This window comes from Dactylosporangium sp. NPDC051087 (assembly GCF_055586325.1).
This window is the reverse complement of record NZ_JBVJIJ010000054.1, coordinates 1-45,155: the sequence shown is the minus strand read 5'-3', so window position 1 is coordinate 45,155 and position 45,155 is coordinate 1. Positions and strand designations below refer to the sequence as shown.

The window sequence follows — 45,155 nt, the reverse complement described above, 5'->3', positions numbered from 1 at the left end:
GGAACGTTCGCTGTTTCCGGGGGTGTGCCTCTGGACCCACCGGAAGAAACCCCCCCCCCCTCACTCCTCCCGGGGGGGGTGTCCCCCCCCCCCCCCCCCCCCCACCGCGCTGGTGTCCTTCGGGTCAACGCTCAAACCCTGACACCGTGGGTCCCCGCCATCCTCGCCGAGTCCGTACCCGCCATCGCCGAGGTGGCCGTGCCAAACCTGGCGATCACCTCGCTGTTGTATACCGACGGCGTCATTGAGGCTCGCGCCGTCATCGGTGACTTCTTCGGCGCCGACCAGCTGGCCGAGTTCGTCGCCCGCGCCCTCGCCGACCGGCTCCCCGCACCGCAAACTATGGGCCGCCTCGTCTACGCCATCCTCGAGCACCAGCACGAACGGCCCCAGGACGACGCGACAGCCGCCCTGATCACCTACCGCTCGACGATCACCTACGCCGATCTCCCAAGCTAGACCACCTGGCGGTTTAGTCACTACAGCGGCGCGGCAGCATCGACTTCCATCGAAGTGATCGAGGCGGCTACTGGCGCCTGGTAAGAACCGCACGACGGGCCAGCAGACCACGACCGGCGACCTGATCGCGACGGGCCGACAAGGTGCGGCCCGGGAAGGCATCGTCGGTAACTGTCCGGCGTGGATCATGTGTGCTGCCGGCCGGGGATGGGCACCCCCTTCAGTATGCGAACCAGTCGGTCGATGACGACCGCCACTGTTATCGCGGTCGCGATGCTGATGACCGGGTGCACAGCCGACACATCCCGGCGGGATGCCGCCGCGGACGCGGCGGTGCAACTGCTGACCTCCGTCGCTGACGGCGACGGCGCCGCAGCCTGCACCGTCCTCGCCCCGGACACCGTCGCGGAGCTTGAGCATTCCGCGGACGCGTTGTGTCCGGGCGCGATTCTCGATGAGGATCTGCCGGGGCCAGGTGCGGTGCGCCGGGTGGATGTGTACGGCCAGTGGGCGCGGGTCGTCCTGGACGACGACACCGTGTTCGTGGCGGCGTTCCCGGGCGGGTGGCGGGTCGTCGCGGTCGGCTGCCGCCCGCATGGTGAGCGGCCGTACGACTGCATGCTGCAGGGAGGCTGAGATGCGGACGCTGTTCGTGCTGTGCCTGGCCGTCGTCGGCGCCGGGCTGGGCTATGTCATCGCGCTCGGGCTGCTCCACCGATGAACGCACCTAAGGACGCACCGATGAGCCGGGGTGCCGCGATGCGCAGATTCGTCCGGGAGCATTCCCTCGGGCTGGTGTTCGGTGTGCTGTTCCTGCTCGCGCTCGTCGGGCAGATGTTCGCCGGGCATGCCGACTACAACCAGCAGCAGGTCGTCGACGGCCTGGAGCCGATATCGCTGGGCCGGTACCTGACGTCGGCCAGTTTCGCGGTGGACGTGGCGGAGAACTGGCAGTCGGAGTACCTACAGTTCTTCCTCTACATCGTGCTCACCGTGTGGCTGCTGCAGAAGGGCTCACCGGAGTCGAAGTCCCTGGACCAGGCCGGCACCGAGTCCGATCAGGACCAGCTCGTCGGACCGCACGCCCGTGACGACTCACCAGCCTGGGCGAAGGCGGCCGGGTGGCGGCGGCAGCTGCTGTCCAACTCGCTCGGTCTGGTCATGGGCGGGATCTTCCTGCTGTCGTGGCTCGCGCAGTCGCTCGCCGGCGTCGCGGCGTTCAACGAGCGGCAACTCAGCCAGCTGCAGACCCCCGTGTCCTGGCCGGGCTACCTGCTCGAACCGGACTTCTGGAACCGCACCCTGCAGAACTGGCAGTCCGAACTCCTCGCCGTGTTCTCCATGGCGGTCCTGTCCATCTACCTGCGGCAGCGGGGATCCCCCGAGTCCAAGCCGGTCGGCTCGGCACACACCTCGACCGGCGTCGAGGGCTGAACCAGCCAACACCCACCTCCACCTGCTCCGCCGACCGGACGGCACAAGCCGGCGAGGCGATCCGACGCCGTTTCACCCGGCCCAGACCTCCGGCCCCGCCGCAGGTCCGTGTAAACATACCGACGGTTACATGCGCTGGGCTTCGCTCTGCGTATTGAGCCGGGCGCGGATGTCGGTCAGCCAACCGGTGAAGTCGGTCGGTGGGCAGCGCATGCCGTCCGCGACCGCCTCTATGACGCGCACAACGGTGTAGCCCATCGCCGTGATGTGCTCGGCATCGTCCAGGATCAGAGCCACGGCGAGCTGCTCCCAGGTCGACCAGGCCAAGTTGGGACGTCCACTGTGTGAAACCCGGGCCCATCGCGCCCGGTCCAGAATGGCACGTGCCGCAGCGTCGGGTTCGGCGACAGGGTCGCTTCCGGCCGTCGCAGCACGTCCCCTTTGTCGTTGTGAGGTGTGCACAGCCGCCCGGCGGGGCGAACCACCATCATCGATCCCGGCGCCGGTGGGCGTCCACCACGGCCGGACTCGCCGCCTGGGGAACCCTGCTGGTCCCAGACGAGGTCCAGATGCCGAGTAGGTAAAGACGGTCGGGTCGTAGCAAGTGTTCGCCTGCACCAAAAGGCCGGTCAGTCGTCGGTCAGCAGGCCGGTGCGGAGTTTGGCGAGCGCTGCGGCAAGGAGCCGCGACACGTGCATCTGGGAGATGCCGAGATCGGCGGCGATCTGGGACTGGGTGCAGCCGCCGAAGAACCGCATCGAGATGATCTTCTGTTCGCGGGCGGGAAGCCGGGTCAGGAGCGGTCGTAGTGCTTCCCGGGTTTCGGCGAGTTCCATGTCGTGGTCGGCGCCGCCGAGCATGTCGCCGAGTTCGGTGACGCCGTGCTCGTCGCCGCGGACCGGCACGTCCAGCGACAGTGCCCGATACGCCGAGCCGGCCTCGAGCGCTTCGATGATCTCTTCCTCGGTCGCGTCGATACGGGCGGCGAGGTCGCTGACGGTGGGTGCCCGGCCGAGGGTGTGGGTGAGGTCTTCGGTGACGCGGTTGATCTGCAGCCGCACCTCTTGGACGCGGCGGGGGACGCGCACGTCCCAGCACTTGTCCCGGAAGTGCCGCTTCAGCATGCCGGAGATCATGGGAATGGCGTAGGACGTGAACGCCGCGCCCCGGGATGGGTCGAACCCGTCGACCGACTGGACCAGACCTACGCAGGCGACTTGGACGAGGTCTTCGAGAGGTTCACCGCGGTTGCGGAACCGCTGCGCCAGATACCGGGCGAGGGGAACGTACAGCTCGATGAGCCTGGCCCGTACCCGCGCCCGGTCCGGGCTGCCGTCGGGCAGGTCCGCCAGCAGCGACAGCAGGGACAGGGCTACCGCATCGGTCTGCTCCCGCGACGCTGGCTGCACCCGCAGGAGCTCGACAGCTTTCGCCTTTACCGAGACCTGCTGCTCGGCCTGCGGGACGACGGCAGTGGCAGGGTGTGTGGCGGTGACGGACATCAAGTTCACCCTTCCGGATCTTCATGCCTGGTCGTAGCGGTACGACACCGTTCGCGGACAGTCAGTCTCGCGGTGCCTGCATCTATACCCAGAACATCGAAGAAGCATCATCGTTGTAACGCCAGCTCACCTCGGCAACCCGACGTACTCCGGGGCCCGTGCCGGTGCAGGCATCTCCCACGCAACTCTACCGAGCGCCTCTTCCCGCTGGGTCAGGTCGTTCGGAGGAGGCCGGCGAATTCACCGAGAGGCGTTACGCCGAGCATGGCGGCTGCCGCCGAAAGCGGTGAAGTCGCCGATCCCGTGCACCGGCACCTGCGCGGGATCGGCGACAGTGCCCGGGCGGCGGGCGGCGTCGACGCGGGCACCGGCGCCGCCGACATGCTCGGCCTGCTGGACGCCCTCGACATCGACCGCGCCGAGGTCGTGGCGATCGACGCCGGCGTCCCGGCCACGTTCGTGCTCGCCGCGCTGCATCCGGCGCGGGTACGCCGCCTCACGCTCATCGAGGCGACGCTGCCCGAGCTGGCCGGTGGATTCGCGGCGCCGCCGTGGTGGTTCGACTTCCACTCGGCGCCCGGGCTCGCGGAGAGGGTCCTCGAAGGACATGAAGGCGAATATCTGGACTGGTTCCTCGCCGCCGGCACGTACGAGCACCGTGGCGTGCCGAGGACATCCGGGACACGTTCGTCCACGCGTACACCGGCCGCGACGCCTTACGGTGCGGCTTCGGCTCCTACCGTGCAGCGCAGCACAGCGCGGAGGCGGTGCTTGCGGCGGGTCGGTTGACCGTGCCGACCGTCGCCGTGGGCGGCAATACCGTCGGCGACCTGCTGCACCGGCAACTGCTGCCGGTCACCGACGACCTCACCGGAGATCTCGTCGCCCGCAGCGGCCACCTCGTCCCCCTGGACCGCCCCGACGCCGTAGCGGAGCTGATCCTCAGAGAGCCGCCAGGAGCTTCCTGGTGATGTCGTCGAGGCGGGCGGCGTCGCCCGGGTCGGCCGCGAACGGGATGCGCCTGCCCTCCAGCACCGCCGTGAGCCCGGCGGGCGGCGCGTCGAGGAACGGCAGGATCTGCGCGACCGCCTCGGCGACCGGCTTGCCCGAGTTCCGTAGCCCGTCGACGTGGCTCGCGGTGGCCGCGTCGTACTCGCCCGCGAAGCTGGTGGCGACGACCCCTGGATGGTTCAGTACGTAGGGGATGCCGTACTCCTCGGCGAACCGAACGCCGAGGAGGTCGCAGAGGGCGGCGCTGTGCCCGAGGGCGCCGGTGCCTGGATAGTCGCGGCGCAGCTGCAGGTCGTCCCAGCGGACCGGGCCGGTGAGCCCTGCGCCGCCGAAGTTCAGCACGACCGGCCGCTCGGCGCGCCGCAGCGGCCCGGCCAGGCCGTGGCTCAGCAGGTACCGGCTGAGGTAGTAGAGCGCGAAGTTGCTCTCGAGGCCGTCCGCGGTCTCGACGCGGGTCGAGCGGTGGAAGCGTACCCCGAGGATCAGTACGTCGATCGCCGCATACCGCTCGGTGATCCGGTCGATGACGTCGCGGTTGCCGGCGACGAGGCTCAGGTCGGCGCCCAGGAACCACGCCCGGTCACCGGCGCCGGCCTCGTCCGCGGCCCGCAGGAACGCCGCGCCCTTTTCCTGGTTGGTCCCGATGACCACGACGTGGTGGCCGCGGCCGAGGTACGTCCCGGCGAGCGCCCGCCCGATCCCGTCGGTGCCGCCTGTGATCACCGTGGTGGCAGTGTGAACGGGCTGCAGGAGCTTCTCGAAGCAGAACGAGTACGTCCGCGTCTCGTACGGCGGGAAGATCGGGATGCGGGTGTAGCCGGTCTTCTCGTACAGGCGGACCGCTTCCGGCTGGCGGTCGCCGGTCTGCAGCAGGAGCCGCCGCCCGCCGAGCCGGGCCGCGGCCGCCTCCACGGCCGCGAGCAACGCGGTCGACACGCCCGTGCCGCGGTGCGCGGGGACGATGTACATGCGCTTGAGCTCGAGGTCGGCGCCGAGCCGCCGCAGCGCTGCGTGCCCGACCGGCAGCCCGTCGGCGGTGTAGGCGACGCCTGTGTAGACGACGTCGCCCGCGTCGACGCCGTTTCGATCGTTGAACCGGTCCGGGTAGCGCAGCCGCACCTCCTCGGCCATCGCCTCCCGCAACGCCACCGCGGCGACATCGTCCCAGTCGACGCTCTCGATGTGCACCGCCCGATCTTGCCATGAAAGCGATGCAAATTACTAGTTAGCCCATAGGCTTTGACGCCAATTGGACCGGCGCTTACGCTGCGCCTGTGACCGTCGCAGACACGGAGGCCGCGCCGGCGCGGATGGGACGGGCCGACCTCGGTTTGCTGGCCTGCTGCGCCGGCGCCGGGTTCGCGACCTTGCTGGACTCGGTGGTCGTCACCTATGCGGTGCCGTCACTCGGCACCGCCCTCGACGCGCCGACCAGCGGCGTCCAGTGGTTCCTGTCCATCTACTCGCTGACCTTCGGGCTCGGCCTGGTGCCCGGCGGGCGGCTCGGCGACGCTCACGGCCGGCGGACCCTGTTCATCGTCGGGCTCGTCGTGTTCGCGGCCGGCGCGCTCGCCGCCGCGGCAGCGCCCGGCATCGGGTGGGCGGTCACCGGACGCGCCGTGCAGGGGCTGGGCGCCGGGCTCATCAGCGCCCAGGTGCTCGGCATCATCCAGGACCGGTTCACCGGACTGCGACGGGTCCGCGCCCTCGCCGCCTACAGCGCCGCGGGCGCGGCCGCCGCCGTCGTCGGGCCGCTCGGCGCCGCGATCGCGCTCGACGTGCTCCCCCACCACCTCGCGTGGCGGGCGGTGCTGGCGCTGAACCTGCCGTTCGTCGCCGCCGTCGTCGCGCTGACCGTCCGGTTCCTGCCGCGCCGGCCACCCGCGGCGCGGCGGATCAGTCTCGACCTTCCCGCGATCGTGCTCGTCGGCGCGTTCGTCGTGCTGGTCACCGTGCCCGTCATCGACCCGGGCATCGACGGTGGCCGGCTCTGGGCCGTCGTCGGCGCGTGCGCCGGCCTGGCGGTGGCGACCATCGCCTGGGAGCGCCGCTACGCCGCCCGTGGGCGCACGCCGCTGTTCGTCTCGCAACTGCTGGCGTCCCGCGGCTTCGTGGCCGGCAACCTGATCGCGCTGCTCTGGTTCGGCGGCCTGCTGGCCCATTCGACGGTGCTCACGGTGTACCTGTTGCAGGGGCTGGGCTGGAGCCCCCTCGTCGTCGCCGCGGTGCTGGTCCCCGGCGCGCTCGCACGGGTCGCGGCGTCCTCGGTCACCTCCCGCGTCTTTGCCCGGCTCGGGGCCCGTACCCTGCCGATCGCGCTCGTCGTCCAGGCCTCCGGCACAGCCGTCCTCGCCTCGATCAGCACCACGGTCACGGGCGCCGGGCTCGTCGTCGCGATCGTCGCGATCGAACTGCTCATCAGCGGCGCGTCGGCGGTGTTCGAGCCGGCGCTGCGGGCGATCACACTCAGCTTCGCGCCGCCGACGCACCATGGCGTCGCGGCGTCGTTCCTCCAGCTGACGCAACGCCTGTCGGCGACGTTCTGCATCGCCCTCGTCACCGGGGTCGCCCTCGCCGGCGACCTGCGCACCGTCACCGCCACCGGCCTGCGCCAGGGCCTGCTCATCTGCTTCGGTCTCGGCCTCGTGGCCTGCCTGCTCTCCTTCAGTCCGGCCCTCCGAAACACCCCGAAGGCCCACGACGCCCCGGCCGAGTCCGCCGGTCCCGGCGCCATGCACGAATGACGCGCCGGGCGCTCTGCGTCGGCTCAGCGTGCGGCGGACACCGGTTCGAGGGACGGGGTCCAGCCGAGTGCCGGGGCCACCGTCCGTGCCAGGTCGGTGAGCAGGCGGACGTTGTCGGCGAGGCCGAACGCGGGTGGCAGGAACAGCACCAGCTCGTCCGCCGCCGACAGGCCCGGATCGGCGAGGATCGCGGCGGTCACGGTGTCGGGGTCGCCGTGGTACACCGGGCTCATCGCCATCCCGGGCGGCAGGTCCGCGGACAGTGCCGGCGGCAGGGCGCCCGCGGGGCGGGACGCGCCGGGGCCCTGGGTGCGTCGCTGCCGGTCATAGGCGGCGTACGTGGCGCGCAGCGCCTCGGTCGGCCCGGGCAGGACCGAGGCGGCGACCGCGACCGGCGGCGCGGGCGTGCCGTGCGCGACGGTCCAGGCCTCACGGTAGGCGCCGATCAGCCGCGCCTGGTGGTCGGGGAACGTCTCGCCGGCCGGGACGTCGTGCAGGATCGTGCCGGTGATGAGCCGCAGCCCCTGCCGTGCGGCGGTGACGGCAGAGGCGATGCTGCCGGAGCCGTACCAGATCCGGTCCCGCAGCCCAGGGTCCGGCGGGGTGACCCGCAGCTCGGTGCCGACCGGCGGGCCGGCGAGGCCGTGGCGTTCCGTCACCGTGTGCAGGGTCTCCCCAGAGACCGCGGACAGGAACCGGGCGAGCCGCCGCTGGCCCTCGGTGCGCGCGTCGGTGCCGGCCGCGCCGAACACGGAGTCCCACACGTCGGTGCCGCTGGAGAACGCCAGCTGCAGCCGCCCTCCGATCAACAGGTCCGCGGTGCAGGCCGCCTCGGCGAGCAGGACGGGCTCCTGATAGCGGGCGGGGATGACGGCGCTGCCGAGGGTGATGCGGCTGGTGTGCTGGCCGGCGGCGGCGAAGAACGGGATCGGTGAGGACAGGTAGTTGTCGAAGTGCCGCTGGTAGGCCCAGCCCGACTGGTACCCGAGCGCCTCCGCCGCCTGGAAGAGCTCGATGCCCTCACGGAGGCCGCGGGCCGCCTCGCCGGTGGGGAACGACACGCGGGTGTTGAAGCCGAGCCTGGTCATGGGTTACCTCCTGTGCTGTGCCATGCCGCGACGAGGTCGGCGTACGGGCCGGGCCGCCCGGCGAGGTCGGTGTGGTGGCCGGACTCGACGAGGCGCCCGGCGGCGAAGACGAGGACCCGGTCGGCGGTCTCGGCGGTGATCATGCGGTGGGCGATCGAGACGGTGGTCCGGTCGCGGGTCAGGACGGCGAGAGCGCGCTGCACCGCCACATCGGTGGCCGGGTCGACGCCGGACGTCGACTCGTCGAGCACCACCAGGTCCGGGTCGACGAGGGCCGTGCGGGCCAGGGCGACGAGCTGCCGTTCGCCGACGGAGAGCCGTTCACCGCGCAGGCCGACCTGGGTGTCGAGGCCGTCGGGCAGGGTGCCGAACCAATCTGCGAGGCCGAGGTCGCGCAGGATGCGCACCGCGTCGGCGTCGGTCGCGGCGGGCACGCCGAGCCGGATGTTCTGCCCGAGGGTGCCGTCGAACAGGAACGGGTCCTGCGGGACGATGACCACCCGGCCGGCCAGCGAAGCGGCGGCGAGCCGGGGCAACGGCACCCCGCCGAGCCGGATCGTCCCGCCGGCTGCCTCCAGGCGCCGCGTGAGCAGCTTCGCGAATGTGGACTTGCCCGATCCGGTGCGGCCGACGACGGCGACGTGCTCGCCGGGTGCGATGCGGGCCGTTACGTCGCGCAGGACGAGGCGGTCGTCGCCGTACCGGGCCGATACCTCCTCGACGCACACCCCGACCGGGCCGGGAGGCAGCGCGACGCCGTCGGCGACCTCGGCGCTCGGCGTGCTGACCAGCTCCAGGGCCCGTCGCCAGCCGGTGAGTGCGTTCTGCGCCTCGCCGAGGCTCTGCACGAGGAACTGCAGCGGCCGGACGAAGAACCCGACGAGGAACACCATCGCCACGACCTGCCCGGCGGTGAGGCGCGGCTGCGCCGGGTCGCCGGCGAGGGCCCACCAGACACCACCGAGCAGGACCGCCACGGTCATCGTGGAGATCGCCAGCTCCCCCAGTGACGTGTTGCTGTGCAACGGCACGAGGGTCCGCATGAAGCTGTCCCGGGCGCGGTCGACGGCCTCGTCGAGCTTGCCCCGGGCGCGGGCGGCGGTGCCGGTGGAGCGGATCACCGGCGCGCCGAGCACGGCCTCGCTCACCGCGGTCTGCAGGCGCGACACGTCGGTGCGGGCACGGTCGTACCGGCGGGCGATCACCCGCTGCATGCCCAGCATCGCCCCGAACGCGAGCGCCGCGAGGACCAGCACAGGCAGCGCGAGCAGCGGGCTGTAGGCGAGCATCGCGGCGGTCGCGACGAGCAGCTGGGCGGCGCTGGTGAGGAACTGGATGCCACCGCCCTGCAGGAACGTGGTCACCTGGTCGACGTCGCTGGTGAGCCGGGCCGTCAGGTCGGCGGCGGGCACCCGGTCGGCGGTGCTGGCGGCCATCTCGTGGACCCGGCGCAACCCGGCCCGCCGCACGTCGGCCAGGGCTCCTTCGACGCGGTCGTGCAGCCGTCGGTTGAGCAGGACGGAGGACGTGCCGGCGACCAGCACGGCGCCCGCGCCGACGGCGACCGCGGGCCCGACGGTGTGCGGCGCGAGCCCGGCGTCGATCGCGTGCTGCACGGTCAGCGGCGCGATGACCCGACCGGCACCCGCGAGCAGCGCCAGCAGGCCGGTGAGGGCGAGGCCCTTGCGTAGCCGCGGTGAGACGCGCACGGCGGCGGCGATCAGGGCCCGCGGGCCGGCCTGTGCGAGGCTGGCGAGTTCAGCCGACATGGGAGCGGTCCTCGTAGGCGGTGACGAGGCGGCGGTACTCCGGCACGTCCAGCAGCGCGGTGTGCGCACCGGCTGCGGCGACTCTGCCGGCGTGCAGGAGGACCACCCGGTCTGCGAGGGTGACCGCGGCGGGGCGGCTGGTGGCGAGCACCACCGTCGGGCGGTCCGGGCCGTCCCAGGCGGCGGCGAGCCCGGCGAGGACCTGGCGTTCGACGCGCGGGTCGAGCGCCGACATGGCGTCGTCGAGCACCAGCAGCCGCGGCTCGCGCAGGACGGCGCGGGCGAGGCAGATCCGCTGCCGCTGGCCGCCGGACAGGGTCGCGCCGCGCTCACCGACGACGGTGTCGAGCCCGTCGGGCAGATCCCGCACGATGTCGTCCGCCGCGGCGATGCGCAGGGCCCGCCAAAGCTCCTGTTCCATGTACGGGCGGCGCCGCCACGGGTGGCCGGAGAGGCTCAGGTTGTCGCGGACGGACTCCGCGAACAGGAACGACGTCTGCGGCACGACCGCGACGTGCTCCGCGACCGCGTCCCGGCCGAGGTCGCGCACGTCGACGCCGTCGAAGCACACCGTGCCGCCGGTCGGGTGGTCCTGGCCGCCGGCGACGTCGAGCAGGGTGCTCTTGCCGGAGCCGACGGCGCCGACGACGACGGTGACGGTGCCCGGCTCGAGGTCCAGGTCGACGCTATCGAGGAGCCGGTGGCCGTCGACGGTGACGCCGACGCCGCGCAGCCGCACCCGCAGCGCGCCTCGCTGATCGGCGAGCCTGCCGCCGGACGACGAGGTGCCCGGGTGCTGCAGCACCGCCTGCACGCGGGCGCGACCGGCGCCGGACATCGGCAGCATCGACAGGAAGCGGCTGATGACGTTGAGCGGGATGGAGATCGTGATGAGCAGGTACACCACGCCGACCAGGTCGCCGACGGTGAGGCCGCCGGGCGTGGCCTGCGGCGCCCCGACGGCGAGGACGGCCAGGACCGCGACGGTGGGCAGCAGCTCCAGCACAGGGTCGAAGACCGAGCTGACCGCGGCGATACGCAGGTCCGCGGCGCGCAGGCCGTCGACGGCGGGCGCGAATCGGGCGTCCTCGGCCGCAGCGAGGCCCAGGCTGCGGACCACGGGTCCGCCCTCGATCGACTCGTGGGCGACGCCGCTGACGGCGCCGCGGGCCGCCTGCGCCGCGCGGGCGCGCGGGGCGAGCAGTCGCTGGTAGCCGATGTTGACGCCGAGGACGAGGACGACGAGCGCCAGCCCGACGAAGCCGAGGGCGCGGTCGCGGACGAACAGCTCCGTCAGGGCCAGCAGCAGCATGAAGACCATGCCGGCGGCGAAGTACGCGAACTGCATCGGCGACCACAGTGCGTCGACGTCCGACACAGCGTGGGCGAGGAGCCGGCCCGGCGAATGGCGGCGATGCCAGCCGGGGTCGAGCTCGAGGTAGCGGTGCACGACGGCGCGGCGGGTCTCGGCCTGCGAGCGGTATTGGACCCGGCCGGTGGCGACGCCGCGGACGAAGATGGTGACCCATCGCAGCGCCGAGATGCCGAGGATGAGCAGCGCGCTGACCCACCACGCGGACGCCGGCACGGTACTGCCGGACAGGGCGGGCACCACGAGGTGGTCGGTGGACCAGCCGACGGCGGATGCGCCGAACACCATCGTGGCGCCGTTGAGCAGCCCGGTGACGGTGGCGAGGGCCGCCGGTCCCGGGTTGGCTCGCGCCCCGGCGAACTGGGCCACGAGCGCCGACGGCCGCCGGGTGTCCGGAAGTGGCGGGCGTCGCGCCATGGAAGGTTCAGCCATGCACATCCGCCGTCGGCCGGTCCGCTGACGGCGTAGCCGGTGTGTCCACCGCCGGCCGATCGGCCGCTGCGCGGCCGGGGACGGCATCGATGAGCTCGCGGGTGTGCGGCGACTGCGGGTTGGTGAAGACCTCCGCGACTGGCCCCTGCTCGACGACCTTGCCGCCGCTCATCACCGACACCGTGTGCGAGATCTCGGCGACGACGCCCAGGTCGTGCGACACGAACAGGTACGACAGCCCGAGCCGCTCCTGCAGGTCGACCAGCAGCCGGAGGATCTGGTCCTGGACGAGGACGTCGAGCGCGGACACCGGCTCGTCGAGCATCAGCAGCTGCGGGCTCAGCGCGAGGGCCCGCGCGATCGCGACCCGCTGCCGCTGCCCGCCGGACAGCTCGCTCGGCAGCCGGTCCAGGTACGCGACGGGCAGCGCGACCTGGTCGAGCAGCTCCCTGGCGCGGGTCTCGCGGCTGCGCCGGTCGCCGACCTTGAACGACACCAGCGGCTCGGTGATCGACTGCCGGACGGTGAAGGACGGTCGGTGCAGGTGCCGCAGGGCGTCGGCGAGCGTTACGGTGCACAGCGCCGTCTCTAGGTCGTCCGGCCGGTGCCGGGTCGCCAGGTCGGTGACGTGCCCGGCGAGGAGGTGCTGCGCGTCATGCGGGGTGTTGAGGGCGATCAGGGTCCGGGCGAGGTAGCGCACGGCGGTGTCCTCGTCGCGGTCCAAGATCGCGACGCCCTGGTCGGCGGCGGCACGGAACTCGGTCAACAGTTGATACGCCTGGTGGTAGCGCTCCCCGGTGTAGCAGCCGATCGCCTCGTCGAGCAGCCCGCGCAGTTGCTGCTGCGCCGCCGGATCCGCGGCAGGGGCCCGGTGCCACACGGACATACGGGCTCCCTCCTGCCTGGTCGGTGTCATGGGATCGGATCGGTCGGGATCAGGCGGCGCTGGTCGCGGCACCGGCCGGCGCCTGCTGGCGGCTGGTCAGAGCAGATCGAACACGATGAACGGCTCGTGTTCGCCGACCGCGTTCTGGGGCGTGCCGGCAGCGCTGCTCCGGCCGTCAGGAACTGCTGAGCGGGCTGGTCCGGTGGGGTTCCTGGTGTGGCGTGTGCAGACGCCGGCGTGGTCATCCAGGGCGAGGGGCTGCTGCGCCAGCAAGCTGAGGACGACAGCTACGCGGCCGTGCTGGTTGAACGTGGCGATGCCGGCATGGATGCGTGACCGGGCGAGGGCGATCAGCGGCGCGGCGTCGGCGACGCGGTGGCACGCGCGCAGCATCGCCGCGACGACGATCAGCTGGCGCAGGCCGATCGGATCGACCCGGCCGACCCCCTGCTCCCAGTCCCGCCAGGCGAGCTGCGCGGCGGTGACGCCGTCGTCGCAGCGGCCGAGCGCGTGCAGGGTGCAGCCCAGATCGAACCGGACCTGCACCGCCTCGAGGGGGTCGTCGAGGCGGGTGTAGCTGTCGATCAATGCCTGCCGCACGGCGGCGGCCGCGCTGTGGTCACGGTCGAAGTCGAGTTCCGCGGCGAGCTCTTGGCCGGCGGCGAGGGTGTCGGCATGGTCGTCGCCGTGCAGGTGCCGGGCCGTGTCGTAGGCGTACTGCGCCCAGGCCCGCAGCGGTAGCTGCGGGTCACGGCTGCTGTACAGCCGCAGATACGCCAGGCACACGGCGAGGAGGTCAGGGTCGTGCGGCGCGGTCAGCGGGTCGCGGTCGCGCAGCTGCCGCGCCAGCGTCGCCGCGGCCCGCTCCCGGGCACGCCGGTGCCACCAGCCACGCAGAGGTACCGTCACCCCGCCGAGGACACGTCGCCGGTAATCACGGCGGCCGGTCTTCATGGCGCCTCCAGGCGATTCAACAGATTGGGCTGGTGTGCGGAGGGTGGCGACACGTCGGGGCAGCGGCGCCCGCCGAAGGCGGCCCGCCGGATCGTCGGCGATCTGCCGTCGGCTGCCGCCGGTGCCCGTCGCTGGCGGTCGGCGGGTCAACTGCGTTCCAGGTGGGCCCAGTGTTGGACGAGGTGGTAGTGGTGCGCGGTCGTCGGTGTCGGCTTCCACACCGGGTCGGGTGGGACGGGCTCGCCGCGGACGTGCCGGACCGCGGCCGTGAGCACGTCAGCACCGGCGTATGCGCCGAGGTAGGCGGCGGGGTCCAGCCACGGCAGGACCTCGGTGATGACCGGTGCGCTGCCGTACACGCCGACTCCGGCGAGCCCGACCGTGGCCGGGCCGGTCCACCGCAACCCGGCAACGACCGCGGTGACCAGCTCCCGGGCCGGTGCGGGGAGCGTGACGACAGTGTCGGTCCCGGCGACGCCGCTGCTGCCCTGGTTATCGGTAGTGCTGCCGGTGTAGGGCGGGCCGGTGCGGCGGGCGAGGACGGCGATGATGCGGCCGGCGTCGGCGACGAGGTCGACGGTGCACCGCCCGGCGTACGGGTCGTCCGGGTGGGCTTCGGCACCGGGCACGGGGCGCACGACGGCGGTGGCGGCGCCCGGCGCGGGGTGCGGGGCGTGGTCCAGCAACGCGGTCACCGCCGCCAAGGGCAGCCGCCGGCCCGGGTCGGTGAATCCGGCGTTCGCGCTCACGGTCCACACGGTGTCGTCGAACACGTCGTCGGACATCACGGTCAGGTCGGTGTCCGGGTACCCGAGGTCGGTGGCGGCAGCGAGCAGGTCGCCGCCCCGCGAGACCCGGACGGTCGGCACGACCGGCAGGTTCAGGTCACGCAGGTGCTGAGCCAGCTGCCATCGACTCCGCGTGAGGCCGATCATCGGGTCCGGTGGGCAGACCAGATGGAGGTCGTCGTACCCGGCACGTTCGCGCATCTCGGCGCTGGTCACGGTTCGGACAGCGGCCGGGGTCAGCGGCAGGATCGTGTCGCAGCCGCCGTCGGAGGCCGCGTTGTCCAGCGTGTCGACGGCGTTGCTGTCATACGGTCGGCCGTCGACGATCCAGGTGATGCCGGGCGGTGGTGGTGGCAGCGGATGCCGGGTGGAGCAGCCGGTCAGGTGCGCACGTCGGCATGCCTTCCGCAATACCTCGGCGATCGCCGGCACCGCCGGGTGTCCGAGGTCGGTGACCAGCAGCCGCAGGCACCGCGCCCCGGGATGCCCACAGTCCGGCTGCGCACGCAGGTCGGGCGCGACCTGCACGCTGGTGTAGTCGACGCCGCCACCCCTCACCGGCGTGCTCCGGAGAATGCCGCACCGATGGTGCAGACGGTGCACGGTCGGTGGTGCCCGCGCGGCCGGTGCTGCATCGCGGAGCGTTCAGGGCGGGGAGAACGGGCGGGGGCAGTGGATCGCAGCATCGGAGTGCGCCGTTTCAGCCAGGACCGGGCAGGTCGGTGGTCAGCAGTCGTGGTGGTGTGGCGCCGGGCTATGACGGTGTTGCGCTCACGCCGATGCCTGGACCGGCGGTGATGGTGGTGGTGTCACGGCGTTCACTGCTGAGGAACAGCAGGTACAGCTCGGTGCGTGGGTAGGTGCCGCCGCGGTAGCCGCCGGGGTTGCGCAGCAGCTGCAGCTCGTAGGCCAGCACGACGCCGGTACTCGCGTCGACGATGAGGGTGTCCCGGACGGCGGGTGTGCCGTTGTCGACGGTGGTGACGGTGATCGCGATGCCGGGTCGTCCGGCGCGGTCGGTGGCCGGGCCGCTATAGGTGGCGTCCATGTTCGCCAGGACATTGAGAGCCGCGGCCCGGACCGGGCAGGTCAGGTAGGTGGCCATGGCGGTGCTGGAGATGGCCCGCAGCCCGGCGAACGGCCCGTCGTCCCACGGCTGGACCTCGTTGACCTGCCCGGCGAGGATCGCCGGGTCAGCGCGGGGGGCGGCGATGCCCTCCCACACCCGGCCTGCCGGGTGCTCCTCGGTGGTTGTCGTCGCACCCGGCGTGCCCGGACCGGGGTTCGTGGTCCCGGCCGGGTAGCGGGTGATCACGTCGGAGCCGGAGTTGTCGGCGGCGATCGTGCGGACATGATCCTCGACCACGGTCGTGCTCGTGCCCGGCCGGCCCCGGTCGCCGGTCATGTCACCGGCCCACAGCCGGTAGCTGATGACCGTGGACCCGCCGCTGCTGTGATCCGCCGGCGCCGGGACGAGCTGCCCGGCGAGGCGCTGCAGCAACGCCAGGCTGTCGGCGCCGTCACCCCCGGCCACACCCGACGCGGACACCGACCCGGGGGCGGCGGGGACCAACGGGTTCGTGCAGAGATCGGCGGGCCGGGACGGCACGCCGGTCGCTGCCGCGGGGACTGCGGTGTCCTGGTCGGCGTCGGCCGTGCGGGCGGCGCGTGCCGTCACAGCAGCCGCCGCCGGGAGGGCAAGGGTCGCGACGGCGATGCCGGCGAGGGCGAGCCTGCGTCGGCGCAGGGAAGCGGTACGCACGAGGGGTTTCCTTCCGTGGTGCCGGGAGGTCCGGCCTGGGGGGTGGAGGGGCGAGCGGTGACCAGCGGGTCCCGCTCGTCCGGAGGGACTGCGCCACACGCTGCGGTGCGGGCGTAGGTGGGGGGTAGGTGTGGCCACGCAGCCGCGCCGATGCCGGCGGCTTCGGCCGGGTCGGGTTAGGTGAGGACGGTGCGGTAGCCGGCGTCCAGGAGCAGGTCGGTACCGCTGTACGGCGACTGTCTGACAACGCCGTCGACGGTGGTGAAGGAGGTCCAGGACTGCGGTCGCCAGGTGCGCCGGTCGAGGATGAGGACGCCGTGATCGACGACGCCGTGGCCGTAATCGTGCTCGGCGCGGACCGCGATACCCGGACGGCCGGCCTGATCGACCGTCGGCCCGTCCAGCCGTACTCCGGGGGTGGTGCACAGCACGGCGAGCGCCGCGGTGTGTTGCGCGAGGGTCGGCAGGGTGCGCCGGTACCGCAACGCGAGCACCAGCAGCACGTACGTCGCCCGCCGGTCGTCGGGGTCCCACATGGCGAGCTGCCCGGCCAGGGTGTCCGGGTCGACCGACCAGGCCGTGAACGCCAGCCACAGGTCATGCCCCGGGTCTGCCGGATTCGACGGATCGGACCCCGCCGCGCGGACGACCGCGGGCCGTACGAACGGGTAGGGCTCTCGCTGCGGCCATTCGGGCACGTCCCAGGTGCGTTGCCACAGCCCGTATGTCGGCCCGCCGGACGTCTCCCAGGTCGTGACGTCGGTCTGTTCCAGCGGCTTTTCCACCAGTCCGGTGCGGGCATCGCGATGCCAGAAATCGTCGGGACGGACCGTGCGGGTGGCGAAGTACGTGTACCGGCCGGGCGGTGTCACGACCGGCCGGCCGGTCAACCCCAGCGGCGGCGGACCGGCTCGCAACTCGGTCACCTCCGGCGCCACCGGATTCCCGCCCACCGCCGGCACCGCAGCAACGCCGGCGGGCATCGCACCGGGCCGCGGTGCCAGGCCGGGGCAGAACGCCGGGCGGGGCCGCAGCTGTGCCAGGGTTGCCGCACGATCCGGATCCGCCTGGGCAGGACCGGCGGCAGCACCGGCGATCGCTGCGACAGCGGAGAGGATCGTCGCGGCGGCGGTGATCCGGGTCCGTGTCCGGGCGGGTCCCCGGCTGCGGGGAGAGCCGGCCGAACGCGTGGACGACGGTGCTCGGGCGGGTCCGCCGTCCGGGCGGGTACCGCGACTGGTCATGTGCTCGACTCCAGAAGGAAAAGGTCGTCGGGGAGAGTGGGTCCGGCCGGTCGCACCGTTGCCAGATGACCCTGCTACCGGTCGCCCGGCAGCTGGGGTGGCACCGGCTGATTTGAGGGCGGTCCGGCGGGTTTGCGGGCGACGACGCCGTAGACGGCGAGCTGCTCCACGCCGAGCGGCGCGTCGGCCTCACCGTCCCGGCCGGTGTCAGGACCGGTGTCGGGGCGCCATTGGGCGACGCCGACGAGCCCCGGGTCGAGCAGTTCCAGGCCGGTAGTGAATGCGGCGATCCCGGCCTCGGTGCGGGGGTGATAGCCCGGGGCCAGGGCTGGGAGCTTGGCGCGTTCCGTGTCGGTGAGGAAGTCGGCGGTGCCGTGGCTGAGGACCAGGAAACTGCCCGGGGCGAGGGCGTCCAGCAGCACGGCGACGACGCCGTACGGGTCGGCGTCATCGGGCAGGAAGTGCAGCACGGCTACGAGCAGGAGCGCGATCGGCTTGTCCAGGTCGAGGACGGTGCCGGCCCGGATGTACGCGAGGATCGCGGCGGGGTCGGCGAGGTCGGCGTGCAGGTAGTCGACGGTGTCCGGCACCGCGCTGGTCAGCAGCGCCCGGGCATGCACCAGCACGAGTGGGTCGTTATCTACGTAGACGATGCGGGACGTGGGGTCGGCGGCCTGCGCGACCTCATGGGTGTTGCCCGGCGCGGGCAGGCCGGTACCGATGTCCAGGAACTGCCGCACCCCCTGCCCGGCCACGTAGCGCACCGCCCGGCCGTGAAACGCCCGGTTCGCCAACGCCCCGGCCTTGGCCATCGGATGCGCCTTCGCGATCGCATCAGCGGAGGCCCGGTCCGCGGCGAAGTTGTCCTTCCCCCCAAGCCAGTAGTTGTAGCGCCGGGCGGGATGCGCCACGCTCGTGTCGAACGGCGGCGCCAGCGGCGCGCCAGCACCAGGACCGCCTGGCGGTCTGCTGGCCGCGCCGGATGCGGGCGGCAGGTCAGACATGGCGGCAGCCGCTCCGCTGGCATCGACGGATGCGGGCGTGCAGGTCTGGCGATGACCGGGTGCTGTGGGCGGTCGGATGCATGTGGTGTTCGTGGTCCTCTCAAACGCTGCGCAGCTGGCGAGCGTGCTCGGCCACGCGGGTAATGAGTCGGCGTGTGCTGCACGAGGGTGTGCGTGCTGTGGCGGTGCCGGCATGCGGGCGGGCCTTCGCTGGATTGCGCCGTCCGACGGCCCAGGGTTTGCGGACGTCATCCGCGCCGGCAGAGTCCCGAGTCGGCGACCGGATATCCGGTCGCATCGCTGGGTGGGTGATCAGCTGTGTCGTGACCCGCTGTGGCCCGCGGTGGCCAGGCGGTATGCCGCAACGACCGTGCTCTTGAGCCGGCCCCGGTCGCTGACCTCGTAGCCGGCGCCGCGGGCCCATTCCCGGATGGCGGTGTTGGCCGCTCTGCGCTGGGCGTCGCTGGGTGGTCGAACGTCCGGGTGTGGCCCTGGAAGGCCGGCGTGCCGGGGCGAGCGGCTCCGCCGGTCCGATCCCGGGTCGACCTGGTCGGGTTGCCGCTGCGCCGCGGCCACGAACGGGGCGAGCGACGACCGGAACTCCGCTGCGTTCACCGCGGACAAGTCGATCGTGTAGGAGGTGCCGTCCAAGCCGAACGGGACGCTCTCGTCTGCGGGACTGCCATCGAGGTCGTCGAGCAGGGTGTGCGTGGTGCGGGTCGCCATGGAGGTATGCCGTTCGTGTCCGGGGTTCGTGTCGGGGTTGTGCTGGGGATGCGCGGCGCCGGCAGCGCCGAGGTCATGACGGCGGGTCCACGTCACCGTGCGGCAGTCTGGGTCCGGCGGACAGCCCCGCCCCGCACGCCGCCCACGGACGTGGGCGCGCATACGGGCGGGCGAGGACGGATCGTGCTGCGGCGTCGCCGCCAGGCGGCCGGTCGGGAGGAGCTCCATACGTCGCGGCTGCCTCACGAGGGCCGGTCCTCTCCAGGGTCGTCGGCGCGGCCGGAAGGATCGACGAGAGCGACGTGATAGCCGGCGCCGGAACCTGCCGAGGTGCCGCCACTGGTGCTGCGGGCGTGCAGGAGACCGGCGACGCCCCGCGCGCCCGCATCCTGCGCGGAGATCCCGGCCGCGCCGAGGAGGTGCCGGGCGTGCTCGACCTGCCCCGCGTCGACCGCAACGATGTGGTTGGTGCCGATCCGGCTGCCGAGGCGTGCCTGCAGCGGTGAGAGTGGCCACGGCCCGCGACCGACGGCGCGGGCGGCGCCACCAGCCGTGCCGTCGTCGTCGCTGCTGGTCCGGGCGACCGGGATCGGGTCGGCCGATACGGTGTGGGTGGCGGTGGCCGCCGGGTCGGCGGTGACGGCGACGAGGGTTGTGGGCCAGCCGAGCAGGCGCAGCGCCGCGTCGACGGCGACGCCGATCCCACCGTCGTGCGGCACCCACATGGTGTCCGGTGGCGCCGGCAACCCGTCGAGGATGCCGGCCATGAGCACGGCAAGCGCGTAGTGACCGTGATTGCCGTAGGGGCCGGGAAAGTTGCCGTCGAAAGCGCCGGCCTCGGCGGCCGCCCGCTTGCTGGCCTGGACCGCGTCGGCGTAGCTACCGACCACAAGTCGTTGACCGTGCTCTGGCTGATCCAGCGACGAGAGGGCTGTCGGGCCCGCCCCTACCGGCGGGGCCGCGCTCATGGGGATGAACCGCACGGTGGTGATCCGGGCCTGGGCGGCGGCGACGATGACGACGCTGGCGTACGTGCTGCACATCGTGCACGCCCGTCGGTGAGCACCGCAGACAGCGACGAACAGCTGGGTGTAGTCCTGCGCGGCGGCGGCGTCGACGACCCCGCTCGCCAGGGTGGTCGCGTACCGCTCGGCGAACGGCGCTGTGCCGGGTAGCACCAGGACCTGCCTGTCGGCCGGTAGGCCGGGCACCGTACGCAGCGGCGTCCGCGACGGCGGGTCGAGCGTCATGACACCCCTCCGGACAGCTTCAGCGGATCGGCAAGCCTCGAGTCAATGCAGTGCTGTAAGCGCCGGCGGCCCGCGGCGCCGTAGCTCGTGCTGCACACCAGCGGAGCCGGGCGACCGGCGGCGGAAAATCCGATCGCCGATCGAGCCAGGACAACTGGACGAGCGGCAGCACCATCCCGCGCCGGTCGCTGCTGGCGGGCAGCCGCATCGGCTGCTGTCCAGCAGCAGGGTGCGGTGTCGATGCCCGCCACCCACGGCGACCTCAGAGGTCAGCAGCCGACCGGTAGACGGGTCAACACCGACGATGACCCGGCTGGTCCCGGCCGTGATCTGGAACGTCAGACTGGTGCGGCCGACAGGGTCGACGGTCACGCCGGTGCTGGTAAGACCGGGCAGCGTGGCCAGCACCCCCAGCACAGCGGCGCGCTGGCCGCCATCGAGGTACCGGACGGTCACCAGATCGGTGAGAACCGCCGCAGCCGCAGCACCGCCGACGTCGCCGCCCGTGCGTGCCGCCACCCGCGCCGCAACCACGCCTACGTCGGCGGGAACCGGATCCCCGACGGGCGAAGCCAGTTCGCCCGGCCCGTAGCCGACGCGCGTGGTGGCAGCGGCGCGCAAAGCTCGCTCCACCGTGACGGCGTCAGCACCCCCGGGTACGGACGCGCGGCGTTGCGTCACGATGCCAGCGCCGGTTGCGATGATCCGCCGCTGCGACTCGAACACGACCGACCGGTCGCCGATCTCGACGTACCGGCGGACCCGCACGCAGCTGTCGCCGGAGATGTCGCCAGACGGTAGGTCTGCCGCTGCGGACCGGATGCGGCGCGCCAGCTGCAGCAGCTGCTCCCGCGGACCCAGCGTGAGCAGACCCGGCTCGACGACTACCGTGACCGATACGGGAGCCGGTGCCCGGCCAGTGCCGGAGGCGAGAGTGACCGCGGTCGCCGCGAGCAGCACCACGATCGGCGGCGCAGCGACGACGGCGGCGTGGATGATGGTTGACCGCGGAGACCGCGACCTGCCCAACGCGGTCACGGCCTCCCCGGCGGACATGCCGCGCCGATGACCCGGTGTCTGACCCCACCAGGAGCAGCATGCCGATGCGATGACACGCCACGGGAACGGCGGCACCGAAAGACGGGTCACCACGACGGCTCCAGGCAGACGAAACTCCCGGCAGCGCCGCGAATGCGGCCCACACCCTCGGTGCGGCTGCGTCGACGGCGACGCCGAACGCACACCGCCACGTGATGTTCATCTGTCGCCGGGCCGGCCACGAGTGGGTTCGGCAACTCCGGCAGCACCGGCGTGCCGCCGCCCGTGCCGCCGCCGGTCGCGGCGAACGCGGCAAACGCCTGCCGCGATGTGCGCGCGGCCTCCCTGGCGCGGCCGCAAGCGCGGAGCATCGCGGCGAGGTCGAGCAGCATGGCCACGCTGTGCAGATCTGCGGCTCCGTGCGTGGCCGACCAGCGCCACCAGGCCACCTTCAGGCGGGCGATCCCAGCCTCGCAGTACCCGGCGGCGTATTCCGTGGCGGCGAGCCGCACGCTGGCGGTGACAGCTGCCGCCGCAAGCGCCCCGGCCCGGCCGGTCAGCAGATGCCGCAGCCGGCACGGCGCACTGATCGCCTCGGTCAAGACGACATCGCGGCGCGCGTAGCGATGACCGCATGCGCCGCTGGCGGCGACCCAACGTGCCGCACCCCCACCGATGGCGGGCAGAACAACACTGTCAGCGCAGGCTGGATCAACAGGCGAACACCCGCGTGTCCGCCTAGGTTGCTGCTCAGGTGCTCGGCTGGTAGGCACGGGCTGGCACCGGGTCATCGGACGCCCCGATCATCACCGACAGAGGCTGCAGTGAGGGCGCGGTCGAGGCGGCGAGCGCAGATCGCCCGGTGCAGGATCTGGCTTGCGGCGAGCGTGGCCAGAAATTCGTGTCGGGCGCCGCTCACCGCACCGGCGGCATCGGTGTCGGCGCCGAAGTCCAGGTCGGCGGTGTCGATGACGACGACGGCTTCGTCGGTCCGGCCGCAGGCCAGCAGCATGCTCGCGACCTGTAACGCCAGCGGCTCCGACACCATGCCAGTCGGGTCGTGGCGGGTGCTCCACCGCTGCCACGCGGCGGTGGCGTCCCGGATTGCTTCACCGCACCGGCCCATGTCGTGTAGGTGCGCGGCGAGCGTGATCCGGGCTTTCAGGTGCGCGTCGACGTCGCCACGGTCCAGGTGCAACTGGATCACGTCGCGGCGTAACGCGTATGCCTCGCTGTGCTGGTCACGGCTGGCCAGGACCAGCGCGAGCGTCTCGGTCGCCTCGATAGCGGTCGGATGGTCGATGCTGTGCAGGGTGCGGGCCGCCCGGTAGGCGTAGCGGGCCCACGCGACATCGTCCGCAACCGGGCCGGACTGTGCCCCGGAGGGTGCCGCGGATGCCGGGTCGGGTGCCGGGTCGGGTGATGGCTCGACAGCGCGGGCGTACAGCAGGGCTGCTCTGATCAGCAGGTGGTCGGGGCAGGCGATGCCCGGGTCGACGCCGCCGAGCGGACCGGCGAGCAACTCGATGACGTAGGCGTCGTCACCGCCGTGCTCGGCCAGGTCCGCGGCGATACGGACCGCTGTCGCCCAGTCGAGGGTGACCGAGGTCGGTGCCGGCGGGCCGGCTGCCGCGGGGTTGCCGCGCCGTGCGCCGCCCGTACGGTCGGGGGTTGAGCGGTGCTGCGTCATCGGTGACGGCCGCTTCCAGGAAGTGTGGTGGTTGGACGGTGGCAGCGGCTGAGGTTCGTGAGGTGCCGCCAGACGTTGGTCGTGTGGTCGTAGAACGCCGGAACGGCGCACCGGGAGTCGCAGCCGCTCACGTTCAGCGGTAGCAGCACGGCCGCGCCGGCGGGTGTGCCGGCGAGGGCGTGCAGCGCGCGGATGACGGTGCCCTCGAACCCGGTGACACCGGACGGCGGCAGCAAGCCGGTGGCGTGCGACAGGTCGCCGGATCCTTGCTGGTGGCGGCGGCGTGCACCGTCCGATCGGCTGCTGCCGGCGTCGACGGCGGCAGGTGTCCCGGAGACGCTGGGTCCGGTCATCGGCGTCATCGGGCACCGCTGCTGGTGATGGTGATGTGCTCGGCCGGGCATGGGGTGCCCTGGGCTGTGCAGTGCCGGGCGAGAGCCGCCGGGGTCAGGGCCGGAGTCAACGCGCAGGCTCGGACGTGGGCGCGGGGTTCACCACCGGCGTCGGGTACGACGTGCACGGCATGGGAGGTGATGTCCTGGTCGCCGTGGCTGACGGCGAGGCCGTACAGGCGGTTGAGGATGACTGTGACCGCTGTCGACGCGGCGTGTGCGGCGAGCGGCGCCGCGCGCCGGGCGGCGAGGGGAGCGGTGCGCATCGTGCTCGTCACGATCGGCTCCCGGTACGACCGGACCGCGCCGTGTCGTACCCGGTGCCGGCTGTCGGCGTGACCGGTTCCGGTTGGCGAGGCGTCGGTGCGGGGCGGCGGCGACCGGCCCCTCCGCGGGGGCGCAGCACACCGGCCGAACCGAGGATCAGGTGGGCGGTGCCGTAACCGCAGCCGACCGCAGCGGCCACCTGACGAATCGACTGATGATCTTCGACATATCGACGAATGATGTCCTTGGCGACGTCGGGGCTGTCCCACCGACGGCCGCGGCCAGCGCCGCGGTGGTGCCCGTTCGGCTGCGTCATGGAACCTCCGCATCGTCGATCGGGTGTGCGGTGGCACACGCCGTTGGCTGGCTGAAGTGGGCGTTGACAGGTTGGGCCTGCGCATCGTCGGTCGGGTGCGCGGCGGCGACCGCCGCCATCCGGACCATCTGCGCGGCGGGACAGCGCCGTCGGTGGGACGCAGCGGTCACTCGACAAGCCGCGGGGTGCGCCACATCGGCCAGAGCCGGGGGCCGCCGTCGGGAAGCTGGATGGGTTCGCCATGGTCGGTGTAGCCCCTGCGCAGATACAGCACGCGGTTGGACAGGCTGGACGCTTCAAGGTAGGCGGGTATCCCGGCGTAATCGAGCCGGTCGTGGTGGTCGCCGAGCAGGGCGGTGCCGAGGCCGCGGCCCTGCTGGTCCGGGTGCACGGCGAGGAACGCCAGGTGATGGTGCGCCTCGGCAGGGTGGCGCGCGTCGAACGCGGCGTCCATCGTCCGGAACCGGGAGGTGTAGGGGTAGCAGGCCAGCTGCAGGCGCCGTTCGTAGTCCGGGATGTCCGGCAGCGGGGTGGTACGCGGGAACCACACCGCCACGGCCGTGCGGTCCTCGTTCGTACGGACCATGCCGTGCTGGAGTGCGTGCTCGACGACGATGCCGAAGTTGCCGCGCAGCACGTGCTGCCGGCTCGTCGGTTCCGGCACCAGCCACCGGGCCGGGTCCAGGTCGTGGAACGCGGTGGCGATCAGACCGGCCAGGTAGTGGGCGTCGCCGGCGTCGGCGTCCACGCTCGTGAGAGCGGTCGGCGCAACGCTCGTCGCCGGGATCTGCGGCGGGTTCATCGGGTCGGCTCCGTCACGCTCGCGTGACCGATCGCGTGACCAGCAGTGGGGCCGGTTGTGGGGCGGGTCGCGGCGGTCGTGTCCCGGTCCGTGCTCGGCTCAGCGGTGCCGAGTTCGACGATCGCAGCTTTGGCGCCGAATCCGATCCGGGCGTAGACGTCCGGGCGAGCGATCTTCAGCACGAGCCCCCACACGACGCCGAGTACCGCGACGGACACGTAGACGGCGGGGATCACCCACCGCAGCGGCGAGTCGGGGGCGACGCCGAGCAGCGTGTCGAACTTGACGGTGGCCAGGACCACGATCGTCAACAGGGCGGCCGCGGCCAGCAACGGCGCGATCCACCGCTGCCAGACGCTGTCCAGGGTCCGGTTGCGGGCGAAGTAGACGATGACGGCGACCGCGGTGACGGTGACGAGCAGCAGCACCCCGTACCCGCCCGCGGTGCCGACGGTGAAGAACAGGTGCACGAGCGGGTCCCAGCCGGCGACGGCGTAGGTGACGATCACCGCCAGGCCGGTCAGGCTCTGCAGCAGCGACCCGCTGCGCGGCGCGCCGGACCGCGACGTGATGCCCAGCCACGCCGGCAGGACCTGCTCCCGGCCGAGCGCGAACGCGTACCGGGCGATCAGGTTGTGAAACGAGATCAGGGCGGCGATCACCGAGGTGCACAGCAGCGCCCGGCCGATGTCCGCCACGGGTGCGCCGAGATGCTGCGCGGCGAGGCCGAACACGACCTCCGGCCCCTGCTCCTGCGCCGCGGCCACGATCCGGTCCGGACCGACCCCGACGGTCATCGCCCACGACGAGCCGGCGTACAGCGCGGCCATCGCGCCGAGCGACACGAACGTGGCGGTCCGAATCGTCCGGGTGGGGTCCTTGGCCTCCTCCGCGTACACGACAGCGGACTCGAACCCGACGAACCCCAGGATCGCCAGGACCAGCCCCGCGCCGATCCGCGCGTCGACGAGGTTGCCCGGGGCGAGCGTGTCGAAGGTGACCGTCCCGCCGGCGGGATGCAGCAGATCCGCGGCGTCGAACACCAGGATGACGGCGACCTCGGCCAGCATCAGCACGGCCAGGACCTTGCTGTTGACGTCGACGCGCATCACGCCGAGGACCGCGACCAGCAGCCACGCCGCGAGAGCGATCACCCACCACGCCAGCTGCACCCCGAACCACTGACCGATCAGCGGCTGCGTGAACAGACCGATCGCCCCGTACAACGCCACCTGCAGCCCCGTGTACGCGGCCAGCGCCACCCACGCCGCGCCGACCCCCATCGGCCGGCCCAACCCCCGGGCGACATAGGCGTAGAACGCACCAGCGTTCGCCATGTACTGGGCCATCGCCACGTACCCGACCGCGAACACGGCCAGGACCGCCCCGACCACCAGGAACGCCTGCGGGATCGCGGTCACCCCGGTCACCGCGAACCCGGTCGTCACCAGACCTGCCTGCACCGTCAGCGGCGCGACGGCGGACATCACGAAGAACACCACCGACCACACACCCAGACGGTTCTTGGCCAGCGTCCGGGCAACGAAATCAGCACTAGGCGACGCAGCAGATCGCATCACAACACTCCAAGCATCGAAGAAAGAATGGAACCGACGACCACAAGCAGGCCCGAACCGCGCCAGCGCCGAGGTCGACGTGTCGTCGCGAGTAATCGAGAGCGACGAACTTGGTGTGCAATAGGACGGAGCCAGCGGCTGGGCTGCGCGCCTCAGCAGGAGCCGTTCGTGGGGAAGCCGTGTAACCGGCGAATCAACGAGCAGCGAGTACCGCATCCCCCAGCGATGCCTTGACGTATGCCAGCAGATGTCTCAGTGACCGGGGCAGACCGGCCAGCTCCGCCTCCAGCCGGGCGGTGCCCGCTCCACGTAGCTCCGATTGCCAGATCACTGTGCTGGTCAGGCCGGCAGCGTCGACGAGCCCGGCCAGCACGACGTCCTGCATGCTCATCGCTTTGTCCGAGGTGAGCTGGCCCGCCAGCCCAATCGGCACCCACGCCACCTCAGTGGAGTCGACCGGCCAGTACACGACGCGTCGACGCAGGAACCGGCGTTGCTCCTCGCGCCCCCACAGCCCGAACCAGACCAGCCGCTGTCCCACGGCGTCCGTTGCTTCGGTGGCGAAGAAGGCCAGCCAGGTCGCTACCTGGCGGTGCTGCGGCTGGTCGAGCAGTTGCGCCAACGTCTGATGCGCCAGCAGGTCCTCCGGCGGCGCTGCATCCAGCACATGGAGCACACCATCGCCGATATCGATTCGCCCGAGCAGCACCAATTCGCCGAGCAACGCACCCGCCAACGCAATCCCCAAGGCGCGAGGCGACAGCAGCTGCCGTCGGTGCCAGTCCTGGCGAGCAATGCAGAAGAACTGATCAGCCAGCAGCATGGCGATGCCTCCCTCTACATGCCCAAATGCGTCCATCTCGGTTCGGCCGGGCAATGCCGGCCGGCGCCAGAACGGCAGGACTCACGCAACCCGGACCGTCCCAGGCACATCAGGTCACCTGCAGTTTCGACGACCGACGGTGAGCCACAGCCCGGTCATGTGTGGGACTCGCAGCTCAACGTCGGCCGATGTCTGTCACAGGTTCTGCCGCGCGTCGTATTGGGACAAGTCGTCGCGGTGATCGGGTCGACCAGTCTCGCGGCCCGCTACGACAACCGACTAGCAGAAGTAGTCACCGACGGGCAGGTCCACCTTCAGGGCCGTTCCTCAGGCGAGAGGTACAAACGCCAGACGGCCTGGCTCGCGGGCTTCTACTCGAACACCACAGCCGCTACTGTGCGGATGCAGGTAACTGCAATGGGAGACAGGATGGGGTTGACCGGATGACACGCGAGGATGTCCCGCCAGCCGTCCTGGAACATCCAGAAATGCGTGCTGCCCTGGCCCGTCATGACTTGAGAACCGTCTATCAGCGGTTGAACGCGGCCGGCCTGTCCTATCGGAGCATCGGCTCGCTCACCGGTCAGGCGCCCTCCGAGATCTACTCGGTGCTCCATAAGGGCCGTCAGGTCAGCTCATACGACGTGCTTGTCCGTATCGCCGATGGTTTCGGTGTGCCGCGCGGCTACATGGGCCTCGCATACGACGCCACGACCGACGTAGCCCTGGATCTCACTGCGGCGACGTGCTCTGCCGACGCCGAGGAGCGCGAAGAGGTCCGCAGACTGCTCGGGCACGCCGCCAACGTCACCATGGGCGCCGCCGTCCACGAAATTGCCCGCTGGTGGCAACCAGTCGAGTCCGAACGCACACCCGTCCCCGAAAACGTTGGCGCCGCCGATGTGACGAACATCGAAAAGATCACCGCCACGATGCGGGTGCTCGATTACCGGTACGGCGGTGGCGCCTGCCGCGAGGCAGTCGTTGCGCAGGTGCGCTGGGCACAACGCCTCCTCACCGCCCAAGGCAGTGACGATGTCGAGCGCCGGCTGCACCAAGCACTCGCCGACCTGCACAACCTGGCGGGCTGGACCTCGTTCGATGTTGGACTGTTCACCGCCGCCCGGAGTCACTTCGCACGAGCACTCGAACACGCCAAGCTCGCTGAGGACGCTTCGCTCGTGGCGAATGTTCTGTATCGGATGGGTCGCCTCCACCTGCATCGCGGCTTCCACCGCGACGCTCTGCGGTTCTTCCAGCTCGGTCAGATAGCGGCTCAGGACTCAGGCTGCGAGCTCACCGTGGCGCTGTTGTGTGCCAACGAGGCGTGGACCTATGGTCTTCTCGGCGATACGAGGCAGGCCATCAAGTCCATTGGCCGGGCGAACGACGAGTTCGGTCGCGCCGAAGCCGGCGCGGCGCCGATCTGGGTTCGGTTCTTCGGGGCGGCCGACATACGGGCTATGACCGGCATGGTCTACGCCTCGCTCCCGATTTCCGAGGACGCTGATCACGTCGATCTCGCGGTCGACCATCTCGCAGCATGCCTGCAGCTGCGCACCGACGCCGAGACTCGCAGCCGGACCTTCGAAATCACGGCCTTGTCCACGGCGCATCTGCAACGTCACAACCTGACCGACGGAGTCACCCTCGGGCACCAGGCCCTTGACCTGGCCGAGCAGGTTCGGTCAGTCCGTACGATCGACCGGCTGACCCCGCTACGCGACGCTGCCGCGCGGCATCCCGACCGTTCGGACGCGCGCGACCTCGTCGACAGGATTGCTACCCTTCAAGGGGTATGACACCCCACGACACCGCCGCCACGCCGGACCGGCTGACCCCTGCGGCCCTCGACGCCATCCTTCGGACCGTAGGTGAGCAGCTCGGCATCGACGTCAGCGGCGCCATCCTGGTCAAGTTCACCAACAACGCGGTGTTCCGTCTTGCCAGCACTCCAGTCGTGATCCGCATCGCCGGCTCGGAAGCGATGCGGCGCAGGGTGCCGAAAGTCGTCGCGGTCGCGCGCTGGCTCGCCGAACAGAACGCGCCAGCCGTTCGCCTCCTGCCCGACGTCAGCCAACCGATCGTCGTTGACGGCCACCTCGTTACGGCGTGGCGGACCGTGGCAGAAACCGGTGCCCGACCTACGGGCCATGATCTTGCAGCGATGGTTCGCCTCTTCGAATCTCTTCCCACGCCCTTGTTCGACCTGCCGGCGTGGAATCCGTTCATCGAGATCTGGCAGCGAATCGATGACGCCGACGGTGTAGCTGATGACGACCTTGCCTTCCTGCGAGACCGCACGACCCAGGTACAGCGAGAGCTGGCCGACGTGCAGTTCGCACTGCCGTCGGGCGTGATCCACGGCGACATATTCACCGGCAACCTTTTGATGAGCTTCGACGGACCTGTAATCTGCGACTTCGACTCAACTAGTCTCGGGCCACGCGAGTGGGACCTTATCCCAGCGGCCGTCGGCAAACTCCGGTTCGACTACCCAGGCAACAATTACGACGTCCTCGCCGCCGACTACGGTTTCGACGTCATGCACTGGGATGGGTTCCCGATACTCCAACAGATCCGTGAACTCAAGCTCGTCACAAGCGTGCTGCCGATCCTGAACACCAACCCGCGCATCCGCGACCAATGGACATTTCGGTTTAACAGCATCAGGTCCGGCGACTTCACTGCCAAATGGACAACCTACAGTTGAATCGATCTAGCGGACCGATCGAATCAGTACCGTCATCGACATTAGCCATCGAGTTTCAGGCGCCCACCCCAAAGAAGCAATTCACTGGCCAAGCGTCATCGCCCTACCGGGATCTGCTCGCAACCGCCTACCTAATCGAAGGTTCAGGCTTGCCGCGAATCAGTGGGCCGGTTCAGCTTCCTGCGCTCGCGTCCAAGACGGCATCGAAGATGTCGGCGTCGGTCTTACGCTGCCAGTCGGGCAAGTCCGCCCAATCGGCGGTGTAGGAGGGTTTGGGGTCGGGGAAGTGGTGCAGGATCTGCCCGATCCAGCAGAGGGCGACGAACCGGCCTTTCTGTTCGCGGCTGAGTTTGGCGGCGGCGCCGTCGGTGAGTTCGGCGAAGGTTCGGATTTGGCGTTCGACGGCGGCCGCGGCGGCGCGTTCCCATGCTGGGGTGTCTTGCCACGGAGTGATGTAGCCGGGTTTCGGCTCGCCGGGGAAGTGGGCGCGGACGCCGGTGATCCAGGCTTCGCGGAAGCGTTGTCCAGGCTCGACGGCGGTGGTCACAGGGTTCCTCCGGTCAGTGCGGTGATGTCTTCGTCGAGGCGCCGGACGTGCCGGTCGGTGTGGAACGGCACGAGGTGGTGCTGCAGGTCGTGCAGGCGGCTGCGGATGACGGCGGAGCGGGTGGCGCGGGCGGTTTCTACCGCGGCGCTGCCGTAGTGGACCATCTGGGTGGGGTCGCGGCGAAGCGCGCCAACGGTGGCGAGGCTGGTCAGTACGCAGCCGTGCCGACGGGCAGAGAGCCGACCAGCGAGCATGTGGGTGAGGATCGGCTCGGCGCGGTCGGGTTCGCCGAGGCGGAGCAGGACGTTGGCGCGGTCTTCGTCGAGGCGGCTGCCGTCGAAGCGGAGCCAACCGCCGTTGTGGACGGGTCCGGCCTGGTGGCGGACGGCGTCGGCGTCGTCGAGCGCGGTAAGGGTGGCATTGAGCTGTCCGGTCGCCGCGTAGGCTTGCGCGAGCACCGCATTGATCCAGGAGCGCGTGGACAGCGTCGAGTCGCCATCGCGGGCGATCGCGGCAGCATGTTGCAGCATAGGGATGGCGTCGGCGTCGTGGCCGTCGAACATGCAGACATAGGCGTGTCTGGTGAGAGCGCAGGCCCACAGGTCGGCGGCCATAGCTTCCCGGGCTGCGGTGGCGGCGAGAGTGTAGCAGTGAGCCGCGTCGAGATAGGCGCCGGTATCGAGGCTGATCTCCCCCGCGAGCTGGAAGAGATCCGCGACCGTACGGCACAGAGGCCGTCGCGCTTCCCCGTCTGGGGTTGTGCGCAGCCGCTCGAGCAGGGCGGCGAGTCGGGTGTGTACGACTGCGGCGAGGTCCTGTTTAGTGTCGGTTGCGGTGAACTGCCGCCACAGCTCGTCCGCTGCATGGGCGTCCTTGTTCACCGTCAGTGGTTGGGGCTCGCCGTCGGTGAGGTGGTGCCAGTCCGCTGCTGGGCTGCTGGCAGCCAGTGTCGTGGCGGCGGTGGCGGCCAGGCGCAGCAGGTTGCGGCGGTTCATGTCCCAAGTCTCCCCGACACGGTCCCGGTTCGCCGAGCCCTGACCTTGCCTATCCAGTTCGGCCAGCCGTGCCAGGGTCGCTGAGGGTGCGGCGGGGCGGACCCACAGCAGATCGTCGGGGAGATTCAGGATCGTCGCCCAGGCGGCCAGCCGGCCGACGTCGTCGACCCTGGTCAAGCCGCGCTCGATCCGGCTGAGCTGGCTTTGACTGAGGTCGAACCAGCCGGCGGCGACGTCTTGGCGGATCGGGCGACCGTGGTCCGGGTGGACGCGGTAGGCCGCGATGAGCGCACCCATGTCGCGGGCGGTGAGCGCGTCGCGGATGCGGTCGTTCCGCCAGAACGTGGCCGGCATGTACGGCGGTTGCTGCGCGAGGTTGCGAGCGCTGACGGCGCAGGCGCCGCATCGGCCGGTCTGGTTGTCGGCGGCCAGGCTGGTGCCGCACGAGCAGTACCGCGACGTCGTGGCCATCGCTGCCGTCCCGTCCTTCACACCTGCGGATTCGTATGGGCCACTGTACGCCAGGCCGTATGCACGGTGTGCATATCCGAGATGCGCAGGACGATATGCCGTCTCCCGCCGGCCGGGCACAGGCTGAAGGCCGAAACGCGAGTGCCGGCCGGTGACGGGCGGCACCAGGCCGAGAGGAGTTCCGGATGAAGACCAACCGGATGGGTCCATCCCTGGTGGGCGGCCCCGGGGAGCAGCAGACGGCGGGCGCAGGCAGGTTCGAGCTCGACGTGCGCCTCGTCGAGTCGGGCGAGCTGGACCGGGTGCTGCTGGCCAGCACCGACGACGGCTGCGACACCCAGAAGAACGGCGACTGCTAGATCGGCGTCGCCGCTGCCTCGTCCGGGCCGCACCTCTGGCCCGGACGAGGCCCCGCGCGAACCGCGGTGTCCGCGCTGCTCGCCGACGGTCACGACTGAGGGTCACTACTGAGGAGGTCCACGGGTGCGGCAACACCGATCGCCATACCGGCCCGTGGATGCGGCCCTGCTCCGGGCCAGCCTCCATGCACCTGATGCCGGCGTCGGTGGGGTATGGCCGCGCCCGGATGAGCCAGGCCCGGGGCGGTGGTGCGACTGGCTACGCCAGGTGTGGAAGCACCCGGAGATCGCCGCGGCGGTCACCTTCGCCAGCCCTGATCTGGCCAGCCGCGTGCAGGCCCTGCTCGACGGGCACGGACAGGATGCCGCGAAGGCGCGCCGGATGGTGTTGTCGGTGGCTCGCTACCTGGTGCGGATGCGTGGCCGCGCGACCCCGTTCGGGTTGTTCGCCGGGGTCGTCCGGATGCCGCTCGCCGATGCGGGGTCTGTGGTGTGGAGCAGCCGGCACCGACTCAGGGTGCGCGCCGACGCGGCCTGGCTGAGTCGCGTCGTCACGAGCCTGGAGTCCAGCCCGCAGCTCGTGGCCCGTCTCACAGTCGCCGTCAACACCCTGGCGGTCGTCCGCGCAGGCCGGCTGATCGTTCCGGCGCCAGCGCTGCTGCCTGGCAAGCCCGGTCCAGCGACGTCGCTGGCATACACCGAACCCGTCCAGGCCGTCCTGCGTGCCGCGCAGACCCCGACCGCCGTCGACGAGCTGCTCCGAGAGCTCTTCCCGGACGACGTCGCAGCGGCGTCGGCGATGCTGCTGCAGCTGCTGGCCGCCGGTGCGCTGGTCACGAACCTGCGCCCGCCGTCGAGTACCGCTGACGGTCTGCGGCACGTGCTGCACGAGCTCGACAGGGTCGACGCGACGTCGGTCGGCGAGGTGGCGCCGCTGGTCCGGGTGCTACGCCGGGCGCACGCCCGGTTGGGCGAGGCGCAGGCTGCAGAGCGGCTGGACGGCGCCGCCTGGTGCGCCGCCGCAGATCAGCTTCGGCGCACCGCCGATGTCCCGCAACCGCTGATGGTCGACGTGCGGCTCGGGTCGGCGGTGACGCTGCCACGCCGCGTCGCGGCCGAGGCTGCCGAGGCGGCCGGTGCGCTGCTGCGCCTGGCCCCGAACGCGGCTGGGGAACCGGGTTGGCGCGGCTACCGGCTGCGGTTCCTGGACCGCTACAGCCTCGGCGCCGTGGTGCCGCTTCTGGACTTGATCGACCCGGCTGTCGGGCTGGGGTTCCCCGACCACTTCGCCGACACGGCCGCTTCCGGGGGCGGGGGTGAGGTGACCGCGCGCGAGGAGGGGCTGCTGCGGTTGGCGCAGCAGGCAGCGCGGGACGGCGTGATCGAAGTCGTTCTCGACGACGCGACGATCGACGCAATGGCCGGCGATCAGGCGACGCAGCCGCGGTCGGTGCCACACCTGGATCTGTGCTTCGATGTGCGGGCGGCATCGATGGCGGCCCTCGGCGCTGGCGAGTTCACGGTCGCGGTCACCGGCATCGGCCGGACCGGGCTCGCTACCAGCGGCCGGTTCCTCGACCTCGTCCACGACGACCTGCGCGATGCCGCGGCCCAGGCGGTGCGGCTGCCGGCCGCGGTCCGCGACGCCCTGCCGGTCCAGGTGTCCTTCCCCGGGCTGGACACCCGAGCCGGCAACGTGCTGCGGGCGCCGCGCCTGCTCCCGGACCTGCTGCCCATCGGCGAATACCCGGCCGGTCCGGGCGATCTCGACCTGGACGACCTTGCGGTGACCGCCGACGCCGACCGGATGTACCTGCTGTCGTTGTCCCGCCGGCGGGTGATCGAACCGGTCCTGGCGAACGCTGCCGCCCGGCACGCCATGCCACCCCTGGTCCGGCTGCTGACCGAACTGCCTCGTGCGGCATCCACGCCCGTTTCCCTGCTCAACTGGGGCGCGGCGGACTGTCTGCCGTTCCGGCCGCGGCTGCGCTACGGCCGGACGGTGTTGTCGCCCGCCCGATGGCGGATGAGCCGCGATGACCTGCCCGGCCCGACCGCGAGCAGCGCGGTCTGGGACGCGCGCCTGGCGGCGCTCCGCGATCGACTGCGTCTACCCGCCTGGGTGACCGCGGGTACCGGCGACCAGCGGCTGCGGCTGCACCTGGACGATCCGATGGACCGTGCGCTGCTCCGCAGGTACTTCGACAAGGCCACCGGGCCGGTCGGCCTGGCCGAGGCAGCAGCCCCGGACGAACACGGCTGGCTCGGAGGCCGTGCGCACGAGGTCCTGCTGCCCCTCACCGCCGAGACCGCGCCAGCCGCTCCACCCGCGGTCCTGCGTGGCCACGGCGCGCTCCGCCCACAGCGCCCGACCGACATCGTGCTGCCGGGCGGACCGGTCCTGACCGCCAACCTCTACGGCCCATCGAACCTCGTCGACAAGATCCTGACCGACCACCTACCCCGGCTGCTCACCGCGTGGGAGATACCGCCCCGGTGGTGGCTGATCCGCCTCCACGACCCGGCGCCCCACCTGCGGCTACGGCTGCACACCGAGGACTACGGGCAGGCCGCCCGGATCGGTGCGTGGGCAGGCGAGCTGCACCGAGACGGTCTCATCGGTGACCTCGCACTGGTGACCTACCGGCCGGAGACCGGCCGGTACGGTCACGGCCCGGCGATGGCCGCGGCGGAGGCTCTCTTCGCCGCGGACTCCGCCGCCGCCGTCGCCCAGCTCCACGCGGGGGCTCGGCTCGACGCGGCGCAGCGGCAGGCGTTGACCGCGGCCAGCCTCGTCGACCTCGCCGCCGCGGTGACCGGTGAGCGTGCCGCCGGCCTGCAATGGCTGCTCGATCATCCGGACCTCGCCCTCCCGGCTGGCCCGCAGGACCGCGCCGCGGTGCGCTACCTGCACCAGCTGACCGATCCCCGCACAGCATGTTCCGCCTTCGCGGCATTGCCCGGCGGAGCGCAGATCCTCACTGCGTGGCAGGCACGACACGGGACCGCCGCCGCCTACACCAGCTGCCTCGACGACGCGACGCATCTGTCCGCCGCATCCGTCCTCACGGCGCTGTTGCACCTGCACCACGTCCGCGTCCACGGCCCGACGCCCGGCCTGGAGGCACAGACCCACCGCCTCGCCCGCGCCGCCGCCCTCGCCGCCACCGCCCGAACCAGCAAGGACCGGTCGTGAGCGTACCGATGATCGACGACGGGACCCGGGCCGCGGCCGAGGCGGCGAGCACACGCCTCACCGAGGCGCTCGCCGATCCGGCACCACCCGAGCTGCACCAGGCAGACGAGCCGGGCAGCCGCCGCTGGCACGGCCAGTCGCTGTACCGGGGCGCCGCCGGCACCGCCGTCCTGCACGGCGTCCGCGCACAGACTGGTCGCGGCGACATCGGCCAAGTCCGGGCGTGGCTGACGGAGGCCACCCGCGAAGACGTCAGCGTCGCCTCGACCGCCGGGCTGTGGTTCGGCGCCCCGGCCATCGCATTCGCGGTCACCACCGGCGGGCCGGACCAGTGCCCGCAGACGCTGCGGCAGCTCGACGCTGCGATCGCCCGGCTGACCCGCACCCGGTTGCAGGCCGCCGCCGACCGGATCGCGGCCGGTGCCCGCCCGGCCCTGGCCGAGTTCGACCTGGTGCGCGGGCTGACCGGGCTCGGCGCCTACCTGCTGCACCGCTGCCCGGACAGCGACCTCATTCGCGCCGTCCTCACCTACCTGGTCCAGCTGACCGATCCCGTCGCGGCGCATGATGAGCTCCGGACGGCCGTGCCTGGCTGGTGGAGCAGCGCAGTGCCGTCCGGCGACACCGCCGCCCGCTACCCCGCAGGGCACATCGATCTCGGCATCGCCCACGGCATCAGCGGCCCCCTGGCCCTGCTCGCGCTGGCGATGCGCCGCGGCATCACCGTGTCCGGTCACGCCGAGGCCATCGACCGGATCTGCCGGTTCATGGACCGCTGGCGGCAGGACGCCCCGGCCGGGGCGTGGTGGCCTGAACGCATCGGCATCACCGAGCTGCAGCGCGGCACCCCGCGGGCGCATGGGCCCGCAAGGCCGTCCTGGTGCTACGGCACGCCGGGCATCGCCCGCACCCAGCAGCTCGCCGCGATCGCGGTCGGCGACCCTGCCCGGCAGCACACCGCCGAACGCGCCCTCACCCGATGCCTGCACGACCGCAGCCAGCTCGCCACGATCGTGGACGGTCGGCTCTGCCACGGCTGGGCCGGCCTCACCCTCACCGCCTGGTCCGCCGCCCAGAACGCCGCCACCGACGAGCTCACCACCCACCTGCCACCGCTCCTGCGACACCTCACCGGGCTCGCCGAGCAACAGCCGGCACCGCACCGGGCCGGGCTCATCGACGGCGACGCCGGCATCGCACTCACCCTGCACACCATCGCCGCGCACCCGTCCGCCCCAGCGCCGTCATGGCCCGCCTGCCTGCTGCTCACCTGACCCCCGACGATCCTGAAAGGCGAACCGATGCCCGATCCCGCCGCCGGCTGGCGCCAGCTCAACCTGACCTTCGACACCTGGCAGGCCGCCGAACGCGCCGCAGCAGAACACGTCGGACCGCTGCTCACCGGCGCCGAGACCGCCGGCACCCTGGCAAGCTGGTGGTACGTGCGCAAGAACGCGACCCGGCGGTTCCGGCTCCAACCCGCCGCCGGCGCGGACGCGCTGCTGGACCAGCTGCTCAAGGAGATCACCGCAGCGGCAGCGGACGCGGGCCTGCGTGACCAATCCACATCGATCTACGAGCCGGAAACGCACCGGTTCGGCGGCGCCACCGCCATGACCATCGCGCACGCCCTGTTCCACGCCGACAGCCGCCACGCGCTCCAGCAGCTCACCGGCGGCGCCGACCACCGCCGCGAGCTCAGCGTCATCCTCGCCACCCGCCTCCTCAACGGCGCCCGGCAGGACTGGTACGAGCACGGCGACGTGTGGCAGACCGTCGCCGCCCACCGCACCGGCACGACATCCGTCACCGCCGACCTGACGCCGGTGCTGCTGGCCTCCGTGCAGCGGCTGCTGCTGGCGACCGGCGACAACGACGACAGCCCGCTGCACATCGCGCCGGCATGGCCCGCCGCGTTCCAGCAGGCCGGCCACGATCTCGCCGACCTCGCGGCCAGCAACCAGCTGACCCGCGGCCTGCGCGCGATCCTCGCCGACCACGTGCTGTTCCTGTCCAACCGGCACGGCGTCTCCGCCGCCGACCAGCACACCCTCGCCACAGCCGCCAGCCACGTCGTCTTCCAGCATGAACCCACCACCGACCACCCCACGGTAGCCCGGCCCCGAACTACAGTCGCCCCGGTGACCACCGACACCACCACCGACTCCAGCACCGCGGACGAGCAGCAGCTCCGCGACGCCCTCGCCGACCACATCCGCGACCGCGGCACCTTCCGCACCGCCGCCGTCGAGGCGGCGTTCCGCACCGTGCCACGGCACCTGTTCCTGCCCGGCGTGCCGCTGCCTACCGCGTACGGCACTCAGCCGGTCGTCACGAAACGCGGCACCAACGGCGCGTCAATCTCCTCGGCATCCAAACCGAACCTCGTCGCCGCGATGCTCGAACAACTCCAAGCCCAGCCCGGCCACCGGGTCCTGGAGATCGGCGCGGCAACCGGCATCAACGCCGCCCTGCTCGCCGAACTCGTCGGCCCGCACGGCACCGTCGTAACCATCGAACTCGACGACGACCTCGCCGCCGGCGCCCGCGCCGCCCTCGACCGGGCCGGCTACCCCCACGTCACCGTCATCTGCGGTGACGGCACCCTCGGCCACCCCAACGCCGCACCGTACGAGCGGATCATCGTCACCGCCGAAGCAGTCGACATCACCGAAGCCTGGTGGCAGCAACTGGCAGCGGGCGGGCGGCTCGTCGCACCAGTCCGGCTGCACGGCAGCGGCCTCACCCGCTCCCTCGGCTTCGCCCACCACCCCGACGGAACCCTGACCAGCAGCCACGCCGAGGTCTGCGGGTTCGTCCCCATGCGCGGCGCCACCACCACCGACGACCCCCACGTCCAGCTCGCCGACGGCGTCGCCCTGCGCCTCGACACCAGCGACCAACCCGACGAAGCCTCCCTCGCCGGCTCCCTGCGCTACCCCGCCCACCAGCACCGCACCGGCATCCACGTCAACGACGAGGACCCCGCCGAACACCTCGACCTGTGGCTGCTCACCCACACCGACCGGCCATTCGCCCGGCTCGCCGTCACCCCCGCCGCCCGCAGCCTCGGCCTCGTCGACCCCGCCCGCCGCTGGGCCGGCGCCGCCATTTACCACGGCGGCACCATCGCCTACCTCACCGCCCACCCGATCACCGACACCCGCGACGAGCTCGGCGTCACCGCCCACGGCCCCGACGCCGCCACGCTCGCCACCACCCTCAGCGAACTGCTCCACCAGTGGGCGCAACACCGGCCGGCCCAGCCGATCGTCACCGCCCACCGCACCGCTCCAAGCGCAGCCGTCGACCGGCGACCCGGCATCGTCGCCCGCACCAACACGCAGTTCCGCATCACCTGGTGAACCCCACGCCGGCCGCCCCATTGCGGCGGCCGGCGACGACCGGGAGGACGCCCCCATGAGCACCACGGCGCAACAACGTTCGACGCCGCTCGGCCCGATCGACGAGCTACTCAGCCTGTACTTCCCGCTGCTGCCCCGCACCCGGCCCGTCTGCCGGCCCCTGCCCGCGCGTATCGAGCACGTCGAGCACGTCGTGCGCCGGGCACAGCAGACGCCTTCGGCGGCGCTGCTACGCGCAGCCGAAGCGCACAACTTCGCTGCACTGATCGCCAGCGACTGCGGCCTGCCCGACCTCGCCCGCAACCTCTGCATACGCCAATACACCGCGATCCGGGCCGCCGGACCGGTCGGTATCGACCACGCGAAACTCACCCTGCAACCGCTGATCAACCTCGGCCGCCTGCACACCCGCGCCGGCGACGGCGACACCGCCTACCAACTCCTGCACGACCTGTTCACCGCCGTCCACACCGCCACCACCGCTCGCATCGACAACGTCGACATCGACGCTGCCGACCTCGTCCACGACGCGCACCGTCCCGAACTGGTCCAATGGCTCTGGGCGATCCTCCTCGCCGACGGCACCCGCGCAATGGCCCGTGCCGGCCGCTGGGACGACGCCGCGCACCACGCCGAACAGCACCACGGCGTCGGCACCCGCCTCCTCGACGGCAGGCAGGTCGCGATCATCGCCGCCCCCGCACACGCAGCACTCGGCATGCTCCACGCCACAGACACCCCAACACCGTGGGAACGCGCGGTCGCGGCCTGCCTCACGACCATCTGCCGCCCCCGCAGCCAGCACGACACGGACCGGGACATCGCCACGCTGCTCGACACCTACCAGGCGACCGACGCCGCGTTCCAGGCACGCCTCGCGCTGACCACCACCGCCCTCGCCACCGGCCAGCCCGGCGCGGCGGCACTCCTCGGCCACCTCGAGCGGCTCGCCACCGACACAACCGACGCCTACATCGCCCGCGACATCCTCACCGCTGCCCACCTCCTTCCGCTGATGGGCAGCACCGTTAAGCACCTCACCCGCACCGTGACCTATTCCGGATTGAGCGCCGGCACCATGCCCCCGGTCCTGCTGCAACGCCTGCTGCAAACCACCCGCACCGCTGAACAGGTGATCAGCGGTACGGTCGAAACCCGCCCATGACGACGTCAGAAGTACCGAAAGCCACCCGTGCGCCGGGCGTCCGACGTACCGTCGACCCTCAGCGTGTGTAGACAGATCGCGTTACTCCTATGCGGACGCCTTCGACCATGCCCCTAGCTGCCGGGGTGCCCGTATCGGCTAATCGGCCTCGGGCGCGGACTATCCGGATTCCTGACACACGGTTTAGAAGGCCGCGTAACCCGACGGTTGTCAGTCGGGGCTGCCGACCCAGTCGGTCCGGTTGGTGAATTCACTGTAGTGAATTTCAACACCGGGCTGGAGCACTTTCGCAGGGCGGCAGCGCAGTTCGATGAGCGCGTACTGGATCGGACGGGCGAAACGCGGGACAGAGATCGTTGTCCGGGGGCACATGTCGGGTAGCAAACGAGCGAGTCGCGTGGTCTTGCCGCCGTCGAGGGTGTAGACGAGCGCGTGGTGGTACCCCGGCTTCGGCCGTTCGTCGAGGTTGATGGCCAGGTTCACGTAGACCGTCGCAGAGGGCGGCGGGGCGGGGAGTAGGGGCAGTTCCATGGTGGGGTGTTTGGCCCAGTCCAGGGTCTCGCTGCTGGTGTCCGTCTCGGCTCTGGGATCGAGCGGGCACCCGCCCAGGCAGGGGTAGTGCGGTGCCGGGGGCGCGCTGTTGGGCGCCGTCCCGTAAGAGAAGGTCGGTGTCTGGTGGGGCTGGTACGGCGGTGCGCTGTACGGTGCTGGGCTGGCGTAGCCGCTGTAGTGGCCGCCGAACGGGGTTGGCGGCGGTGCCGCACTGGCGCTGTTGTAGTGCTCGGCAATGCTGGCGAAGACGCTGTCCACGTCCTGCTGCCGGGGACCGTGCTCACCTCTGCCCGGTGAAGTGCGGCCGTACGCGGGGTACTGCGACGAGACGCTCGCGGCGGTCGGCTTGGACTTGTCAGGTTGAGCGCGGAGCTGATCGGATTCACGCTTCCGGTCGGCAAGATCGATCCGCAGACCGACGTTCTCGGCATCGAGCTGCAGGATTCGTTCTCGGGCCACCGCGAGGTCCTCAATGACAGTGGAGAGCTGCGTCCTCGAGCGCTCCCGCTCGCTGGCCAACTTCAGCCGCAACTGAATGTTCTCCAGCACGAGGCTCTGGTTCTCCGTTACCTCGTCGTGTTCCAAGGCGTCCAGGGCATCGAGGGCATTCAGCGGCGATGTGTTCCGGTTGGTGAACCCACTACCTGACACGCCAGTGGGTGCGGCCGGGGCGGTGTACGCACGGGGCGGCGCGCCGCGCGCCTTGCTGAACAGCGCGGTGAACTGTTCGCGGCAGGCGTCGCGACGTTCAATTGGTACAGCGTGAGCGAGTACCTCTTCGACGGTGGCCCATGGCGGCCCGGCCGGGTTGTTGAAGTGATCGGCGCGGCGGCGGGCGATCTTGCGGAGGTCGGTCTTTCGCGGCTCGACACCGGGATTGGCTGTGGTGAGGACGAGCTCGGCGAGCGTGCTGTAGGTGTCCACGTCGCCGAGGCCGGCCACCAGTTCGTCGCGGACGGCGAGGGTGTAGTCGGCGACGTCGGGCCGAAGCCGCTGCCGCAACTTCTCCCCACTGAGCAGACGGTGGCTGCGGTACGACAGGGCGGATGTCGCCTTGCCGTCGTCGATGTTCATGCCGATGTTCTCCTCCGAGGGGCTGCCGACCTGTGACGTGGATTGGACGGCCGTCACCTTTTGTAGCCGAAAAAACCACCCGGAGGGCTACGAGACGCACCGATCGTTGCCCGCTTTTGACCGGGTCGCGACGACGGGGCCGGTTGACCGGCCGGTCAACACCCGGTTGATATCACCGGGTGGGCGGGCGTCATCGACGACCGCCCAGTCGACCGGGCGGTCAAATCCGAGCCGACCGCCGGAGCCCTTGACGGCTGGCGGCACCGCCAGAAGCCGGTCAACAACGGTCGACGGCGGTGGTCACGGCCTGTTGAACACGGTCAAGGACGTCTGGTCTGGTTGGCGTCACCGCCCCGCCGGGGCGCGCAACATCGAAAGGGCGAACCGTGATCAACCCGTGCACTGACCCAGCCGCTTCCATGCACTCACGCCTTCCGGATGCCCAGGACCAGGACCAGCGGTACCGAAGGCGGCTACTGCGCACGATGAGCAGGACCATGCACTGGCTGCGATGCAACGCCGCGGCGCTGTCGGCGATCGCGGCCCTCATTGCCGCGGTGGCCGCCGCTCTTCAGGCCCTGTAGCCGCACCAAGACACTGGCCCGACGCCTGGCCTCGCGCCGACGCGCGGCACGAGACCCTTCACTCGGTCTTGTTAGGTAGGGCTCGTTGATGCTCGGAGTCCGAGAGCTCGTACCCGGCGGACACAGCCCGCCTCCGCCGGCAAAGGCCGGCCGGGATACGAGAGGGCCTCACCGATGGCGGTGCGCAGGACCGCGATAGGGGTTGCGCGGGCCTCCGTTGCCCCGTGTCGACGGCGGCCTGAGACTGACCCTCTGGCGGCGGATTGGAATTGACCCCTCTCCGTAAGTGTGGAGGGGTGATCAAGTTGGAGGAGTGGGCTGAGATCCGGCGGTTGCACCTGGCTGAGGGTGTGCCGATTAAGGAGCTCGCTCGGCGGTTCAGGTTGTCGCGGAACACGGTCCGGTCGGCGGTGCGGGCGGCGGAGCCGCCGCGGCGTGAGCGTGGGCCACGAGGTTCGTCGGTTGATGCATTCGAGCCGCAGATCCGGTCGTTGCTGGCGCAGTGGCCGTCGATGCCGACTCCGGTGATCGCGGAACGGATCGGCTGGACGCGGTCGTTGACGGTGTTGAAGGACCGGGTTCGGCAGTTGCGGCCGTTGTTTGTGCCGCCGGACCCGGCGGACCGCATCGAATACTCGCCGGGCGAGGTCGCGCAGTGCGATCTGTGGTTCCCGGAACCGGAGATCCCGGTCGGGGCCGGGCAGCGGCGGGTGTTGCCGGTCCTGGCGATGACGTGTGGGCATTCGCGGGTGACGGATGCGGTGATGATCCCGTCGCGGCGGGCAGGCGACATCCTGGCCGGGATGTGGGAGATCGTCGGTGGGTGGGGTGCGTGTCCGCGGACGCTGGTCTGGGACCGGGAGTCCGCGATCGGCGGGACCGGGAAGCTGACGGCGGAGGCGACGTCGTTCGCGGGGACGTTGGGCGTGGGTATCCGGCTGGCGCCGCCACGGGATCCGGAGTCCAAGGGTCTCGTCGAGCGGCGCAACGGCTACTTCGAGACGTCGTTCCTGCCGGGTCGCACGTTCACGTCGCCGTTCGACTTCAACGTCCAGATCAGTGACTGGCTGACGACCCGGGCGAACGTCCGGCACCTGCGCGCGATCGGTGCTTCGCCGGCGCAGCGGTGGGACGCCGACCGGGCCGGCATGGTCGCCTTGCCGCCGGTGGCGCCGGCGGTCGGGTTGACCAACAGGGTCCGGCTGGGCCGCGACTACTACGTGCGTGTGGACAGCAACGACTACAGCGTGGACCCCCGCGCGATCGGCCGGTTCGTCGACGTGTTCGCCAACCCGGCGCGGGTCGTGGCCTCCTGCGCCGGTCAGGTCGTCGCCGAACACGCCCGCTTCTGGGGAACCCGGCAGACGATCACCGACCCGGCCCACCAGGACACCGCCAGGGTGCTGCGCGCCGAGCTGGCGCAACGCCGACGCGACCTCGACCGCGAGGGCACCAGGAGCCACGCTGACGGCCATGTCGTGGCTATCCGCGCCCTGCCCGACTACGACGACTTGTTCGGTGTCGACTTCGATCCCCGCCCCGTCGAGCACCCACTTGCACCTACTACCGCTGAAGGGGTCTCATGACCACCACACGGAGCAAGACCGCGCCCAGCACCACCGCGGCACGGCCCGACGGTTTGACGTCGAAACTGGCCTACCTGGCTCGAGTGCTGAAAACCCCCACCATCGGCCGGGTCTGGGAAGACCTCGCCGACCAGGCCCGGGACGCGAACTCCTGCGTTCCGCAGGTCCCCGTCGATATAGTCGGCGTCTTGGGGTGAAGGCCCAGGTCAACGTGTTGCTGCATGGCGGAAATCGTGAAAATGCCTAGTGACACGCTTGTCTGTCGATGTCCGGCTTGAGCTGCTGATCTATCGCGGGTTGCATAGTCGGTGTACGGTCGTGCCTCGTGTATGTGAAGGCGTCGACGCGCAGGACCCGCGACGGACAGACGGTCCGCTACCTGCAACTGGCCCACAACGAGTGGGACCCGCAGGCGAAGGCGTCCAAGACGCGGGTGCTGTACTCCTTCGGCCGTGAGGACCAGCTCGACGTCGCCGGGGTCCGCCGCCTCGTGGATGCGCTGTCACGGCTGCTGGACCCGGCCGACGCCCTGGCCGCCGCCGCGCCGGCCGGACTGTCGTTCGTGCAGTCGCGGCCGTTGGGCGGGGCGTGGCTGCTGGACGGGCTGTGGCGGCGGTTGGGCATCGACCGGGTCCTGCGGCCGTTGGTGGGTTCCGCCCGGCGCGAGGTCGACGTGGAGCGGGTGCTGTTCGCGCTGGTCGCGAACCGGGCGCTCAAGCCGTCGTCGAAGCTGGCCGCGTCGGAGTGGGTCAACGCCGATGTGCACCTGCCCGGCCTGCCGCACGTGACCGACGACGCCTGCTACCGGGCCATGGACCAGCTGCTCGCCGTGGAGCCGGCGTTGACCCGCGGCGTCTACGACCAGATCGCGGACCTGCTCAACCTGGAAGTGGACCTGCTGTTCTTCGACACCACCAGCACCTACTTCGAGCTGGACGAGGGCGACGACCTCGTCTGGCGTGACAAGCACGGCAAGACGGTCGCCGCAGGTGACCCGACCGCGGTGAAACAGGCCGGGTTCCGCACCCACGGCAAGAGCAAGGACTCCCGCGACGACCTGCCCCAGGTCGTCATCGGGATGGCCGTCACCCGCACCGGCATCCCCGTGCGCGTGTGGTGCTGGCCCAATGCCGTTGCCTTTACGGGTGACGATGGCGGATCCGGGGAGCAAAGTCTGCATCGCGCCTGGTCCCGTGCATCTTCGATGTTTTGGTCGGA

42 protein-coding genes are annotated in these 45,155 nt (G+C 71.3%); 16 read left to right on the top strand and 26 right to left on the bottom strand.

Annotated elements, in window-relative coordinates; all coding sequences use genetic code 11:
- The first annotated feature begins 192 nt into the window (after positions 1 to 192).
- The 3 genes from ACZ6TV_RS52685 (at position 193) to ACZ6TV_RS52675 (ending at position 1,893) form a co-directional block, all read left to right on the top strand.
- A complete protein-coding gene (locus ACZ6TV_RS52685; RefSeq protein ID WP_465308861.1) occupies positions 193 to 459 on the top strand; it encodes a SpoIIE family protein phosphatase in 267 nt (88 codons plus the stop codon).
- A gap of 207 nt (positions 460 to 666) precedes the next feature.
- Positions 667 to 1,095, top strand: a complete 429-nt coding sequence (locus ACZ6TV_RS52680; protein WP_465308859.1) for a hypothetical protein — start codon at positions 667 to 669, stop codon at positions 1,093 to 1,095.
- 123 nt (positions 1,096 to 1,218) lie between these two features.
- The gene (locus tag ACZ6TV_RS52675) at positions 1,219 to 1,893 is read left to right on the top strand and encodes a DUF6766 family protein (RefSeq protein ID WP_465308857.1); all 675 of its coding nucleotides are present in this window, start codon (positions 1,219 to 1,221) and stop codon (positions 1,891 to 1,893) included.
- A 126-nt stretch (positions 1,894 to 2,019) separates the two neighbouring features.
- On the opposite strand, the gene ACZ6TV_RS52670 is transcribed toward ACZ6TV_RS52675, so the two are convergent.
- Both ACZ6TV_RS52670 and ACZ6TV_RS52665 read right to left on the bottom strand, forming a co-directional pair.
- On the bottom strand, positions 2,020 to 2,190 hold the full coding sequence (locus ACZ6TV_RS52670; RefSeq protein WP_465308855.1) for a hypothetical protein: 171 nt from the start codon (positions 2,188 to 2,190) through the stop codon (positions 2,020 to 2,022).
- A gap of 332 nt (positions 2,191 to 2,522) precedes the next feature.
- Positions 2,523 to 3,395 (bottom strand): SigB/SigF/SigG family RNA polymerase sigma factor, encoded by an 873-nt coding sequence (locus ACZ6TV_RS52665; RefSeq protein ID WP_465308853.1) that lies wholly within the window; start codon positions 3,393 to 3,395, stop codon positions 2,523 to 2,525.
- Between the two features lie 264 nt (positions 3,396 to 3,659).
- Here ACZ6TV_RS52665 and ACZ6TV_RS52660 point away from each other — a divergent pair, with 264 nt between their 5' ends.
- The gene (locus ACZ6TV_RS52660) at positions 3,660 to 4,184 is read left to right on the top strand and encodes an alpha/beta fold hydrolase (protein WP_465308851.1); all 525 of its coding nucleotides are present in this window, start codon (positions 3,660 to 3,662) and stop codon (positions 4,182 to 4,184) included.
- Positions 4,181 to 4,366 carry a hypothetical protein gene (locus tag ACZ6TV_RS52655; protein ID WP_465308850.1) on the top strand — a complete coding sequence of 62 codons (186 nt, stop codon included), beginning with the start codon at positions 4,181 to 4,183 and terminating at the stop codon, positions 4,364 to 4,366. Before ACZ6TV_RS52660 ends, ACZ6TV_RS52655 begins: the two co-directional genes overlap by 4 nt.
- Here ACZ6TV_RS52655 and ACZ6TV_RS52650 read toward each other — a convergent pair.
- Positions 4,338 to 5,594, bottom strand: a complete 1,257-nt coding sequence (locus ACZ6TV_RS52650; RefSeq protein WP_465308848.1) for an SDR family NAD(P)-dependent oxidoreductase — start codon at positions 5,592 to 5,594, stop codon at positions 4,338 to 4,340. The genes ACZ6TV_RS52655 and ACZ6TV_RS52650 overlap by 29 nt on opposite strands.
- A gap of 86 nt (positions 5,595 to 5,680) precedes the next feature.
- On the opposite strand from ACZ6TV_RS52650, the gene ACZ6TV_RS52645 reads away from it, so the two are divergent.
- Entirely contained in the window at positions 5,681 to 7,150 is a 1,470-nt protein-coding gene (locus ACZ6TV_RS52645; RefSeq protein ID WP_465308846.1) for an MFS transporter, read from the top strand.
- Between the two features lie 23 nt (positions 7,151 to 7,173).
- Here ACZ6TV_RS52645 and ACZ6TV_RS52640 read toward each other — a convergent pair whose 3' ends face one another.
- The 20 genes from ACZ6TV_RS52640 to ACZ6TV_RS52545 all read right to left on the bottom strand — a co-directional run bounded on the left by ACZ6TV_RS52640 (position 7,174) and on the right by ACZ6TV_RS52545 (position 27,330).
- Positions 7,174 to 8,238, bottom strand: a complete 1,065-nt coding sequence (locus ACZ6TV_RS52640; RefSeq protein ID WP_465308844.1) for an LLM class flavin-dependent oxidoreductase — start codon at positions 8,236 to 8,238, stop codon at positions 7,174 to 7,176.
- The gene (locus ACZ6TV_RS52635) at positions 8,235 to 10,007 is read right to left on the bottom strand and encodes an ABC transporter ATP-binding protein (protein ID WP_465308842.1); all 1,773 of its coding nucleotides are present in this window, start codon (positions 10,005 to 10,007) and stop codon (positions 8,235 to 8,237) included. Before ACZ6TV_RS52635 ends, ACZ6TV_RS52640 begins: the two co-directional genes overlap by 4 nt.
- Positions 9,997 to 11,811 carry an ABC transporter ATP-binding protein gene (locus ACZ6TV_RS52630; RefSeq protein WP_465308840.1) on the bottom strand — a complete coding sequence of 605 codons (1,815 nt, stop codon included), beginning with the start codon at positions 11,809 to 11,811 and terminating at the stop codon, positions 9,997 to 9,999. The genes ACZ6TV_RS52635 and ACZ6TV_RS52630 overlap by 11 nt, the downstream gene beginning before the upstream one ends.
- Positions 11,804 to 12,697, bottom strand: coding sequence for an ATP-binding cassette domain-containing protein (locus ACZ6TV_RS52625; RefSeq protein ID WP_465308838.1), 894 nt, complete (start codon positions 12,695 to 12,697; stop codon positions 11,804 to 11,806). The genes ACZ6TV_RS52630 and ACZ6TV_RS52625 overlap by 8 nt, the downstream gene beginning before the upstream one ends.
- Positions 12,698 to 12,793: 96 nt before the next feature.
- Positions 12,794 to 13,606, bottom strand: coding sequence for a hypothetical protein (locus ACZ6TV_RS52620; RefSeq protein ID WP_465308836.1), 813 nt, complete (start codon positions 13,604 to 13,606; stop codon positions 12,794 to 12,796).
- A gap of 191 nt (positions 13,607 to 13,797) precedes the next feature.
- On the bottom strand, positions 13,798 to 14,997 hold the full coding sequence (locus ACZ6TV_RS52615) for a hypothetical protein (protein ID WP_465308834.1): 1,200 nt from the start codon (positions 14,995 to 14,997) through the stop codon (positions 13,798 to 13,800).
- A 196-nt stretch (positions 14,998 to 15,193) separates the two neighbouring features.
- Positions 15,194 to 16,201 carry a hypothetical protein gene (locus tag ACZ6TV_RS52610; RefSeq protein WP_465308832.1) on the bottom strand — a complete coding sequence of 336 codons (1,008 nt, stop codon included), beginning with the start codon at positions 16,199 to 16,201 and terminating at the stop codon, positions 15,194 to 15,196.
- A 176-nt stretch (positions 16,202 to 16,377) separates the two neighbouring features.
- On the bottom strand, positions 16,378 to 17,127 hold the full coding sequence (locus tag ACZ6TV_RS52605) for a hypothetical protein (protein ID WP_465308830.1): 750 nt from the start codon (positions 17,125 to 17,127) through the stop codon (positions 16,378 to 16,380).
- Between the two features lie 392 nt (positions 17,128 to 17,519).
- The gene (locus tag ACZ6TV_RS52600; protein WP_465308828.1) at positions 17,520 to 18,449 is read right to left on the bottom strand and encodes an SAM-dependent methyltransferase; all 930 of its coding nucleotides are present in this window, start codon (positions 18,447 to 18,449) and stop codon (positions 17,520 to 17,522) included.
- A 312-nt stretch (positions 18,450 to 18,761) separates the two neighbouring features.
- A complete protein-coding gene (locus tag ACZ6TV_RS52595) occupies positions 18,762 to 19,175 on the bottom strand; it encodes a histone-like nucleoid-structuring protein Lsr2 (protein ID WP_465308826.1) in 414 nt (137 codons plus the stop codon).
- A gap of 242 nt (positions 19,176 to 19,417) precedes the next feature.
- A complete protein-coding gene (locus ACZ6TV_RS52590) occupies positions 19,418 to 20,425 on the bottom strand; it encodes a hypothetical protein (RefSeq protein ID WP_465308824.1) in 1,008 nt (335 codons plus the stop codon).
- A gap of 42 nt (positions 20,426 to 20,467) precedes the next feature.
- Positions 20,468 to 21,577, bottom strand: a complete 1,110-nt coding sequence (locus ACZ6TV_RS52585) for a hypothetical protein (RefSeq protein WP_465308822.1) — start codon at positions 21,575 to 21,577, stop codon at positions 20,468 to 20,470.
- The gene (locus tag ACZ6TV_RS52580) at positions 21,571 to 22,065 is read right to left on the bottom strand and encodes a hypothetical protein (protein ID WP_465308820.1); all 495 of its coding nucleotides are present in this window, start codon (positions 22,063 to 22,065) and stop codon (positions 21,571 to 21,573) included. Before ACZ6TV_RS52580 ends, ACZ6TV_RS52585 begins: the two co-directional genes overlap by 7 nt.
- A 185-nt stretch (positions 22,066 to 22,250) precedes the next feature.
- Complete coding sequence (locus ACZ6TV_RS52575; RefSeq protein WP_465308818.1) at positions 22,251 to 23,153, bottom strand: hypothetical protein; 903 nt, start codon at positions 23,151 to 23,153, stop codon at positions 22,251 to 22,253.
- Positions 23,150 to 23,506 carry a hypothetical protein gene (locus tag ACZ6TV_RS52570; RefSeq protein ID WP_465308816.1) on the bottom strand — a complete coding sequence of 119 codons (357 nt, stop codon included), beginning with the start codon at positions 23,504 to 23,506 and terminating at the stop codon, positions 23,150 to 23,152. Before ACZ6TV_RS52570 ends, ACZ6TV_RS52575 begins: the two co-directional genes overlap by 4 nt.
- 5 nt (positions 23,507 to 23,511) lie before the next feature.
- A complete protein-coding gene (locus tag ACZ6TV_RS52565) occupies positions 23,512 to 23,823 on the bottom strand; it encodes a hypothetical protein (RefSeq protein ID WP_465308814.1) in 312 nt (103 codons plus the stop codon).
- Positions 23,820 to 24,128 carry a helix-turn-helix domain-containing protein gene (locus ACZ6TV_RS52560; RefSeq protein ID WP_465308812.1) on the bottom strand — a complete coding sequence of 103 codons (309 nt, stop codon included), beginning with the start codon at positions 24,126 to 24,128 and terminating at the stop codon, positions 23,820 to 23,822. The genes ACZ6TV_RS52565 and ACZ6TV_RS52560 overlap by 4 nt, the downstream gene beginning before the upstream one ends.
- Before the next feature lie 166 nt (positions 24,129 to 24,294).
- Entirely contained in the window at positions 24,295 to 24,930 is a 636-nt protein-coding gene (locus tag ACZ6TV_RS52555) for a GNAT family N-acetyltransferase (RefSeq protein ID WP_465308810.1), read from the bottom strand.
- On the bottom strand, positions 24,927 to 26,510 hold the full coding sequence (locus ACZ6TV_RS52550) for an APC family permease (protein ID WP_465308865.1): 1,584 nt from the start codon (positions 26,508 to 26,510) through the stop codon (positions 24,927 to 24,929). Before ACZ6TV_RS52550 ends, ACZ6TV_RS52555 begins: the two co-directional genes overlap by 4 nt.
- A 190-nt stretch (positions 26,511 to 26,700) precedes the next feature.
- Positions 26,701 to 27,330, bottom strand: a complete 630-nt coding sequence (locus ACZ6TV_RS52545; RefSeq protein ID WP_465308808.1) for a GOLPH3/VPS74 family protein — start codon at positions 27,328 to 27,330, stop codon at positions 26,701 to 26,703.
- A gap of 443 nt (positions 27,331 to 27,773) precedes the next feature.
- On the opposite strand from ACZ6TV_RS52545, the gene ACZ6TV_RS52540 reads away from it, so the two are divergent.
- Both ACZ6TV_RS52540 and ACZ6TV_RS52535 read left to right on the top strand, forming a co-directional pair.
- Positions 27,774 to 29,132 (top strand): tetratricopeptide repeat protein, encoded by a 1,359-nt coding sequence (locus ACZ6TV_RS52540; protein ID WP_465308806.1) that lies wholly within the window; start codon positions 27,774 to 27,776, stop codon positions 29,130 to 29,132.
- Entirely contained in the window at positions 29,129 to 30,043 is a 915-nt protein-coding gene (locus ACZ6TV_RS52535; RefSeq protein ID WP_465308804.1) for an aminoglycoside phosphotransferase family protein, read from the top strand. Before ACZ6TV_RS52540 ends, ACZ6TV_RS52535 begins: the two co-directional genes overlap by 4 nt.
- Before the next feature lie 172 nt (positions 30,044 to 30,215).
- Here ACZ6TV_RS52535 and ACZ6TV_RS52530 read toward each other — a convergent pair whose 3' ends face one another.
- A complete protein-coding gene (locus ACZ6TV_RS52530; RefSeq protein WP_465308802.1) occupies positions 30,216 to 30,590 on the bottom strand; it encodes a hypothetical protein in 375 nt (124 codons plus the stop codon).
- A complete protein-coding gene (locus ACZ6TV_RS52525; protein ID WP_465308800.1) occupies positions 30,587 to 32,077 on the bottom strand; it encodes a transcriptional regulator in 1,491 nt (496 codons plus the stop codon). The genes ACZ6TV_RS52530 and ACZ6TV_RS52525 overlap by 4 nt, the downstream gene beginning before the upstream one ends.
- 164 nt (positions 32,078 to 32,241) lie before the next feature.
- On the opposite strand from ACZ6TV_RS52525, the gene ACZ6TV_RS52520 reads away from it, so the two are divergent.
- From ACZ6TV_RS52520 to ACZ6TV_RS52500, 5 genes are all read left to right on the top strand, one after another.
- Positions 32,242 to 32,415, top strand: coding sequence for an FxLD family lanthipeptide (locus ACZ6TV_RS52520; RefSeq protein ID WP_465308798.1), 174 nt, complete (start codon positions 32,242 to 32,244; stop codon positions 32,413 to 32,415).
- A 268-nt stretch (positions 32,416 to 32,683) separates the two neighbouring features.
- Positions 32,684 to 35,611: a lantibiotic dehydratase gene (locus tag ACZ6TV_RS52515; protein WP_465308796.1), complete on the top strand. Its 2,928-nt coding sequence runs from the start codon at positions 32,684 to 32,686 to the stop codon at positions 35,609 to 35,611.
- Positions 35,608 to 36,885, top strand: coding sequence for a lanthionine synthetase C family protein (locus ACZ6TV_RS52510; protein ID WP_465308794.1), 1,278 nt, complete (start codon positions 35,608 to 35,610; stop codon positions 36,883 to 36,885). Before ACZ6TV_RS52515 ends, ACZ6TV_RS52510 begins: the two co-directional genes overlap by 4 nt.
- A 27-nt stretch (positions 36,886 to 36,912) precedes the next feature.
- Positions 36,913 to 38,976: a methyltransferase, FxLD system gene (gene fxlM, locus ACZ6TV_RS52505; RefSeq protein WP_465308792.1), complete on the top strand. Its 2,064-nt coding sequence runs from the start codon at positions 36,913 to 36,915 to the stop codon at positions 38,974 to 38,976.
- Between the two features lie 55 nt (positions 38,977 to 39,031).
- Positions 39,032 to 40,141, top strand: coding sequence for a hypothetical protein (locus ACZ6TV_RS52500; RefSeq protein WP_465308790.1), 1,110 nt, complete (start codon positions 39,032 to 39,034; stop codon positions 40,139 to 40,141).
- A gap of 210 nt (positions 40,142 to 40,351) precedes the next feature.
- Here the strand turns inward: ACZ6TV_RS52500 and ACZ6TV_RS52495 are convergent, their stop codons facing one another.
- Positions 40,352 to 41,767 carry a hypothetical protein gene (locus ACZ6TV_RS52495; protein ID WP_465308788.1) on the bottom strand — a complete coding sequence of 472 codons (1,416 nt, stop codon included), beginning with the start codon at positions 41,765 to 41,767 and terminating at the stop codon, positions 40,352 to 40,354.
- 880 nt (positions 41,768 to 42,647) lie between these two features.
- On the opposite strand from ACZ6TV_RS52495, the gene istA reads away from it, so the two are divergent.
- From istA to ACZ6TV_RS52480, 3 genes are all read left to right on the top strand, one after another.
- Complete coding sequence (gene istA / locus ACZ6TV_RS52490) at positions 42,648 to 43,937, top strand: IS21 family transposase (RefSeq protein WP_465308786.1); 1,290 nt, start codon at positions 42,648 to 42,650, stop codon at positions 43,935 to 43,937.
- Positions 43,934 to 44,134 carry a hypothetical protein gene (locus ACZ6TV_RS52485; protein ID WP_465308784.1) on the top strand — a complete coding sequence of 67 codons (201 nt, stop codon included), beginning with the start codon at positions 43,934 to 43,936 and terminating at the stop codon, positions 44,132 to 44,134. Before istA ends, ACZ6TV_RS52485 begins: the two co-directional genes overlap by 4 nt.
- 128 nt (positions 44,135 to 44,262) lie before the next feature.
- Positions 44,263 to 45,155, top strand: an 893-nt coding sequence (locus ACZ6TV_RS52480) for an IS1634 family transposase (protein WP_465308782.1), incomplete at its 3' end; no start/stop codon positions are given.

What these genes read in the sequence shown, in the direction of transcription:
- ACZ6TV_RS52560 (WP_465308812.1), bottom strand. Translation starts at nt 24,128, where the DNA reads ATGACGCAGCCGAACGGGCACCACCGCGGCGCTGGCCGCGGCCGTCGG.
- ACZ6TV_RS52485 (WP_465308784.1), top strand. Translation starts at nt 43,934, where the DNA reads ATGACCACCACACGGAGCAAGACCGCGCCCAGCACCACCGCGGCACGG.
- ACZ6TV_RS52625 (WP_465308838.1), bottom strand. Translation starts at nt 12,697, where the DNA reads ATGTCCGTGTGGCACCGGGCCCCTGCCGCGGATCCGGCGGCGCAGCAG.
- ACZ6TV_RS52635 (WP_465308842.1), bottom strand. Translation starts at nt 10,007, where the DNA reads ATGTCGGCTGAACTCGCCAGCCTCGCACAGGCCGGCCCGCGGGCCCTG.
- ACZ6TV_RS52680 (WP_465308859.1), top strand. Translation starts at nt 667, where the DNA reads ATGGGCACCCCCTTCAGTATGCGAACCAGTCGGTCGATGACGACCGCC.
- ACZ6TV_RS52500 (WP_465308790.1), top strand. Translation starts at nt 39,032, where the DNA reads ATGAGCACCACGGCGCAACAACGTTCGACGCCGCTCGGCCCGATCGAC.
- ACZ6TV_RS52535 (WP_465308804.1), top strand. Translation starts at nt 29,129, where the DNA reads ATGACACCCCACGACACCGCCGCCACGCCGGACCGGCTGACCCCTGCG.
- ACZ6TV_RS52640 (WP_465308844.1), bottom strand. Translation starts at nt 8,238, where the DNA reads ATGACCAGGCTCGGCTTCAACACCCGCGTGTCGTTCCCCACCGGCGAG.
- ACZ6TV_RS52675 (WP_465308857.1), top strand. Translation starts at nt 1,219, where the DNA reads ATGCGCAGATTCGTCCGGGAGCATTCCCTCGGGCTGGTGTTCGGTGTG.
- ACZ6TV_RS52595 (WP_465308826.1), bottom strand. Translation starts at nt 19,175, where the DNA reads ATGGCGACCCGCACCACGCACACCCTGCTCGACGACCTCGATGGCAGT.
- ACZ6TV_RS52590 (WP_465308824.1), bottom strand. Translation starts at nt 20,425, where the DNA reads ATGACGCTCGACCCGCCGTCGCGGACGCCGCTGCGTACGGTGCCCGGC.
- ACZ6TV_RS52545 (WP_465308808.1), bottom strand. Translation starts at nt 27,330, where the DNA reads ATGCTGCTGGCTGATCAGTTCTTCTGCATTGCTCGCCAGGACTGGCAC.
- ACZ6TV_RS52600 (WP_465308828.1), bottom strand. Translation starts at nt 18,449, where the DNA reads ATGTCTGACCTGCCGCCCGCATCCGGCGCGGCCAGCAGACCGCCAGGC.
- ACZ6TV_RS52520 (WP_465308798.1), top strand. Translation starts at nt 32,242, where the DNA reads ATGAAGACCAACCGGATGGGTCCATCCCTGGTGGGCGGCCCCGGGGAG.
- ACZ6TV_RS52540 (WP_465308806.1), top strand. Translation starts at nt 27,774, where the DNA reads ATGACACGCGAGGATGTCCCGCCAGCCGTCCTGGAACATCCAGAAATG.
- ACZ6TV_RS52570 (WP_465308816.1), bottom strand. Translation starts at nt 23,506, where the DNA reads ATGACCGGACCCAGCGTCTCCGGGACACCTGCCGCCGTCGACGCCGGC.
- ACZ6TV_RS52555 (WP_465308810.1), bottom strand. Translation starts at nt 24,930, where the DNA reads ATGAACCCGCCGCAGATCCCGGCGACGAGCGTTGCGCCGACCGCTCTC.
- ACZ6TV_RS52660 (WP_465308851.1), top strand. Translation starts at nt 3,660, where the DNA reads ATGGCGGCTGCCGCCGAAAGCGGTGAAGTCGCCGATCCCGTGCACCGG.
- ACZ6TV_RS52665 (WP_465308853.1), bottom strand. Translation starts at nt 3,395, where the DNA reads ATGTCCGTCACCGCCACACACCCTGCCACTGCCGTCGTCCCGCAGGCC.
- ACZ6TV_RS52575 (WP_465308818.1), bottom strand. Translation starts at nt 23,153, where the DNA reads ATGACGCAGCACCGCTCAACCCCCGACCGTACGGGCGGCGCACGGCGC.
- ACZ6TV_RS52630 (WP_465308840.1), bottom strand. Translation starts at nt 11,811, where the DNA reads ATGGCTGAACCTTCCATGGCGCGACGCCCGCCACTTCCGGACACCCGG.
- fxlM (WP_465308792.1), top strand. Translation starts at nt 36,913, where the DNA reads ATGCCCGATCCCGCCGCCGGCTGGCGCCAGCTCAACCTGACCTTCGAC.
- ACZ6TV_RS52495 (WP_465308788.1), bottom strand. Translation starts at nt 41,767, where the DNA reads ATGAACATCGACGACGGCAAGGCGACATCCGCCCTGTCGTACCGCAGC.